General features: G+C 47.6%; 50 protein-coding genes, 3 tRNA genes and 1 pseudogene (2 of these 54 cut by a window edge). 38 read left to right on the top strand and 16 right to left on the bottom strand.

What is annotated here, in order from left to right:
- The 6 genes from JWG39_RS08555 to JWG39_RS08530 all read left to right on the top strand — a co-directional run.
- Positions 1 to 2,866, top strand: the 3' portion of a protein-coding gene (locus tag JWG39_RS08555) for a VCBS domain-containing protein (protein WP_205218974.1). 2,087 nt of this gene lie to the left of the window's left edge; 2,866 of the gene's 4,953 nt are visible here — the last part of the coding sequence; its start codon lies off the left edge, out of view; its stop codon occupies positions 2,864 to 2,866.
- A 61-nt stretch (positions 2,867 to 2,927) separates the two neighbouring features.
- The gene (locus tag JWG39_RS08550; RefSeq protein ID WP_205218973.1) at positions 2,928 to 4,499 is read left to right on the top strand and encodes a TolC family protein; all 1,572 of its coding nucleotides are present in this window, start codon (positions 2,928 to 2,930) and stop codon (positions 4,497 to 4,499) included.
- Positions 4,500 to 4,504: 5 nt separating this feature from the next.
- Positions 4,505 to 5,272, top strand: a complete 768-nt coding sequence (locus tag JWG39_RS08545; protein ID WP_205218972.1) for an efflux RND transporter periplasmic adaptor subunit — start codon at positions 4,505 to 4,507, stop codon at positions 5,270 to 5,272.
- A complete protein-coding gene (locus JWG39_RS08540; RefSeq protein ID WP_205218971.1) occupies positions 5,272 to 6,606 on the top strand; it encodes an efflux RND transporter periplasmic adaptor subunit in 1,335 nt (444 codons plus the stop codon). The genes JWG39_RS08545 and JWG39_RS08540 overlap by 1 nt, the downstream gene beginning before the upstream one ends.
- Positions 6,607 to 6,659: 53 nt before the next feature.
- A complete protein-coding gene (locus JWG39_RS08535; RefSeq protein WP_205218970.1) occupies positions 6,660 to 8,714 on the top strand; it encodes a site-2 protease family protein in 2,055 nt (684 codons plus the stop codon).
- 241 nt (positions 8,715 to 8,955) lie between these two features.
- Positions 8,956 to 9,738, top strand: coding sequence for an alpha/beta fold hydrolase (locus tag JWG39_RS08530; RefSeq protein ID WP_205218969.1), 783 nt, complete (start codon positions 8,956 to 8,958; stop codon positions 9,736 to 9,738).
- Between the two features lie 171 nt (positions 9,739 to 9,909).
- On the opposite strand, the gene JWG39_RS08525 is transcribed toward JWG39_RS08530, so the two are convergent.
- Positions 9,910 to 11,040: a 6-phosphofructokinase gene (locus tag JWG39_RS08525; protein WP_205218968.1), complete on the bottom strand. Its 1,131-nt coding sequence runs from the start codon at positions 11,038 to 11,040 to the stop codon at positions 9,910 to 9,912.
- Between the two features lie 126 nt (positions 11,041 to 11,166).
- Between JWG39_RS08525 and rsmI the strand changes: the two genes are divergently transcribed.
- The 4 genes from rsmI (at position 11,167) to JWG39_RS08505 (ending at position 16,079) form a co-directional block, all read left to right on the top strand.
- Positions 11,167 to 12,018: a 16S rRNA (cytidine(1402)-2'-O)-methyltransferase gene (rsmI, locus tag JWG39_RS08520; RefSeq protein ID WP_205218967.1), complete on the top strand. Its 852-nt coding sequence runs from the start codon at positions 11,167 to 11,169 to the stop codon at positions 12,016 to 12,018.
- A 107-nt stretch (positions 12,019 to 12,125) separates the two neighbouring features.
- A complete protein-coding gene (locus tag JWG39_RS08515) occupies positions 12,126 to 13,058 on the top strand; it encodes a lysophospholipid acyltransferase family protein (protein WP_205218966.1) in 933 nt (310 codons plus the stop codon).
- 29 nt (positions 13,059 to 13,087) lie between these two features.
- Complete coding sequence (locus JWG39_RS08510) at positions 13,088 to 14,836, top strand: ABC transporter ATP-binding protein (RefSeq protein WP_205218965.1); 1,749 nt, start codon at positions 13,088 to 13,090, stop codon at positions 14,834 to 14,836.
- A 28-nt stretch (positions 14,837 to 14,864) separates the two neighbouring features.
- Positions 14,865 to 16,079: an O-antigen ligase family protein gene (locus tag JWG39_RS08505; protein WP_205218964.1), complete on the top strand. Its 1,215-nt coding sequence runs from the start codon at positions 14,865 to 14,867 to the stop codon at positions 16,077 to 16,079.
- A gap of 67 nt (positions 16,080 to 16,146) precedes the next feature.
- Here the strand turns inward: JWG39_RS08505 and JWG39_RS08500 are convergent, their stop codons facing one another.
- Together JWG39_RS08500 and JWG39_RS08495 are read right to left on the bottom strand one after the other, a co-directional pair.
- On the bottom strand, positions 16,147 to 17,997 hold the full coding sequence (locus JWG39_RS08500; protein ID WP_205218963.1) for a two-component system sensor histidine kinase NtrB: 1,851 nt from the start codon (positions 17,995 to 17,997) through the stop codon (positions 16,147 to 16,149).
- A gap of 3 nt (positions 17,998 to 18,000) precedes the next feature.
- Entirely contained in the window at positions 18,001 to 19,683 is a 1,683-nt protein-coding gene (locus JWG39_RS08495; protein WP_205218962.1) for a DUF6909 family protein, read from the bottom strand.
- A 533-nt stretch (positions 19,684 to 20,216) separates the two neighbouring features.
- Between JWG39_RS08495 and JWG39_RS08490 the strand changes: the two genes are divergently transcribed.
- On the top strand, positions 20,217 to 21,143 hold the full coding sequence (locus JWG39_RS08490) for a radical SAM protein (protein ID WP_205218961.1): 927 nt from the start codon (positions 20,217 to 20,219) through the stop codon (positions 21,141 to 21,143).
- A 71-nt stretch (positions 21,144 to 21,214) separates the two neighbouring features.
- Here JWG39_RS08490 and yihA read toward each other — a convergent pair whose 3' ends face one another.
- From yihA to hisI, 3 genes are read right to left on the bottom strand one after another with little or no spacing between them, the layout of a single operon-like run.
- Positions 21,215 to 21,808, bottom strand: coding sequence for a ribosome biogenesis GTP-binding protein YihA/YsxC (gene yihA, locus JWG39_RS08485; RefSeq protein WP_205218960.1), 594 nt, complete (start codon positions 21,806 to 21,808; stop codon positions 21,215 to 21,217).
- Between the two features lie 58 nt (positions 21,809 to 21,866).
- A complete protein-coding gene (hisG, locus tag JWG39_RS08480; RefSeq protein WP_205218959.1) occupies positions 21,867 to 22,739 on the bottom strand; it encodes an ATP phosphoribosyltransferase in 873 nt (290 codons plus the stop codon).
- Between the two features lie 23 nt (positions 22,740 to 22,762).
- Positions 22,763 to 23,143 (bottom strand): phosphoribosyl-AMP cyclohydrolase, encoded by a 381-nt coding sequence (gene hisI, locus JWG39_RS08475; protein WP_205218958.1) that lies wholly within the window; start codon positions 23,141 to 23,143, stop codon positions 22,763 to 22,765.
- Between the two features lie 239 nt (positions 23,144 to 23,382).
- On the opposite strand from hisI, the gene JWG39_RS08470 reads away from it, so the two are divergent.
- Together JWG39_RS08470 and JWG39_RS08465 are read left to right on the top strand one after the other, a co-directional pair.
- Positions 23,383 to 23,802, top strand: a complete 420-nt coding sequence (locus JWG39_RS08470; RefSeq protein WP_205218957.1) for an FKBP-type peptidyl-prolyl cis-trans isomerase — start codon at positions 23,383 to 23,385, stop codon at positions 23,800 to 23,802.
- A gap of 124 nt (positions 23,803 to 23,926) precedes the next feature.
- Positions 23,927 to 24,775, top strand: coding sequence for a thymidylate synthase (locus tag JWG39_RS08465; protein WP_205218956.1), 849 nt, complete (start codon positions 23,927 to 23,929; stop codon positions 24,773 to 24,775).
- 186 nt (positions 24,776 to 24,961) lie between these two features.
- Here JWG39_RS08465 and JWG39_RS08460 read toward each other — a convergent pair whose 3' ends face one another.
- Entirely contained in the window at positions 24,962 to 25,510 is a 549-nt protein-coding gene (locus tag JWG39_RS08460) for a DarP family protein (RefSeq protein WP_205218955.1), read from the bottom strand.
- Positions 25,510 to 27,153: a 2,3-bisphosphoglycerate-independent phosphoglycerate mutase gene (gpmI, locus tag JWG39_RS08455; protein WP_205218954.1), complete on the bottom strand. Its 1,644-nt coding sequence runs from the start codon at positions 27,151 to 27,153 to the stop codon at positions 25,510 to 25,512. The genes JWG39_RS08460 and gpmI overlap by 1 nt, the downstream gene beginning before the upstream one ends.
- Positions 27,154 to 27,829: 676 nt before the next feature.
- On the opposite strand from gpmI, the gene JWG39_RS08450 reads away from it, so the two are divergent.
- The 11 genes from JWG39_RS08450 (at position 27,830) to JWG39_RS08400 (ending at position 36,237) form a co-directional block, all read left to right on the top strand.
- Positions 27,830 to 27,904 (top strand) — tRNA-Val (locus JWG39_RS08450).
- Between the two features lie 76 nt (positions 27,905 to 27,980).
- Positions 27,981 to 29,909: a threonine--tRNA ligase gene (gene thrS, locus JWG39_RS08445; protein WP_205218953.1), complete on the top strand. Its 1,929-nt coding sequence runs from the start codon at positions 27,981 to 27,983 to the stop codon at positions 29,907 to 29,909.
- A 115-nt stretch (positions 29,910 to 30,024) separates the two neighbouring features.
- Positions 30,025 to 30,570, top strand: a complete 546-nt coding sequence (infC, locus tag JWG39_RS08440) for a translation initiation factor IF-3 (protein ID WP_205218952.1) — start codon at positions 30,025 to 30,027, stop codon at positions 30,568 to 30,570.
- A gap of 153 nt (positions 30,571 to 30,723) precedes the next feature.
- On the top strand, positions 30,724 to 30,921 hold the full coding sequence (gene rpmI, locus JWG39_RS08435; RefSeq protein ID WP_205218951.1) for a 50S ribosomal protein L35: 198 nt from the start codon (positions 30,724 to 30,726) through the stop codon (positions 30,919 to 30,921).
- Positions 30,922 to 30,990: 69 nt separating this feature from the next.
- Complete coding sequence (gene rplT, locus JWG39_RS08430; RefSeq protein ID WP_205218950.1) at positions 30,991 to 31,347, top strand: 50S ribosomal protein L20; 357 nt, start codon at positions 30,991 to 30,993, stop codon at positions 31,345 to 31,347.
- Between the two features lie 133 nt (positions 31,348 to 31,480).
- Positions 31,481 to 32,491 carry a phenylalanine--tRNA ligase subunit alpha gene (gene pheS / locus JWG39_RS08425; protein ID WP_205218949.1) on the top strand — a complete coding sequence of 337 codons (1,011 nt, stop codon included), beginning with the start codon at positions 31,481 to 31,483 and terminating at the stop codon, positions 32,489 to 32,491.
- Between the two features lie 12 nt (positions 32,492 to 32,503).
- Positions 32,504 to 34,945: a phenylalanine--tRNA ligase subunit beta gene (gene pheT, locus JWG39_RS08420; RefSeq protein ID WP_205218948.1), complete on the top strand. Its 2,442-nt coding sequence runs from the start codon at positions 32,504 to 32,506 to the stop codon at positions 34,943 to 34,945.
- The gene (locus tag JWG39_RS08415; protein WP_205218947.1) at positions 34,938 to 35,237 is read left to right on the top strand and encodes an integration host factor subunit alpha; all 300 of its coding nucleotides are present in this window, start codon (positions 34,938 to 34,940) and stop codon (positions 35,235 to 35,237) included. Before pheT ends, JWG39_RS08415 begins: the two co-directional genes overlap by 8 nt.
- Before the next feature lie 35 nt (positions 35,238 to 35,272).
- Entirely contained in the window at positions 35,273 to 35,713 is a 441-nt protein-coding gene (locus JWG39_RS08410; protein WP_205218946.1) for a MerR family transcriptional regulator, read from the top strand.
- A 95-nt stretch (positions 35,714 to 35,808) separates the two neighbouring features.
- Positions 35,809 to 35,886: transfer RNA gene (locus JWG39_RS08405), tRNA-Pro, on the top strand.
- A 126-nt stretch (positions 35,887 to 36,012) separates the two neighbouring features.
- The gene (locus JWG39_RS08400; protein ID WP_205218945.1) at positions 36,013 to 36,237 is read left to right on the top strand and encodes a hypothetical protein; all 225 of its coding nucleotides are present in this window, start codon (positions 36,013 to 36,015) and stop codon (positions 36,235 to 36,237) included.
- A 54-nt stretch (positions 36,238 to 36,291) separates the two neighbouring features.
- Here JWG39_RS08400 and JWG39_RS08395 read toward each other — a convergent pair whose 3' ends face one another.
- Positions 36,292 to 36,753: a PACE efflux transporter gene (locus tag JWG39_RS08395; protein ID WP_275888981.1), complete on the bottom strand. Its 462-nt coding sequence runs from the start codon at positions 36,751 to 36,753 to the stop codon at positions 36,292 to 36,294.
- A gap of 279 nt (positions 36,754 to 37,032) precedes the next feature.
- Here JWG39_RS08395 and JWG39_RS08390 point away from each other — a divergent pair, with 279 nt between their 5' ends.
- The gene (locus JWG39_RS08390) at positions 37,033 to 37,842 is read left to right on the top strand and encodes a ZIP family metal transporter (RefSeq protein ID WP_205218943.1); all 810 of its coding nucleotides are present in this window, start codon (positions 37,033 to 37,035) and stop codon (positions 37,840 to 37,842) included.
- A 480-nt stretch (positions 37,843 to 38,322) separates the two neighbouring features.
- Here JWG39_RS08390 and JWG39_RS08385 read toward each other — a convergent pair whose 3' ends face one another.
- The gene (locus tag JWG39_RS08385) at positions 38,323 to 38,946 is read right to left on the bottom strand and encodes a LysE family translocator (RefSeq protein WP_205218942.1); all 624 of its coding nucleotides are present in this window, start codon (positions 38,944 to 38,946) and stop codon (positions 38,323 to 38,325) included.
- Between the two features lie 352 nt (positions 38,947 to 39,298).
- Here JWG39_RS08385 and JWG39_RS08380 point away from each other — a divergent pair, with 352 nt between their 5' ends.
- From JWG39_RS08380 to JWG39_RS08360, 5 genes are read left to right on the top strand one after another with little or no spacing between them, the layout of a single operon-like run.
- Complete coding sequence (locus JWG39_RS08380) at positions 39,299 to 39,907, top strand: TetR/AcrR family transcriptional regulator (RefSeq protein WP_205218941.1); 609 nt, start codon at positions 39,299 to 39,301, stop codon at positions 39,905 to 39,907.
- Positions 39,904 to 41,055 (top strand): efflux RND transporter periplasmic adaptor subunit, encoded by a 1,152-nt coding sequence (locus JWG39_RS08375; protein WP_205218940.1) that lies wholly within the window; start codon positions 39,904 to 39,906, stop codon positions 41,053 to 41,055. The genes JWG39_RS08380 and JWG39_RS08375 overlap by 4 nt, the downstream gene beginning before the upstream one ends.
- A complete protein-coding gene (locus JWG39_RS08370; RefSeq protein ID WP_205218939.1) occupies positions 41,052 to 42,257 on the top strand; it encodes an ABC transporter permease in 1,206 nt (401 codons plus the stop codon). The genes JWG39_RS08375 and JWG39_RS08370 overlap by 4 nt, the downstream gene beginning before the upstream one ends.
- Position 42,258: 1 nt before the next feature.
- Entirely contained in the window at positions 42,259 to 42,969 is a 711-nt protein-coding gene (locus JWG39_RS08365; protein ID WP_205218938.1) for an ABC transporter ATP-binding protein, read from the top strand.
- Positions 42,935 to 43,243: a hypothetical protein gene (locus tag JWG39_RS08360; protein ID WP_205218937.1), complete on the top strand. Its 309-nt coding sequence runs from the start codon at positions 42,935 to 42,937 to the stop codon at positions 43,241 to 43,243. The genes JWG39_RS08365 and JWG39_RS08360 overlap by 35 nt, the downstream gene beginning before the upstream one ends.
- A 198-nt stretch (positions 43,244 to 43,441) precedes the next feature.
- Here the strand turns inward: JWG39_RS08360 and tsaA are convergent, their stop codons facing one another.
- Entirely contained in the window at positions 43,442 to 43,840 is a 399-nt protein-coding gene (gene tsaA / locus JWG39_RS08355; RefSeq protein ID WP_205218936.1) for a tRNA (N6-threonylcarbamoyladenosine(37)-N6)-methyltransferase TrmO, read from the bottom strand.
- Between the two features lie 501 nt (positions 43,841 to 44,341).
- Between tsaA and JWG39_RS08350 the strand changes: the two genes are divergently transcribed.
- Both JWG39_RS08350 and glgX read left to right on the top strand, forming a co-directional pair.
- A complete protein-coding gene (locus tag JWG39_RS08350) occupies positions 44,342 to 45,073 on the top strand; it encodes a class I SAM-dependent methyltransferase (protein WP_205218935.1) in 732 nt (243 codons plus the stop codon).
- Positions 45,074 to 45,201: 128 nt separating this feature from the next.
- Complete coding sequence (gene glgX, locus JWG39_RS08345) at positions 45,202 to 47,280, top strand: glycogen debranching protein GlgX (protein ID WP_205218934.1); 2,079 nt, start codon at positions 45,202 to 45,204, stop codon at positions 47,278 to 47,280.
- A 91-nt stretch (positions 47,281 to 47,371) separates the two neighbouring features.
- On the opposite strand, the gene JWG39_RS08340 is transcribed toward glgX, so the two are convergent.
- The 3 genes from JWG39_RS08340 to JWG39_RS08330 form a co-directional block, all read right to left on the bottom strand.
- Positions 47,372 to 48,916: a DEAD/DEAH box helicase gene (locus tag JWG39_RS08340; RefSeq protein WP_205218933.1), complete on the bottom strand. Its 1,545-nt coding sequence runs from the start codon at positions 48,914 to 48,916 to the stop codon at positions 47,372 to 47,374.
- A gap of 681 nt (positions 48,917 to 49,597) precedes the next feature.
- Complete coding sequence (locus JWG39_RS08335; protein ID WP_205218932.1) at positions 49,598 to 50,143, bottom strand: hypothetical protein; 546 nt, start codon at positions 50,141 to 50,143, stop codon at positions 49,598 to 49,600.
- A gap of 80 nt (positions 50,144 to 50,223) precedes the next feature.
- Positions 50,224 to 50,895 (bottom strand): hypothetical protein, encoded by a 672-nt coding sequence (locus tag JWG39_RS08330; RefSeq protein WP_205218931.1) that lies wholly within the window; start codon positions 50,893 to 50,895, stop codon positions 50,224 to 50,226.
- A gap of 1,044 nt (positions 50,896 to 51,939) precedes the next feature.
- Between JWG39_RS08330 and JWG39_RS16765 the strand changes: the two genes are divergently transcribed.
- The 4 genes and pseudogenes from JWG39_RS16765 (at position 51,940) to JWG39_RS08315 (ending at position 54,293) form a co-directional block, all read left to right on the top strand.
- A complete protein-coding gene (locus JWG39_RS16765) occupies positions 51,940 to 52,071 on the top strand; it encodes a hypothetical protein (RefSeq protein WP_275888980.1) in 132 nt (43 codons plus the stop codon).
- 2 nt (positions 52,072 to 52,073) lie between these two features.
- Positions 52,074 to 52,700, top strand: a pseudogene (locus JWG39_RS08325) (IS1634 family transposase); the annotation flags it as partial.
- Between the two features lie 7 nt (positions 52,701 to 52,707).
- Positions 52,708 to 53,139 carry a hypothetical protein gene (locus JWG39_RS08320; RefSeq protein WP_205218929.1) on the top strand — a complete coding sequence of 144 codons (432 nt, stop codon included), beginning with the start codon at positions 52,708 to 52,710 and terminating at the stop codon, positions 53,137 to 53,139.
- A gap of 302 nt (positions 53,140 to 53,441) precedes the next feature.
- Positions 53,442 to 54,293: a transglutaminase family protein gene (locus tag JWG39_RS08315; protein WP_205218928.1), complete on the top strand. Its 852-nt coding sequence runs from the start codon at positions 53,442 to 53,444 to the stop codon at positions 54,291 to 54,293.
- Positions 54,294 to 54,328: 35 nt separating this feature from the next.
- On the opposite strand, the gene JWG39_RS08310 is transcribed toward JWG39_RS08315, so the two are convergent.
- Both JWG39_RS08310 and JWG39_RS08305 read right to left on the bottom strand, forming a co-directional pair.
- On the bottom strand, positions 54,329 to 55,147 hold the full coding sequence (locus JWG39_RS08310) for an SHOCT domain-containing protein (RefSeq protein ID WP_205218927.1): 819 nt from the start codon (positions 55,145 to 55,147) through the stop codon (positions 54,329 to 54,331).
- A gap of 537 nt (positions 55,148 to 55,684) precedes the next feature.
- Positions 55,685 to 55,761, bottom strand: a tRNA-Arg gene (locus tag JWG39_RS08305).
- A 119-nt stretch (positions 55,762 to 55,880) separates the two neighbouring features.
- On the opposite strand from JWG39_RS08305, the gene JWG39_RS08300 reads away from it, so the two are divergent.
- Positions 55,881 to 57,104, top strand: a complete 1,224-nt coding sequence (locus JWG39_RS08300) for a M24 family metallopeptidase (RefSeq protein ID WP_205218926.1) — start codon at positions 55,881 to 55,883, stop codon at positions 57,102 to 57,104.
- A gap of 162 nt (positions 57,105 to 57,266) precedes the next feature.
- Positions 57,267 to 57,671: the 5' end (the start) of a signal recognition particle protein gene (gene ffh / locus JWG39_RS08295; protein ID WP_205218925.1), read on the top strand. The gene runs 951 nt beyond the window's last position; the window shows 405 of its 1,356 coding nt (coding positions 1-405); the start codon lies at positions 57,267 to 57,269; its stop codon lies off the right edge, out of view.

The raw sequence follows: 57,671 nt of genomic DNA, 5'->3' as shown, positions 1-57,671 counted from the left end.
CAGCTTCGATCCAACCGATGCGACGTACGACCATTTGAATGTGGGTAATTCCGAGATCTTAACAATCCCTGTTACCGTGACCGATGATAATGGCGGAACCGATACCGTTCAGATCCAGATTACAGTCAATGGCACAAACGATGCGCCAGTAGCTGGTGCGGATGTTACGACCATCGTTGATGAAGGGGCGGCATTGATTAATGGTGCGCTCACTTCAACAGATGTAGATGATGGCTCGACGACGACCTTCACGGTCACTCCAGGAGCAACCGTTCCAGCAGGTTTCACGCTCAATCCAGAGGGAACCTATAGTTTCGATCCAAACAATGCGGCGTATGACCATTTGAACGTGGGTGATTCCACAATCCTGACGATCCCCGTTACCGTGACGGATGACCAGGGTGGAATCGATACGGTGCAGATCCAGATTACGGTCAACGGTACCAATGATGTTCCTGTAGCGGGTGCGGATGTCACTACGACCGTCGATGAAGGTGCCGGAATGGTGTCCGGAAACCTGACCTCAAGTGATGTAGATGATGGTGCAACGGCCGCTTATACGACTACTGCCACGATCGACGGGTTTACGCTGCACGCAGATGGATCATATAGTTTCGATCCGACCGATGCCGCGTACGAACACCTGAACGTGGGTAATTCCGTGATCCTGACAATCCCCGTCACCGTGACGGATGACCAGGGTGCAACCGAGACAGTTCAGATTCAGATTACAGTCACGGGCACAAACGATGCCCCGGTAGCTGGTGCGGATGTTACGACCATCGTTGATGAAGGGGCGGCATTGATTAATGGTGCGCTCACTTCAACAGATGTAGATGATGGCTCGACGACGACCTTCACGGTCACTCCAGGCTCAACTGCTCCGGCAGGTTTCACGCTCAATCCAGAGGGAACCTATAGTTTCGATCCAACCGATGCGACGTACGATCACTTGAACGTGGGCGATTCCGTGATCTTAACGGTTCCTGTTACGGTGACTGATGATCAGGGTGATACCGATACGGTGCAGGTTCAGATCACGATCAACGGTACGAACGATGCCGCAGTGATCACTTCGCCAGTGGCGAACTTGATTGAAACCGATGCGGTTCTGACAACAGGCGGAACTTTGGGTATAACTGATGTCGACAGTGCGACTACCTTCATCGCTCTTACCGACGTGGCTGGCAGTAACGGACACGGCACATTCACTGTTGGTAGCGACGGTGTATGGACCTACACTACTGACACAGCTCGCGATGAGTTTATCGATGGCACTAACTACACTGATGCCGTAACTGTTAGGAGCGCTGACGGTACAACCACTATCATCACTGTTAACATTCTGGGCACCAACGATGCTGCAATAATCACCCCTGCAGTAGAAAACCTAACCGAGGCAGATGCCGTTCTCACAACCGGTGGAACAATAGCCATCACTGATGTTGATAGTGACACCACATTCACACCACTCACCAATCTCCCTGGCAGCAACGGTTACGGTAAATTCACTGTTGATAGCGACGGTGTGTGGACATACACTGCAGACCACGCTCATAACGAGTTTATTGCCGGTAGCATTTACACCGATTCCATCACAATAACGAGTGCCGACGGCACAACCAGCACCATTACGGTGAACATTACAGGCACCAATGACGCCCCGGTAATCACCACCGAGGCTCAACATACTGTTGCTGAAAACACAACTCTGGTCACCTCACTTACGAGCACTGATGTCGATGCGGATGGTACCCCGGCAACATTTACTCTCAGCGGAGGTACAGATGCGGCACTATTCCAGATCGTGAACGGGAATTTAGAATTTATTACGGCACCAGATTACGAGGCTGACGCACATTCCTATAGCGTTGACATCACAGCTAATGACGGTCTAGACAGTACAACAAAGACCCTCACCATAAATTTAAGTGACGTAAACGATGTTGTACCATCTCTTGTTACAACACCATCTCTTGTTACGACACCATCAACACCACCAACAGTAGCAACATCATCAACATCAACATCAACAGCAACAACAACAACAACAACAACAACAGAATATTATAATATAAGCTGGTACACATATAATAATGAAACCTTCTCTTTATTTACCGAACCTTCCCTGCAGATTGGAAAAGTAAACGAATCTGGATCTTTCTATCTTCCTGAGGGAATGTTTAAGCATACGGATCCGAACGTCCAGATAAGACTGGAAGCAGGTCTCGTCAACGGTGGCTCCCTGCCCTATTGGTTATCTTTTGATGCAACCACAGGACATTTATGGGGCATTCCCCCTCAAGGTGCTGAAGGAATCATGGACGTACAGATTTCCGCCCATGACCAAAAAGGCAATGCCGCCTTTACTCAATTGACACTCCATATATTTAATTCACCAAGTGAAGATACATCTTCACCGCTGGATGATGACAGCACAGGAATGTCGTTGGGAAGATATGGCCTTTACCTGGCAGGTTCGGTAGACTCGCGTGAAGTACTTATTGATGAGCCTGCAGTGTTTGATCTTCCTGCAGAACTTTTCAGACATAGCGATGATAATGCTGAAATAACAATTGAGGCAACGCTGAGTGACGACAGTCCTCTACCAGGATGGATAACCTTTGATTCAGCCAACGGACGTTTTGAGGTAAATGCACCAGCTGATGCCGATAAAACAGTTGATATCAAAATAATGGCCCGGGATGAAAATGGGAATGAGGCTGAAACACACTTTATACTTCATATTAAAGACACAGAAGAAAGCGTACAATACACACCTGTCATTCCAAACGATGCCATATTCATGATGAAGGGAAGACCTTCTCTCTCTGAACAACTGGCATCATATTGTCGTAAGATGTAATAAGATACGTTAGCATTAAGACGATGATTTTGTTCAAATTCAAAAGGCATGGAGAGTAATTTTGAGACCATTACAAACAGCGACAGCGATTCTGGCTATGTGCGGTCTATTCACAGGTTGTGCGGTCACAACCCCTGAAATGTCGAAGACCGATATCATCAACAGAATAGCACTTGATCGTGAAGCGATGTACAAAAACCAGGAGCTGGTCAATGCTCCTATAACCCTTAAAGAGGCTATGGCTCGGGCCATCAAGTACAATCTGGAAAACCGTGTTAAACTCATGGAAAGTGCTCTTGCCCTCAGACAAAGCGAGCTCATCACCTATGATATGCTGCCGCGACTCGTTGCCAATGCGGGGTATGACAATCGAGACAATGTTAATGGCTCATCAAGCGCCAATGTCATAACCGGTGAACAATCTCTCGTCCCATCGACATCACAGGACCAGGAGCGCCATAACAGTGATCTAACGTTGAGCTGGAATATTCTTGACTTTGGTGTGAGTTATTTTCAGGCCAAACAACAGGCGGACAGGGCTCATATCATGAAAGAGCGCCAACGTAAGGTCGTTCACATTATCATTCAACAGACTCGGCAGGCATACTGGCTTGCACTGGGGGCCCAGCAACTGGAAGGACGTTTTGAACCACTATTAAAGGATGTTGAAAATGCCCTTGCAGACATTGACCGTATCGAACAAGGAAATCTTCGCCCTCCCCTTGCAACATTGAACTACAGAAAATCGTTACTGGAAACAATGAGGCAGCTGGAAGAATTCCGGGACCAACTTGCTCAGGCCAAACCGAGACTGGCAACCTTGATGAATTTACCTCCTGGACAACCATACGTTATTGCCGAACCGACATCACAGATTATTCCTGAAATGAATCTTTCCCTTGACACCATGGAAATCAGAGCTCTTACCATGCGACCAGAACTTATCGAGGCGGATTACAACGAACGTATCAGCATTAATGAAACGCGTAAAACCCTTGCCAGGATGCTGCCAGGAATTGAATTCAACGTCGGTAGCCATTACGACAGTAATAGTTTTCTTGTCAACAACAGCTGGGTAGAAGGCGGGGTTCGAATGACATGGAATCTCATGACTTTACTCAGTGGCCCCGCAAGGTATTCCGTTACAAAAACCCAAACAGAGATTACCAAATACCAACGACTTGTCCTCAGTGCTGCTATCATTACTCAGGTTCATCTGTCCTACAGTGATTTTTTTAGCAGGAAACGACAATATGAACTCTCTAAACAACTTCAAGACATAAATACCAGGATATATGAACAAATTAAAAACCAGGCACAAAGTGGCTCCCAAAATCATCTCAATGAAATAAGATCAGCATCAGACTGTCTTATGACGACATACCAGAAATCTCAAAGTTACGCATCCCTGCAAAATGCCTATGAAAAGATCAGGGTGACCTTAGGTTATGACCCACTACCCGAAACCTTACCCAACCATGATATAAAAACCTTATCCGAAGCCATTGGTGCCAGACTCTACACTTCCTTCAATGCGGAACCCTTTGTCATGGAACCCCTTGTCATCAAAGATTCTCTGGAAAAAACACAGGCCAACGGGGAACAGTCAACACAATCGGTGACAAAGGAATAAGGATTATGGTCTCTCATTTCTTCCTGCGAAAAAAAATATGCGCTTACAGCATTTTTTTCGCACTCATATATGCAAACATCGTCCTGGCCAGAGCACAGGAACATGTCACCGACAATCGTATCCGGGCTCAACTCACCTCATATCAGCAGACAACGCTTTCGTCAGAAGTTGCCGCCAATATCGCCATGTTAACCCTTCGTGATGGCGAAAGTTTCGATAAAAACCAGGTACTTGTTAAATTCGATTGTGCACTGCTCAATGCTCAACTGAACAAGGCAAAAGCCACAGCAGAGGTTGCACAACAAGGTTTAAAGGTCAGTAAAAAACTAGAAAAGCTACACTCAATCAGCAGTCTTGAGATTGCTCAGGCTGTAGCCAAGAGCAAAGAAACTAAGGCAGAACTGGAAGCTATGCAGGTACAAGTTTCAAAATGTTCTCTTTTAGCACCCTACACAGGTAAAATAGCGCAACTGTATGTAAATGCACACCAGTATGTAACCCCCGGTACACCACTGATGGATATTGTCGATACAAGTCGCTTGGAAATTAAACTGATTGCGCCATCAAGCTGGCTCTCCTGGCTCCATCAAGACAGTACATTTTCCATCCAGATTGAAGAACTTGGCAAGACCTATCAGGCACAGGTCGTCAGACTGGGTGCCCGTATAGATCCTGTAAGTCAGTCTCTGCCGATAACAGGGAAGATTGAAGGGGATCATGAGGAATTACTCCCCGGAATGAGTGGATGGGCCAGTTTTAACAGGATGAATTAATGACTCAAACCGCAGAAGCCGCTCAGATAGCTGGTCTCAATATTCTTGTTCAATTATCTCGACGTGTAAGAGAGGCAGGGTCCCCCGAGGAGATCGGATTTATCGCTGTCAATGAGAGTAAGCAGCTCCTTGTCTACCGCCAGTCTGCCCTTTGGATTCGCGGCAAGGGTATTGTCAACGTTTCCGGGGTTCCTGATCCTGACCGAACCTCACCGTTTCTACAATGGTTGAACCAATGCTGTAAAAAATGGCAAAATCTTAACAGTAACAGCTTTAAAACTCCGGAAGACCTTCCTGAGCAACTCTCACGTGCGTGGATTGAATGGGTTCCTTTGCACGCTGCTGTTATCCCACTTAAAACACAGAATAATGAACCACTTGGTATATTAATATTTTTTAGAGAAGAACCGTGGCAAGAAAATGAACAGGCTTTAATCAGTGAGCTTTCGTCAATCTATGCCCATGGATTCGCCCTGCATTACAGACAGAACAGCTTATGGATGAGGATGAAAAAGCATGTTCTCTCAACCAGCGTCAAAGTGCTGTTCGCCATTGCACTCCTGGCGGCTCTTTTTTATCCCGTGCGCATGTCTGTTCAGGCACCCGCTGAAGTTGTACCGAAAGATCCATTTGTTGTTCGATCACCTCTTGATACAGTTATAGATAAATTCCATGTCAAACCAAACCAGAATGTCGAAGAAGGACAACTCCTCTTTGAGTTTGACCGTATAGGGTTAGCGGCGCAACATGATATGGCAGCTAAAGCCTATCAGATTGCCAGTGAAGAATATCGGCAGATTTCCACAATAGCCCTGGTGGACGATACGTTTAGAGCCGGTATTGCCACTCGCCGAGGAAAGATGGAAGAAAAAGCCATGGAGCTGGATTATTCTCTTGAGTTGCTGGGAAAAACAGAGGTACGTGCACCTCGTTCTGGAATCGTCGTTTTTGCCGAAGAGAGTGACTGGATTGGTAAGAATGTTTCGGTGGGAGAACGTGTGTTGACCATTGCGGACCCTGAGCAGGTTGAAATATTAATCCAGCTCCCGGTCGCCGATGCAATCGGTTTCGTCCTCAAAAACACTGTCAAACTCTATCTTTCTTCATCACCCCAAACCCCGCTTGACGGTACTTTGCGCTATGTATCCTACACCCCGGAAGTAACTGCCCTGGGAATTACCGCGTACCGCCTGAAAGCCGATTTCACCAATACCTCACAACTCCCCCGCATAGGAATGACAGGAACCGCACGTATCTACGGTAAACAGGTCTCTCTTGGCTATTATCTCTTTCGTCGTCCTCTGACGGCTCTTCGGCAACGACTTGGATGGTAGATATACCTCAACTTCCAGAACTGCGCGAGGAACTCAGCCTCTCTCCGGCACCAATGGACAAAAATGGCACCCCTGCATGGACTCTTCACGATCCTCCGTCCAATAAATTCTACCTCATTGAATGGCCCGCCTTTGAGATTCTTTCACGTTGGAATTTGGGCACTGTGCAAAATATTGTCGTGAGCGTCAATCAAGAAACAACCCTGGAAATCTGCGAACAAGATGTCCTGGGGATGATCTCTTTTCTTGAGCACAATTTTTTACTCTACACCTCCACTCCGGAAGGCAATAAACGACTTGCAGCAGCCCAGGCTGCCCAGCGACCAACCTGGGCAGCCTGGCTTTTAAAGAACTATCTTTTTATACGTATCCCAATAATACGACCTGCACAATTTCTCAAAAAAACGGCACCAATTGTCGCTCTTCTCTACACCAAAACCTTCTTTTTCTTAACGATGGTCGTGGCTGCAATTGCCATGTACCTGATCTCCCGACAGTGGGATATTTTTTCCCATTCTTTTACGGCATATCGCAGTATAGAAGGAATTATAATCGTCAGTTGTGCAATCCCTATTGCCAAAATCATTCATGAATTCGGCCATGCATTCACAGCACATCGTTATGGTTGCCGTATACCCACCATCGGATTCGCCTTTGTAGTTCTCCTGCCCATGCTTTACACCGACACAAATGAAGCCTGGAAGTTAACCTCTCACACCAAACGGCTCGCCATCAGCGTTGCAGGGATTGCAGCTGAAATGCTTCTTGCCCTGGCTGCTCTCTGGACGTGGATTTTACTTGATGAAGGACCGATGCGCAGTGTTGCTTTTATCCTCGCAACATCTACATGGATCATGACCATTGCTCTCAATATCAGTCCTTTTATGCGCTTTGATGGGTATTTTATACTTTGTGACCTTGTACAAATCCCCAATCTGCATCATCGTTCCAGCGCATTTGGTCGATGGTGGTTACGGGAATGGCTCTTCGGATTTGGCAATTCCGCACCAGAACCCACCTCTACACGACGCAAAGTGTTTCTCGTACTGTTTGCGCTAATGACCTGGATATATCGATTCATTGTTTTTCTGGCTATTGCCATAGTAGTGTATCATTATTTTTTTAAAGCACTCGGTATCTTTCTCTTTGTCGTGGAGATAGGGGTTTTTATTATTCTGCCTATGTTTAAAGAAATATTTGCCTGGTGGGGGTTACGAGACAAAATGCGAATTAATATAAACACAGTGAGAAGCCTGCTGATAGTAGTTGGTATCGCCTACCTTCTCGTTATTCCATGGGAAAAAAGTTTCAGTGCACCTGCGACCCTTTCAGCATTTCGAGAACAACAAATATCAGCCCCCTTTGCTTCAATCATCACCACCGAATTTGCTCAAGATATGCAAAAAGTCCGGGGGGGAGAAAAACTCTTACAACTCTCGTCTCCCGAAATGGAACAACAAATCCTTCAGGTCAGTACCTCCTCTGAAATTTCACGCTGGCAGGTAGACCAACAGACCTTTGATCAAAATTTGCTTAACCTGGGCAACGTTCCGCAGCGGCGTCTTGAAGCTGATATTGCTGAACTGGCCGGCTTAAATAAGGTTTTGGACCAACTCACAGTGCGTGCCCCTTTTGACGGTATTGTGGTCTCACGCAACGACGAACTGACAACAGGTCTATGGTTATCAAAAAAAGAACCTCTCTATATCGTTGCAGACACAAGCATGAACCGAGTGGACGGATACGTTAAGGAACAAGAACTCGACAGAATCAGAGTGGGAGCAGCAGCACGTTTTATTCCCGATGCTTTGGAGTTTGGTGTATATGAATGTACGGTAACAGAAATTGATCGTGTTAATATTGCAATAATAGATGAACCTTTTCTCGCCTCCACATACGGCGGCTCTATAACCGCCCATAATAACGAGCAAGGCGTCGCGACCCCTGACTCACCAATTTTTCGTATTCGTATGGGCAATTGTTTTCCCAATGAAAGTCCAATTATTAAATTACGAGGCGTGGTCCATATTGAGGCGGAGAAACGGAGTAAGTTCGTTGAAATAATTAAAAAATATTATGCGTTAGCCATACGCGAGATTGGATTTTAAAATAATGATGTGGCAGGAATTTACAGAAAGGTCGTTACACTACCAGGATAATTTCAAAGTAGATAAAACTGTCACTCAATGGACCCTGATTGGGTTAAGAAAAACAGGTAAAAGGGAGAAACCCTGGAAACAAACCTGCTGTTGTATAGCAAACGTGTTACACTTGTTATGTGATCAATTCAGCCTGCAGTTATCAGCAATTAATCAAATAAAGGATTTTCAATAAATCTCCACCAGAAAAATGAAACTCCACTATAATAAAACAGGTACCGGCCCGCCCCTTATCCTCATCCACGGTCTCTTCGGCAACGGGGAAAATCTATTGCCCCTTGCGAAGTCTCTTGCTCCGTATTTCACTGTCTATCTCCCCGATCTGCGCAACCATGGACTTTCACCCCACGCTGATGATCAGAGCCACGCGGCCATGGCAGAGGACCTGCATCAACTCGTTGTCGACGAAAAACTCACCAAAACTGCCATCGCAGGCCATTCTATGGGCGGAAAAGTCGCGATGCGTTTCGCCCTCTTCTTTCCTCATCTTGTCACCCGCCTTGTCTCTCTTGATATGGCACCGATGGATTACAACTCTGAATATTCCACTGTCCTGGAGAAAAGTATCAGCGTCATGATGGAGTTGGATCTTGAACAATTAACCTCACGAGGTGCGATCATGGAAGAGATGAGGAAGAGACTCAAAGACAGAAAGCTGGTCAGCTTTTTCGCGAAGAATCTCGAAAAAGAGAGGGGAAAATTCTACTGGCGCTGCAATTTGCCGGTGTTTCGAAAATATATAACAGCAATTCGCGGCGGGCTTGAGGAATGTGCACCGCAGGCACCCTGTTCTGTTCCCGCGCTCTTCCTTTTTGGCGGCGAGTCCGGCTATCTGCAACCAGGTGTCAGGAAGCAGATCCAGAGATTTTTCCCAGATAACAAAGTAAAGGTAATACCACAGGCCGGTCACTGGCTGCATAGAGACCAGCCTGTGATGGTGCAGGAAACAGTGTTCCGTTTTCTCACGGAATAAACGTATCAGCCGATATCACATTTTTTACTGACCGGAGAACGCAAAGAGTAAAGATAGAACAACAGCTATTCTATTCTCTGTTTAATTTTAAAATCTTTTTTTTAAGTTTTTTACCTTTATTCGTATTCCTTCGCGTTCTTCGCGGTAAAAAAATGCCTTACTGCCTTTATATTATTTATCTCCGAGACAGGTTCCAACATCACGCGCAGCGGCAACCCAGGGGTGATCCATCGGCACCAGTTTTTTCTTGCCGACGACATCTTTCAGCGGTACAGCTTTTGTATTTCCCCCGTCTACCGCCACCATGATGCCTGTCTTCCCTTTTTCAATATAGTCCACACAGGCAGCGCCAACCCTTGTGGCGAGCAGACGGTCTGCCGCAGAGGGTGTCCCACCGCGCTGATAGTGACCGAGGATGGTCACGCGGGACTCAAGCCCGGTCATCTCTTCAAGCTCCTGAGAGAGACGCAGCGTATTGTTGCTGTTTTTATGGCCAAACGAGGCAAGGGCTTCATTCATCTTCTTCGCCGTCGACTTGTCTCCCTTCGCTTTGGCAGCCGCCTTCTTGTTTTTCAGCCTCCAATATTCTTTATATTGTCCTTTGTCGAGAGCCCCCTCTGCCACGGCAACAATACTGAAATTGGTGCCGCACTGCTGCCGATGTTTTATCGCAGCGGCAACCACCGCCGGGTCGTAGGCTATTTCAGGAATAAGAATGACATCCGCTCCGCCGGCAATACCGGAACCGAGAGCCAGCCAGCCCGAGTTGTGTCCCATTATTTCACAGACAATGATACGATGATGACTGTGCGCCGTAGAGTGGAGCCGGTCCAGGGCATCGGTGGCAATTCCCATGGCAGTATCAAAGCCGAAGGTTATATCGGTCATGGCGACATCATTATCGATAGTTTTCGGCAGGGTAATGATATTAAGCCCCTTCTGATGCAGCCGGAAGGCATTCTTCTGCGTACCGCCGCCGCCGATACAGACCAGCACATCAAGGTTGTTGCGCTCGTAATTGTCACAGATGGCATCAGTCATATCCATCATCTCGTTGCCCACCGGCATCTTGTGCGGCTTGTCTCGGCTGGTACCAAGGATCGTGCCACCTCTGGTCAAAATGGAGGAGAGAGCCTCCCGGTCGAGACGCATGGTGCGGTTCTCCATCAGGCCGCGGAAACCATCGCGAAAGCCAAGGATGCGCATATTACGGGACAGGGCAGTCTTGCCGATGGCGCGAATGGCTGCGTTGAGACCAGGGCTGTCGCCTCCGGCGGTCAGTATTCCGATGTGAAGACTCATATTCTCCTCCGAGTATATTTATGGTATAGAACTTCCATTCGGAATTATCACCCGCGTCGACAAAAAGTTCAACAGATAACGAAGAATCGACGCAGCCTGTTCTCTCCCCCTCACACTCCAAACCCAATGAAACCCGGAACTCTCTACATTGTCCCAACCCCCATCGGCAACCTCGAAGATATCACTCTGCGCGCCCTGCGTATCTTGAAGGAGGTAGCTCTCATCGCCGCCGAAGACACCCGTCACAGCCGCAAGCTGCTCACCCATTTCGGCATTGGCACCCGGCTCGTTTCCTACTACCGCGAGAAAGAGGCGGAGAAGGCCATCGGTTTCGTTAAACTGCTGCAGGAGGGCAAAGATCTTGCCCTGATCAGCGACGCGGGGACTCCCGCTATCTCCGATCCGGGAGCCATCCTCGTGCGGGCGGTACAGGAAGCGGGACTGCCGGTCGTTCCCCTGCCCGGAGCCTCTGCGGTCACCTCTGCCTTTTCCGCCTCCGGGATTCTCTCGGCGGGCTATACCTTTCTCGGGTTTCCCCCTGCAAAAAGCGGTGCGAGGCAGAAGTTTCTGCAGAAACTGGTTCACCATGACCTCCCAGTGGTTCTCTACGAATCTCCGCGACGAATTGAGGCACTGCTTGAAGATTCTCTGAAGGTACTCGGCGAACGAGACGCCTTCTTTGCGCGGGAGCTGAGCAAAAGTCATGAAGAGCTGTTTCCCGGGACACTCTCCACCCTGCTGGAGCGGGTACACGATGGTGTGCGCGGCGAATTTGTCCTCATCATCTGCCCGACGGTACCGGAGGAAGTGAGTGGAGAAAGCCTTGAGGAATTGCTGCTCTGGCACCGCGATAACAGTGAGATCAGTGTAAAGGATGTGAGTAAAAAGCTTGCCGGAGACCTCGGTATATCGAAATCGAAGGTATATCAGATGGCTCTTGAACTGTGGCAGAACCGTCCAGAGAAAGAAAACCCGTAAAAGTCACGGTCAACAAACCCGGATCCCCGGAATTCACCTTTCACAAAGGGGCATTCTGTAGTAAAACAAGGTGTTTTACGTTTTTCTTGCTCAACCTGAGGCAGTTCATGAGACCCAAATATTTCGTAGAGTACGCCGCACTTCGTTCCGTCATCTTTTTCATCAACCTTTTTCCCGTGCAGCTGATTATGCTTTTCTGTACCTCAGTCGGCTGGCTGACCTGGGTAGTCGCACCGTTTCGTCTGCGAATTACCTTCAAAAATATGAGCATTGCCCTGCCGGACCGAACACGCAGGGAACGAATGCGTCTGCTGCGCCGTGCCTATATCCAGATCTGCCGTACCTTCGGCATAGTTTTCATTCTCCACAGGCCGAGCATGCGCAAAATGATCAGCAATACGGTCATCGGCGGGCAGGACGTTCTCGACCGGGCACTGGCACAGGGCAAAGGCGTTATCCTCACAACCTGCCACGCCTGCTGGTTTGAGGCATATTTCGCCTGGTTTAACGCCTCCACCCTGCCCACGACACTCATCTATCAGAAGCAGCGCAACCCTCTGTCTAACAATTTTTTTCTGAATCAACGGCGCCATCACAGCGGCGATAATCTCGAATATATCACCAGCAACGAAAAACTGGGTGCCTATGAAGATATTCTGCAGCGGGGCCGTCTGCTGATCATCAGCCTTGATCAGAATTATAACAAGAACGGAACCCCCATTCCTTTTTTCAAGCACACCCTCTCCTGCGCCCGCGGTGCCGGACTGCTTCATCTGAAGACCGGTGCACCCGTGCTGACCAGCGTCTATTATATGAAAGACGGACAGATGCATATTGATTTCAAAGAGGTGGAACTCCCCGCATATCAAGAGCTGAACGAAGAAAATATCAACGATATATGCTCCCGCGCCATCCGCGATTATGAACCTTTCTTCCGCACATATCCGGAACAGTGGTTCAGTCTCTATCATCGGCTGTGGAGCAAAAAAACAGATTTTTACCCTGAAATAAAACGCACACTGAAAGAAATTTTTTCCTGATTCGTGCTCTTCCCCCCAACAGCCATACAATGACAAACAAAGACCTTATTAAACGCCTCTATCGCGAGGTTATCAAGCATTACCAGAACCGGCTGATTATAGCAGCCATCTGCATGATTTTCGTTGCCGGATTCACCGGTGCCCAGGCCTGGCTGGTAAAAGATCTGCTCGATAAGATTTTTCTTGAAAAAAATACCTTTTTTCTGGAGGTCCTGCCCCTCGTAGTGGTCGGTGTTTTCTTTGCTAAAGGTCTTTTTTACTATAGCTATTCCATGCTGCTTGAACGTGTCGGGCAGTCGGTAATCCGTGATTTCCGAATAAAACTCTTTAACCATATCCACAAACAGTCGCTGGATTTCTTTAATGTGATGCCCACTGGCACGCTGATTTCCCGCATTATTTCAGATGTCACTCTCCTTCAGCAGGCAGTCTCCAAGGCACTGGTGGGAGCCGTGCGCGATTTATTTCAGGTGCTTATCCTGCTTTTCGTAGTCTTTTATATGGACTGGAAACTGGCAATGGTCTCCTTTATTGTGTTGCCGGTAGCGATTTTTCCCATTGTCCGCTTCGGCAAGCTCTTTCGTAAACTGAGCACCAAAACCCAGGAGGAGACGGCGATGGTCTCCAACACCCTCCATGAGACAATCACCGGCAACCGTATCGTCAAGGCCTTCTGTCGGGAGAAATATGAGGGCGACCGGCTTGCCGTACAGGTTGAGAGCCTCTTTCAGCTGACCATGAAGGATGCCCGCTATCGCTGTCTTCAGCATCCGCTGATGGAGTGCATCGGCGGCATCGCCATTGCTGCGATTATCTGGTTCGGCGGGATGCAGGTCATCCACGGCAACTCCACGCCAGGGACATTTTTCGCCTTTCTGACGGCACTTATCGCCGCGTACGAGCCGGTTAAGGCCATATCAAACCTGAACGCCACCCTGCAGCAGGGACTGGCCGCAGTCACCCGTATCTATTCCCTGCTCGACATGAAGCCGGACATTCAGAACAGTCCCCACGCTGCTCTTCTGCCTCCCTTCACCCATGAAATCGTCTTTAAAGATATCAACTTTCGTTATGAGGAAGACGGCAATGCCGGACCAGGCGGACGGGTACTCAAGGACCTCAATCTCACTGTTCCTGCTGGTCAGGCGCTGGCCATTGTCGGACCCTCTGGCGGGGGGAAAACCACGCTGACCAATCTGATTCCCCGCTTCATTGACCTTCAAGACGGGAGCATTACTATTGATGGCCACGATATCCGCGATGTAACCACAGATTCGCTGCGGAATCAGATCTCAATGGTCACCCAGCAGACGATTCTTTTCAACGACACGGTACGGAACAATATTGCCTATTCACGACTTGATGCGAGCATGGAGGAAATTGAGGCGGCGGCAAACGCAGCCCACGCCCTCGGCTTTATCAATGAACTTCCGAAAGGATTTGACACCGTTATCGGCGAAGGCGGTGCACGCCTTTCCGGAGGGGAAAAACAACGCCTCTCTATCGCCCGCGCGCTGTTGAAAAATGCGCCCATTCTCATTCTCGACGAGGCCACTTCAGCTCTTGATACAGAATCAGAGCAGGAGGTGCAGAAGGCTCTGGAGAACCTGATGAAAAACCGCACCACCTTTGTCATCGCACACAGGCTCTCCACGATTCGCAATGCCGACCGCATCATCGTCGTACAGAACGGGCAGATTGTGGAAGAGGGGAGTCATGAGTTTCTGATGGAGATGGATGGTGTCTATCGGCAGCTGCATAATATTCAGTATAAATAATATCAAGTATAAGTAAGGCAGGCGCCGCATGAGCAGGACATCTTTTCCCGATTTTTCATTCAAGGCCGGACTTTTTTTTCTTTACGCAAGCTGTTTCTTTATACCGCTTGCCACCTCATTTCAGAGCATCTGTACCACCGGAATGGTCATCTTCTGGTTGTTTTCCGGTGAAGTGAAAAAATTTCCGGCGCTCATGCGTAAATATCGCATTCTCTGGCCGCCCATTCTTCTGCTGGCCATGTTTGCGATCGCCCTCTTCTACAGCATTGGCAGCTGGGAGGATCGACTTGATTTTTTCAAAAAATATCGAGAACTGGCCTTCTTTCCCATGGTTATCTCCCTTCTCCTCACAGCGAAAATGAAGTCCGGCAACACAAAGGCCGTGGAGATCGCCAAGCTCAGTTTTCTCTGCGGAGCTGCCACGCTCATGGTTCTTTCTTACCTGATGTATTTCGGATTGATTCCTTCTGCAAAAACAGGTTATTCCACCCTTCACCACATAACCCACAGCTTCTTTATGGCACTGCTTTCCTTCTGGGCACTGCAGTATGCCCTGCGGCCAGAGGGAAAAATAAGACCGCTGCTGCGCGGTCTTCTGCTCGGGGTATTCCTGCTCGCGGCAGGAAATCTTCTCTTTATTTCCCCGGGAAGGACTGGCATGGCGACACTGGTTGTGCTCATGGCAGTCACACTTTTACAGAGACTGCAAATCAAGCAGTGCGCAGTGGCAGCGGTGTTGCTGGCAGCCCTTTGCGGGGTAATCTACTGCAATTCTGTGCATGTTTCTACAAGGGTGAATCAGGCGATAGCGGAGGTACAGAAGTATCATCCGGAAGATTCTCGAACTTCTCTCGGAATGAGATTTGACTGGTGGTATAACAGCGTAACCCTGATCAAAGAGTCACCGATACTCGGCTACGGTACGGGCTCCTTTCACACGGCACAACAGCTGGTGAAAAACAAATGGACCAAAAGTACCAGCAATCCGCATAACGAATATCTGCTTATCTTCGTACAGCTTGGTATTATCGGGGAAACACTTTTTCTCCTGATGCTCTGTTCCCTCTTCGCCTTCTCCTGCAAACTTCCAGAGGAAGAGAAGAACCTGCTGCAGGGTGCTGTGGTCGCTTTTGCCTGGGCCTGTCTTGCCAACTCTTTTCTTCTCGACTCTCATCCCAGTAATTTTTTGATGGTCCTTTCGGCTGTGCTGGTTGCTGCGAGAAAACCTCAAGAGGGAAAATAGAAAGTGAAAATGGCATTGAGTAAGGTCACAATTTAAGAGGAATGGTCTTACCAGTGTTCGATATTCCCTAAAGGATTACCCGTACCTCAGTAAACCTGCCAGCCTCACTTTCCAGCTCAAGACGTCCGCCGTGTTCTTCAACGATTTTGGCGGAGAGTGCCAGCCCCAGACCGGTGCCATTACTCTTGGTGGTGAAGTAGGGATCAATCACCCGATTGAGATCTTTCCCTGCAATCCCGCTGCCGCTGTCGTGTACCGTCACGATGGTGCTGTTGCCGGAGATCACCAGATTCAATTCAATGCGTCTCTCATCACCTTCCTTTTCATCAAAAGCCTGCAGGGCATTGAGCAGCAGGTTAAGAAAAACCTGACTCAATTTGTCCTGATCGGCTGTGATGGTGTGATTTTTCAGTTTGGCTGGAATGGAGAGGATCAGCTGCACGCCACAGCTTTTTGCATCCTGCTCTACAAGCTGCACGGTTCGCTGTAGCAGAGCTGGCAAGTTGAAGGTACTTTTTTCAAGTTTTGTCGGACGGGAAAAATCAAGCAGCTCACCGATGGCACGGTTGAGTCGATCTACTTCGCCAACGAGTGTCGCAGCCTGCCCGGCCTCCTCTGAACCGTCATCAAAACGGGAACCAAGCAACAGTGCCAGCCCTTTAATAGAGCTCAGCGGATTGCGGATTTCATGGGCAACACCGGCGGCCATCTTGCCGACAGCAGCGAGTTTGGCGTTACGATGCAGATCCTTTTCCAGCTGCTTCACTTCGGTCATATCCTGCAGGACAATTACCTCCCCCGGAGACTCTCCTTCACCCTTCTTATTCACTGTACGGGAAAGAAAGTTGACCACCTGCTCGTGACCATCAGCACCCGTATAGGAGACTTCACCATTGAGGCTGCCGGTAGTTTTCTCAGCCGACTTCATCATCTCGGCCAGGCGGCCATCCCCGGCATCTTCAATCCTCTGTCCGAGCAACTCCTGCTCTCCATTACCGAGAATATCTGTCGCCGCCCGATTACAAATACGGATGCGTCCATCGCGATCGGTAGCAATAAGCCCTACTGGCAGCAAGACCACAAGCCGCTCCATAAAGGCCAGCAAATCAGCAACACCCTTCTCCGCCTGTTTCACTCCCTGCACGGTGAGAAAGGAAAGGACTCCGCCAATCCCGACGAGGACAATAACCGCCACCTGCAGGATAATCTGCAGAAACTGTCTTTTCAACGGTGCGCTGAAATCCCCGTAATCAAGGTTGAGAAGAAGCATCGGCGAACGCAGCTTAATGCGCTGCAGCTGTTCCCTGACGAGGGCAAAATCGGCATGATTTCCGGCCTTACGCTGCCGCATCTGGTCCATGTTGTGTCCATTCTCTCCACCTCCTCCGCTGAAGGCAATGCGATGCGGCGCGGCAACCATAAAATGGCCGTCGTTATCATGGCTCAGTTCTAACTCCATTGCAGACTTGTCATTGTGGACACGTCCAACCAGCATTCGCTCCTTCCGGTTCAGTTGCCCGTTAAAACCTCCGAATTCTCCGCTGCGGGACCCTGCCATACTGGAAACCAGGACCTGCCCGGTACGAAGGTCAACAATACGTGCGGAGAGGACACCCTCCTCCCCGGTTACCAGATCCAGTGCAGAGGTCATCAATGATTTCCAGCTGAAGCTGCCAGCGGAAAAGTCGTCGCTGCGCAGCGCACGACGAATCTCCTCGCGGGCTGTGTAATTCACCATGCGAATAGCAGTCAATCCTTTCTGCTCAAGGCTCGTGTTAATGAGTGCCTTCTCACGCTGATAGTTACTCACGGCAAAGAAGGCCAGCAGACAGAAAAGCAGCATCCAGGCAACACCGAGAATCCAGGGTGAGTACTCCAGCAGGCGGCGCCGTCGATGTGGGGTACGCGTCCAGATCATCGTTCAGTCATTCAGGATTTTTTCAAGAATAAGCCGGGAAATCAGGTAGGTGGGAACCACTCCTTCTTCCCCCATTGGTCCGGAAGCGAGAGTTTCCCCGCTTACAATGGGATTATCTGAGGCATAATAGGCGTAACAAACCTTAATATCTGCCGGGATATGTCCCTTGATAATAGAGGCACTGATGGCACGACAATAATGGGCACCTTCCATCTCAAGGCCAACAACACTCCAGTCGGAGGAGTGAAAACGTTCAAGAACCGCACGATTCTGCAGAGAAGTGCCGAGGACAGTAAGCATCGGGCCTTCATACACATTCACATCATCGGGGAAATCCCCGCGGACGAGACCATTCTTCACCATGTAACTGTGTCCAACACCCTCCAGCACATAAGAGGAAGGCAGCATCACATCCCCCTTGTCTCCCGGCAGGATTCCAGCTTTACCCATGATGGAGATGCTGGCAAAGAGAAGCTTGACAGCCTCCTCTTCTTCCGACACAGGTTGAAGCAGTTCATCCATGAGGTCAAAGGCCTGGGTACCGAAGGCGTAATCAATCACCAGCAGCACAGGCTGTTCTCTCTCCACCAGATCCTTACTGAGATTCAGTGAGGGATGAAGCACATCAAAGTCCACTCTGCACATGTCAATAATCTGTACGGTGATGGCCGAGCCAGAGGTATCGGGAATGGGGAAAAAACCATGTTTTACAGCATACTTTTCAATGATTTCGCCGTCTTCGCGTAATGTTTTTGCCATCTGATACACATCTGCCGGGATCTTCAGCCCAACCTCGCCCAGAGCCCCCGCTCCGTAAAGCAGATTACGGATGGAGTGTGTATTTGAGCTGATAACATGCAGCGGTCGTTTTTCCAGATTATTCTCGATGAGAATATGCTTGAGATTGTCTGACCAGATGGCAGCATATTTCTGGTGGTTCAACATCTCATCAAGATTGGGAGTAAAATAAACCGTGAGCATATCCTGATCTTTCCTGTGCTCCTGCAGGACCCTGTTGCCAATCCCATAGATAATGTTGAAAAGACCATTATTTGATCTGTGTTCCCGACGGCTTTTGTCTAAATATTCCCACGTATCCCGCGTCTCCCTCCAGGTGCGCCCGAGGATAATGGCAAGATTCCAGAGGGCCTGCTGCAGAGCTTCTTTTTCAGGTTCTTCCTCAGCCTTCACAATTCTCGTCAGTTCGCGCCACTCTGCGGAGATTCCATCAGGGAAATTATCGGCCTGACGGGCAATCTTTTCCGCCTCGATATTGAGAAAGGTAAGATGGGTAAGGATGTCATACACCTCGCTGGTCCCGGTGGTCAGGACAAAGCAGAACTCCGTCGGAGAAACAGCGTAGGAAATACGACGACGGCGCAGCGGCAGAATCTTTTCAAAGGTCGTGGATTCAAAATCTTCCTGGCCGGTGAAGATGATGCGGGTCGCCCGTTCAATCCCGCGCGGCATACGGTCAATGACATACTGCAGCCCTTTCAGCTCAGCGATGCGGTCACTGGTCATGCTGCCGTATATCTCTGGACTCAACTGGATAAGTGCATCGGCAAGCCTGCCGCCTGTTTTCCCGGAGGGATGATAGACACCTTTCAACGGTAGAGAGTCAGCAAGGGTCTTGAATGTGCTGATGGCGTGGCGTGCTTTTTGCGACTGGGAAAATTCCATCATGATGTCACCTTCAGGGTAGCTTGCAGAACCGGTCTTTCGTCCATCGTCTTCGTTACAGTTAAAAATTTATCCCCGAAGGTACGCACTTGGACTCCGATATCAAAGTTATACCGGTGATGAACGGTAAGCCGGTATACGTACCTGCGGTAAATTTCCTTCCGAACCTCGAATATAAACGAATACAGGCTGTTGCAAGGTACCCTTTACACGAAATGTTAATTGCCCTGAACGAGCCAGACAATATGGGATGCCAAAGGCATGTGAAATATTCTTCATGTTATACCATTTTCACTTTGTATTGGCGAATTCAAAGACAGGCAGGAGACGGGAGAACGGAAAAAGTAAAAGCCGGTAAGACTTTTTTTTTCCGCGAAGAACGCGAAGGAACACGAAGAACCTTCTGTCTCTCGGCAGAAAAAAAGGTACCTGTGCCGGCCAACAGTGATAGTATAAAAAAGGTGTCTTTATCCGGACAAACCAGTTGAATAAACCAATACTAAAAAATCCTGTAACAGGAGAGGAAATATTTGATCATGAAAAATACCGCATACATATTTGGACCCGTCCCCTCAAGGCGTCTCGGCCAGTCTCTCGGTGTAAGCCCCATTCCCGAAAAGACCTGCAATTACAACTGTATCTATTGTCAGCTCGGCAGAACCAACAAAATGACAAATGAGAGACGCTCTTTTTTCCCGCTGAAAGAGATCATGGATGAGCTGAAAACCTATATGAAAGAGAAGGTCGACTTTGATGTTATCACCATTGTCGGTGAGGGGGAACCCACCCTCTACGCCGATCTTGGCATGCTCATTGATGAGATTAAAAAATTGACTGACAAACCAGTTGTGGTTATCACCAACTCGGCCCTGATGAGTGATGAAGGTGTTCGAAATGCCCTTTATAAAGCAGATATCATACTGCCCACAATGGACGCTTTTGATGAAGAGTCCTTAAAAAAAATAAACCGTCCTATCGGCACAATCAAATTTACGGAGGTTTTGCAGGGGCTTATCGAATTTTCGCACAACTACAAGGGAAAGATGTGGGTGGAGATCATGCTTGTTGGCGGTTTCAACGACAGCGACACGCAGTTGGCGGCATTGAAAATGCAGTTGGAAAAACTCAAGTTTGACAGAGTCTACGTTAACACTCCGGTCCGCCCCCCTTCTGAAAGCTATGCAAGAAAGGTAAGCCAGGAGACACTGGAAAAAGCAAACAAGATGTTTTCTGCCCTGTCCATTGAAAACCTGACGGCGGGAGAATTCTTCAGCAACGATCCCGATATTATTGAGGCTGTTCTGGAAATAATAACACGGCATCCCATGAAGGAAGATGAGATTAAGAAATTTATAGAGATGAGAAATGAAGATGTTGAAAAAACTTTTACGAAATTAAGGAACAGCGGGAAGATAGATATCTGTGAATACGAGGGAGAGAAAACGTACAGACATAAAAAATAGAACTCTGCAGGGAAGGATATTTCAGGGTATCCCCGGCTCCAGTCCGGAGCCGGGAACACTACCGCTTTTTTTCAGAGGGGTCCCTTGTCGAGAAACGTGGTCAGTGCCTCAATCAGCTTATCCCGCCCCCGTCCGTTGAGAGCAGAAAAAAGCACCCGCTGGTTCTCCTGCAGATGATGACCAATATCAAGCTGGCGGGCATTTTTGCCGAGGGCAGACCCGCTGACCTTGTCAATCTTGGTATAGACAACGAGAAAGGGAATTTTCTGGTCACGAAGCCAGTCGATAAGCTGGCTGTCGAGCAGTTTGGGTTCGTGGCGAATATCAACAATGACCACGACACACTTGAGACATTTACGTTCTTCCAGATAAGAAGTAATCAACGCCTGCCAGGCATTCTGCATGCCCTGCGGCACTTTGGCATAACCGTACCCGGGGAGATCAACAAAGCGAACATCATCTCCGATCTGAAAGAAGTTGAGTCCCTGTGTTTTACCGGGACGGGCAGAGATCTTGACCATTTTTTTGCGGGCGAGAAGTGTGTTGAGCAGACTCGACTTGCCAACGTTGGAACGGCCGGCGAAGGCAATTTCTGGAAAGTCCTCCTCAGGAAGTTGTTTCAGGTTGTGCACACTGAGAAGAAACTCAATATCTGAAAAATCCATGGTGACCTCCGAAGTCTCGGCCAGGCTTTCGCCCGGCATTTTGACAGTCTGAAACTTCTCAGATAACTTTATTGAGAGGATATTCAATAATACCCTCTGCGCCCAGCTTTTTCAGTTGCGGTACGAGATCTCGAACAACATCTTTAGTAATCACAGTCTCAATGGAGAACCACTCAGTGTGATAGAGACTGGCCACAGTAGGTGCGTTGAGAGAAGGCAGTACATCAACGATCTTTTGTACTTTTCCTTTGGGAACGTTCATTTTCAGTCCAACCACACGATCGGCGGCAAGAGCTCCCTGCAACAGCAGCGCGATGTTCTCAATTTTCTCCCGTTTCCAGGGATCTTCCCACACCTTTTTATTGGTAATGAGCTGGGTATTGGATTCCATCAGTTCGTGAATGATGCGCAGGCCATGAGCACGGATAGTCGTCTCGGTTTCGGTAACCTCAACAATGGCGTCGGCCAGCCCGGAAACAACTTTAGCTTCGGTTGCCCCCCAGGAGAATTCAATCTCCACATTGATGCCCCTCTCCTCAAAGAAGCGCTTTGTCACGCCAACCAGTTCGGTAGAGATTTTTTTTCCTTCGAGATCTTCAATCTTCCTGATATCGGAATCGCCAGAAACGGCAACGACCCAGCGGGTCGGGCGATTGCTCACTTTTGAGTATACAAGATCACAGACCATCACAACCTCTGACTGATTTTCCATGGTCCAGTCTTTCCCGGTGATACCGGCGTCGAGCAGCCCACTCTCAACATAGCGCGACATCTCCTGTGGACGACAGATGGAACAGTCCAGCTCGGAATCGTCAATCTTGGGGAAATAGTTGCGGGCGGCAGGTTTAATACGCCACCCGGCTTTTTCAAAAAGCTGAATAGTGGCTTTTTCAAGGCTGCCTTTAGGCAGACCAAGCTTCAATATGTTCATGAAATTCTCCAAATATCTAAATATTATTTGCCGTAAACTTTTTTGGGATCAAACAGCGGTTTTCCCTCCGTGCGGAGAGTCTCACCGTCTACAACACGGTAGAAACAGGAGCGATGGCCGGTATGACAGGCCGCTCCACCAATTTGCTCAATTTTATACACGACAGTGTCATCATCGCAATCCACAAGGATATCATGGATAATCTGCACGTTGCCGGAGCTTTCGCCCTTAAGCCACAGTTTCTGGCGGGAGCGACTCCAGTAATGTGCCTTGCCAGTCTCCAGGGTTTTCTCCCAGGCCAGCTTATTGATGTAGGCCAGCATCATCACCTCGCCTGTTTTATAGTCCTGGGCAATGGCAGGAATAAGACCGTCTTCGGATTTGCTAAAATTCAGTTCAACCATGGTAAACCTCTAATATTTCTTTCAGATGGCGGCGGGAATACCCGTCCTGACAATAAAAAAAATTCCTTTAAGGCAATCTTTCAGGTTAGACGGGCAAACTTATTTTGTCAAGGACAGTAGAAATTTCTCTCTAAAATTCACCGGGAAGTTGCAAAGCGGGAATTATTTACTACTTTGTTCCCATAAGAAAAATGACACAGTAATAAAACCATCTTTTCAACTCAACAAGGAGAACTCACATGTCCACAGTCACTATCGCCGTCAACGGTCTTCTCGACAACGGTAAAGTTTTTTTCAGCGTCGACAGGAACACGCCGCTCACCTTTTCCCTCGGCAACAGCGACCTGCCACCAACTGTGGAACAAGCCCTTGAGGAGATGAAAGCAGGGGAAGTTCGCAAGGTAAAGGTCACCCCCGTAGAGGGTTATGGCGTACGGCAGAAAGACCTGCTGCAAACCATCGAAAATAAAGAACTGATCAAGCGCCTCAATCCCGCCCCTGGCATGATGGTCTCCCTGCGAGCGGACAAAGACGGCACAGAACAGAGCATCCCGGCAACAGTTATTGAAGTCAACGAGGACTCATTTACAGTCGACTACAACCACCCCCTCGCCGGACACAATCTTACGTATGAGCTGGAATTGCTCAAAAAAGAGTAAATTTTTCTCTTCAGGGCAGCATCTCCGCTGCCCTGATTTAAGGAACCTTGAATAGTCTTGTATTTCGTTCCTATTCGAGGTACAGAAGAAGATTTCCTCTCAGAAAAAACTACAGGGAATCTCCGTGCAACAATATTTAGAGCTGTGCCAGAGGGTTGTTGAAGAAGGCGTCTGGGTAGAGAACCGGCGCACCGGAAAGCGGTGTCTCACGATCATCAACGCTGATTTCACCTATGATGTCAGCGATGGGACACTGCCCGTGCTGACCACCAAGAAAGTTCACTGGAAACCCGCCATTGCCGAAATGCTCGGTTATCTGCGCGGCTATACCTCCGCAGCAGATTTTCGTGCCCTTGGCTGCAATACATGGAACGCCAACGCCAACGAGAATGAGGCGTGGTTGAAAAATCCGTTTCGCAAGGGACCGGATGACATGGGCCGTTGCTACGGTGCGCAGGGACGTGACTGGCGCAGCCCTGAAGGCACGCGGATTGACCAGTTGCGCGAGATCTGCAATGATCTTCTTCGTGGCAATGACAATCGCTGCGAAATAATGACCTTTATGAATCCCGGAGAGCGTGACCGGGCCTGTCTCAACCCGTGCATGCACACCCATACCTTCTCTATCCTCGGAGAAAATCTCTATCTCACCAGTTACCAGCGCTCTGATGACCTGCCTCTCGGCCATGCCTTTAATCAGGTTCAGGTTGCCTGGCTGCTGATGATTATGGCACAGATCACAGGCTTGAAGGCAGCGACCGCATGGCACAAGGTGGTCAATGCCCATATCTATGAAGACCAGCTCGACCTGCTCAAGACTCAGCTCATCCGCAAGCCGTTTCCCCTGCCAAAGCTGAAGATAAATCCAGATATCAAGACTCTTGAAGACCTGGAAACATGGGTGACCCTTGATGATTTTGAACTCACCGGCTATACACACCATCCGGCGATCGCCTTCCCTTTTGCTGTGTAGTCCTCCGTAACGTTCTGCCCATGACCACTTTCCCCAACAGATCTTCAAGAAACCCGAAAGTGATATGCCTTTGCGACGAACAGCAAAGAGCGGGCCAGTACCCCTGAGAATCGGGGTATCTTCGCCACCAGGGCAAGGCCAACGCCGGATACAGGCCGTCGGCCGGAACCATGATTCAGAGACACATCATTTCATCTTCTGCAACAGCTCCTCCCGTTCCAGAGCTGCCTTGATAATGCGGAATATTTCACGATATTGGGTCTGTATCCGAGTACGGGCATATTGATGCAGTGAACGGCGTATTTCCCGTGCATCTATCCCATGTTCAGCGGCTACTTCTTCAAGAGCGGGAGCTGGCCAGTCCATCTCCAGATCTCTCCGTTCCTGCATTAACTCCTCCTGATATTCCAGAACTTCAGTAACCAGCAGATCACGCAACCGATCTGCCTCCTGCTGCAGTCTGTTCTGCTTCACCTTTGAACCCTTGTGTTCCGCAAGAAAGACAAGGACATCGTCTACGGCTTCCTCCTGTCGCAACACCTTGGCCAAATACTTTATTTGACGTTTCAACGCCCCAGTCTTCACCGTGCGGCAGGTAAGAATCTCAACCTTAACCGCTTCCGATGCAGGCAGAGTCTTGAGATCATTGTCTGAGAGTTGTGCCAGCTCGGCAGCCCCCTCCTCAATACGTTTGAAACGACGCTTCTGTTCTGATTTACTAATTCGTTCTGCCATCAACCAACCTTTACAAGAGAAGAATTATAACCTTCCGGGGGCTCATACCCCAGCAGATTACAAAGAGTTGCTGCCACATGAGTAAGACTCGGATTTTCCACGTTGCTCAAAGCAAGAGGATTGACACTGCTGTAATCTTTGATAATAAACGGGACCGGATTAAGGGTGTGGGAAACCATTGGTATATGTCTGCCATCCTTCTCTGTCCACATGATATCCGCATTGCCGTGATCTGCAGTGATGAAGGCTGTTCCCCCGGCCTTTGCAAGAGCGGCAAGCAGTCTGCCAAGGCAGAGATCCACCGTCTCCACAGCAATACGTACAGCCGCTTCCACTCCGGTGTGTCCCACCATATCCGCGTTAGGGTAATTGAGCCGGATGAAGCTGTATTTACCGCTTTGAATGGCCTCAATAACCTTTGCCGTGATCTCTTCCGCCTTCATCCACGGTCGAATATCGAAGGCAATCACGTCGGAGGGAATTTCAACATATTTTTCCAGCTTTTCATCAATATATCCAAGCTTGTTCCCATTCCAGAAATAGGTGACATGCCCGAACTTCTGTGTTTCAGAAATAGCGTAACTGGTCAGCCCGGTGGCACAGAGATACTCTCCAAGGGTACGGTCAATATGAGGAGGCTGGACAAGAAATTCCTTTGGAATGTGAGTATCACCGTCATACTGCATCATCCCTGCGTAGAACACCTTCGGCACGCGTACACGGTCAAATTTGTCGAAATCTTTTTGATCGAAGGCTTCAGAGATTTCAATGGCCCGGTCACCGCGAAAGTTAAAGAAGACAACCCCATCACCGTCCTCAACAGTTCCGACCGGTTTTCCCTCTTCAACAAGAATAAAGGAGTCCATGTATTGATCAGTCATGGTGTCATCTTCGGCATAGCTTTTTTCTACTGCTTCCACTGCGGAGGAAAAGCAACGCCCTTCTGCGACATCCCCAAGAACATGCGCCTTCCATCCCCTCTCGACCACAGACCAGTCCGCCCCATAGCGGTCCATCGTGACCATCATGCGGCCACCACCCGAAGCAATACGATAATCTCTGCCGTCAGTTGAGAGTTCCCGCAGTTTTTCCTCCAGGGGAGTAATATACTGCAAGGCGCTTTTCTGTCCTACATCACGGCCGTCGAGCAGAGCATGGACTCTCACCCGCTTCATATTATCCGCTGCAGCCCGCTCCACGAGAGCATAAAGATGTTTTATATGACTGTGGACATTACCATCGGAGACAAGACCGATAAAATGGATGGTCCCTTCATTTTGAGAACGCGCCAGCAACTCCTTCCACACACTGGTTGTGAAGACAGCACCACTCTCTATTGCGTCTTCTACAAGTTTTGCCCCCTGAGAGAATACCCGCCCCGCACCAAGCGCATTATGGCCAACCTCAGAATTCCCCATATCTTTATCCGTCGGCAAACCAACCGCTGTGCCATGAGCCTTGAGACGTCCAGTCAGCTTCCCGGCAAGAAGTTCATCCAGCACCGGGGTATAGCTCATATAAAAACCATCACTGGCACTGCCGTCACCAACACCCAGACCATCCATGATCACTGCCACCACCGGTCCTGGAGTTTCTTTAAACCCGGGAAGCTTTGCAAGCGGCGACACCTTTTTTTTTGACATGAGGTCTCCTCTCCTCTTATTTTATAAGATTATAATGTATAAATATAAAGATGAATATGCAAATTTTTTGCACATCTGCACATCGTTACAACTGCATTATGGGTACTTTGAAACAACCTGCATTCGTTCATATTCGGGGCACAGGAGGAAATTTACCGCAGGGAGTACCCTGGAAATTATTTTCGTGTTTTTTGAAAAGAATTTCGTGAAGGTACGTATACCGGCGTACCGTTCATCACCGGTATAACTTTGATATCGGAGTCCAGCACGTACCTCCGAGGATAAATTTTTGACTGTAACGAAGAAGATGGGCGATTGGGCAATTATTCAAGATGCCCTTATGTTCACTATAAACGTTAACCCATGGGAGATAAACCCCGTCGCTGTAAAATCTCCACGGGACAATCCCGTTCTCTCTTTCCTCCTCAGAGGTTATTGTCACAGCAATTTTTTCCCACAGCCTGTTCGCTTATCGTTTCTTGATTCTGGTATAATGCCATTTTCACTTTCTCCCGCCTCCCGCCTCCCGCCTCCTGTCTCCCGTCTCCCGTCTCCCGTCTCCCGTCTCTTTATGAGTAAAGTAAGATATTTGAGGTAAATAAATCTTGCGATAAAAAGCCCATCATGGTAAAAAAACTTCTCTGCGTCGTTTCCACAAGGATGCAATTCGATTCGCAGGCGCGTAGCTCAGTGGGAGAGCGCCACCTTGACGTGGTGGATGTCGTCGGTTCAATCCCGACCGTGCCTACCAATATTAAGGCTGAAGTTTTTACACTTGTATTAGTGTATCCACTTTGGCCTTTGTTTTTTTAATTTTGAGAAGAACAATGAGTGAAATTACTGTTTCCATAGATGGAGGAGAATCAGCACAATTTACTGCGGGTTCTACTGTAAGGGATGCCATTACCACGTTGCTTTCCAATAAACAACGCAAGCAGACCGTCGCCGCAAAAATCAATGATGAAATTGTTGATTTCACCACCGTTCTTACTGTAGATACCTCTCTCGTTCCCGTGCAGACCGGCTCCATTGAAGGCCTGGATATACTGCGACACAGCACGTCCCATGTCATGGCACATGCAGTGCGTGACCTTTTCGGCGCAGACCTGCAGGTGGCAATCGGACCCGCTATTGAAAACGGTTTCTACTACGATTTCAAACGGAGTGACCCTTTTACCCCCGAAGACTTTGAAAAAATCGAAGCACGCATGGAAGAAATCATTCGTGCCGCACTGCCTTTCACCAAAAGCGGGATGTCCAGTGCAGACGCTGTTGAATATTTCAAAAAAACCGGAGAGCCCTTCAAAGTTGAACTGATTGAAGACCTTGGTGTGGAAAATGTCTCTTTTTACAAGGTTGGAGAATTTACAGATCTCTGTCGGGGTCCCCACCTTCCAGACACCTCTTTTGTCAAAGCTTTCAAGCTCCTTCGTGTCGCCGGTGCCTACTGGCGGGGTGACGAAAAGCGGGATGTACTTCAGCGCATTTATGGTACAGCTTTCTATGACAAAAAAGAGCTGAAAAAACATCTCAATGATCTTGAAGAAGCAAAAAAAAGAGATCACCGGAAACTTGGCAAAGAGCTGCATCTTTTCACCCTTTCCGATGAAATTGGTCCGGGACTCATTCTCTGGCAGCCGAAAGGTTCGCAACTCCGCCGCCTGATCGAAGATTTCTGGAAAGACGAACATTATCGCCACGATTATGAATTGCTCTACACTCCGCATATTGCACGGCAGGACTTGTGGAAGACCTCTGGTCACCTCGATTTCTACAAGGAGAGCATGTTCTCTCCAATGGAAATTGATGGAGTAAAATATCAGCTCAAACCGATGAACTGTCCTTTTCATATCGGCGTTTATAACAGTGAGCGCCGCAGTTATCGGGATTTTCCCATTCGCTGGTGCGAACTTGGCACCGTCTATCGCTACGAGCGTGCCGGTGCCCTGCACGGCCTGATGCGGGTCCGGGGTTTCACCCAGGATGATGCCCATATTTTTTGTCGCCCTGACCAGCTTGAAGATGAAATTTTCAATATTCTGGATCTCAATCTGCATGTCCTCAAAACCTTTGGTTTTTCCGAGTATGACATCTATCTCTCCACTCGCCCTGAAAAAGCGGTCGGGACAGATGAGATCTGGGAAAAAGCGACCAGTGCACTCAAATTTGGCCTGGAGAAAAAAGGTCTGAAATATGAGATAGACCCGGGAGAAGGTGTTTTCTATGGGCCGAAAATTGATATCAAAATCAAAGACCAGCTTGGCCGCAGCTGGCAGTGCTCTACCATACAGGTAGATTTCAATCTGCCGGAACGCTTCAAAATGGAGTATGTTGGTGCTGATAATGCCATGCACCAGCCAATTATGATTCATCGTGCCCTTATGGGTTCCCTTGAACGCTTTATTGGCGTACTTATTGAGCAGTATGCCGGAGCCTTCCCTGTCTGGTTTGCACCAACTCAGGCCCGCATCATGAATATCACCGATGCTCAGATTGATTACTGCGAAGAAGTATATCGGAAACTTCGGCAGGCTGGTGTTCGGATTGAAAAAGACCTTCGTAACGAGAAACTCAACTACAAGATCCGTGAGGCACAGCACGACAAGATTCCTTACATGCTGATCATTGGAGATAATGAGAAAGAAGACGGGACAGTTACTGTTCGTCTAAGAAACGGAGATAACCTCCCTCCAATGAAAATTGAGGAATTTACTCGCAAAATTGAGGAAGAAGTGGTAGAAGGTCGGGGTTATTAATTTTTTGTAGAGCGCAAATGCAGTACAAATGCAGTACGTGTACAATCAATTTTTCTGTGTAATTTTCCGAAATTACACTAATTATAAATTTTATGAGGAGTTCACAACCTGAAATATGGCTATCAGAAGAGATAAAGGACGTCAACCGCAACGTGAAGAGAAAGCACTGATTAACGATGGAATTCGTTACCCTAAAGTTCGTCTTATTGATGGAGAAGGTGAACAGCGTGGCATCGTCAGCAGTAATGAAGCACGGTCTATTGCCGAAGAAGCCGGTCTTGATCTGGTAGTAGTTGCGGAGAGTGCTGATCCGCCTGTATGCAGGGTGATGAATTACGATAAATTCAGATACGAGCAAAAGAAAAAAATTCAGGAAGCAAAGAAAAATCAAACTATTACTGAAACGAAAGAGATCAAGTTCAGACCCAAAACGGATGATCATGATCTTAATTTCAAAATCAAAAACGTGCGAAAATTTCTTGCTGCCGGAAATAAAGTTAAACTGACCATGCGTTTCCGTGGAAGGGAAATTGTCTACTGTGAGACGATTGGTCTTAACGCCATGAAAAGTATTGCTGAATCCATTGCTGAAGAGGTACAGATTATCCAGCCCCCTAAGATGGAAGGACGGCAGCTCGTAATGGTTGTTGGCCCCAAATAACAATCCTGACTGTGCCAGCAGAAGGCAGGAAGAACGGGTTATCTCGGGGATGTATATAAAATTATTGTCGAAGAGCTGTTGGCGGGTGTTTTCCTTTCACAGCAGACACCTGAAAAAACCGCGAAAGTGGATGAGCCGTAAAGGAGTAATATTATGCCTAAGATGAAAACAAACCGTGGCGCAGCTAAACGCTTCAAACGCACTGGAAGCGGTAAATTGAAGAGAAATAAAGCATACGCCAGCCATATTCTTACGAAGAAAAGCACCAAACAAAAACGTGGTCTCCGCCAGGGTGGCATCGTTGACAGTGCCAACATCAAAGGAATTGAGCGTATCCTGCCATACATATGAGTGTGTTCTTAATAATAAATATTAAGCAGATAACCGATAGAATATAAGCTGTTTCAAAGGAGTACTGAAATGCCCAGAGTTACCCGTGGCTTTAAAGCCAGAAGAAGAAGGAATCGAGTCCTCAAGCTTGCCAAAGGTTACCGTGGTGCTCGTTCGCGCCTGTTCAGAACGGCTACTGAAGCAGTAGACCGCGGCCTTACTTATGCCTACCGTGACCGGAAAGCCCGCAAAAGAGATTTTCGTCGTCTGTGGATTGCCCGTATCAGTGCCGCTGCCAAAATCAACAGCCTGAGTTATTCAAAACTCATGGGCGGTTTGAAAAAAGCTAATATTGATCTTGACCGCAAGGTGCTTTCCAATATGGCCATCCTTGATGCCCCTGCCTTTACGAAACTGGTACAGATAGCCAGAGAGGCTGTCGCATAAGCCACGTTTTCTTCAGGATTTTTCATGCCGGTTCTGGTCGTCAGCCATTACCGGCATGTTGTTTCTTACCGGGTGCTCCGTTGTTGTCCCCCGCACCCTCCCCGCTTGCAAACATATTCACACTGTTCCGGCCATGGAAAATGAACTCAAGAAACTGAAGGAAGAAGCGCATAAGCTTCTCGGTAAAATCTCCGACAAGGGAGATGCGGAAGAGTTCCGTGTCCGTTTTCTGGGCCGCAAGGGACGCTTCACTCAAGTGATGCGTTCTCTTGGAGACGTTGCCAGAGAAAATCGCCCCCGTCTTGGTCAACTCGCCAACCAGGTCAAAAAAGAGATCGAAGAGGGTTTTGAAAAACAAATTTCGAAACTGTTGCAGCCGTCGACCAGCCAGATGGATCGTCCTGATCTCAGCCTTCCCGGACGAATTCCTCCCCGGGGAGCTTTGCATCCGGTGACGCAGATTATGAATGAGACCTGTGAGATCTTTGAAAGTCTTGGATTCTCTGTGGCTGAAGGACCAGATGTAGAGCAGGATTACTACAACTTTGAAGCCCTCAACATTCCGCCCCATCATCCTGCCCGGGACATGCACGACACCTTCTACATTAGCGAATCTACGCTTTTGCGTACGCATACCTCACCAATGCAGGCAAGGGTTATGGAAGCCAGCGAACCACCCATCCGGATTATTGCCCCGGGGAAAGTGTATCGCAATGACTCCGATATCACCCATACCCCCATGTTTCATCAGGTTGAGGGACTTCTCGTCGATAAGGGAATTTCTTTTGCCGACCTCAAGGGTGTCCTGACGATCTTTATCCAGAAGATGTTTGAAAAGGATCTGGCGCTGCGTTTCCGCCCGTCTTTCTTTCCCTTTACTGAACCCAGCGCTGAAGTTGACATCGCCTGCGTTATGTGTGGAGGTGCCGGTTGCCGTGTCTGCAAACAGACGGGCTGGCTGGAGATTCTCGGAGCGGGCATGGTTGACCCTGCGGTCTTTGCTCAGGTCGGATATGATCCCAAAGAGTACAGTGGCTTTGCCTTCGGCCTTGGAATTGAGCGCATCGCCATGCTCAAATATGGCATTGATGACATACGCCTCTACTACGAAAATGACCAGCGTTTCCTTTCACAATTCATTTAAGACGACACAATCATGAAGTTTACACGCAACTGGCTCAAACAATATGTGGATTTTGGTGAGATGCCTGACAGCGAACTTGCTGAATATCTTACCATGCTTGGATTGGAAGTCGATTCTGTAACGCCCCTCTTCCAAGACCTTGCCGTTTTGAAGACCGGAACAGTTGTCACCTGCGACAAGCACCCTGACGCCGACAAACTGCATGTCTGCTCCGTAAGAATTGGGGAAGATACACATCAGATTGTCTGTGGTGCACCCAATGTTCGTACCGGATTGAAGGTTGTTGCAGCTCTGCCCGGTGCGGTTCTGCCCGGCGATTTCAAAATTAAGAAATCCAAAATCCGGGGTGTCGCCTCTGCAGGAATGCTCTGCTCCGAACGCGAACTCGGCCTCTCCAATGCCCACGACGGCATCATGGAATTGCCCGAAGAAACAGGAGATGGAGAAAGATTTATTGATGTCATGGAGATGACTGACACCTGTATTGAGGTTGACCTGACTCCGAATCGCCCGGACTGTACTGCCGTAATTGGTATTGCCCGCGAAGTTGGCAGTGTCATCGGTAAAAAAGTTGTCCTGCCGGTTAGTGGTGCTGCCATCACCAACGAGACAAAACAGTTTGAGGTTGTCATTAAAGAACCTCAACTGTGTCCGCGCTATACAGCCCGACTGATTGAGAATGTAAAGATCGGTCCCTCTCCATGGTGGTTGCGCAGACTGCTGCTCAGTGTTGATCTGCGTCCAATCAACAACATCGTTGATATCACCAACTTTGTTATGCTTGAATATGGCCAGCCTCTGCATGCCTTCGATTTTGATTCCCTCGCGGAGAACAAAATTATTGTGCGAACTCCAACCAGAGAAGAGAAGAAATTCATCTCCCTTGACGGTACTGAGCGCATTCTTGAAGACGAAACACTGATGATATGCGATGCAGAAAAACCCGTCGCAATTGCCGGTGTCATGGGTGGCAAAAATTCTGAGATTACAGAGAACTGTACGAGAGTATTACTGGAGAGTGCCTGTTTCAATCCAGTTTCTATTCGTAAAACTGCCCGGAAGCAGAAACTCCCCACGGATGCATCCTACCGCTTTGAACGCGGAGTGGACCCAAAAGGCACAGTAAATGCGCTCAACCGTGCGGTGGAATTGATCTGTGAATTTGCTGGCGGAACGGCAGCCGATGAAGGTCTTGACCGCTTCCCGGGGCAGCAGGATCCTCTGACCATTTCTCTGAACGTTTCTCACTCCAACACTCTTCTCGGCCTTAACTTGACAGCAGAAGAGATTGTCAACCTTCTGGAATCTATTGAAATTTCCTGCACAATAGAGAATGACGACAATATCAATACCGTTATTCCTTCTTTCCGCATTGATCTGGAACGCGAGGCAGATCTCATTGAAGAGGTTGCCCGCCTCTACGGGTATGATAACATCCCCGTTACCCTGCCTTCCATCTCCATGAATTTTCCAGCACAGGACAAAAATCGGCTGAAAAGACTCTTCATTTCAAAAGAGTTGACAACCATCGGCTGGAGCGAAGCGATCAACTACAGTTTTATCGGCATAAACAAAGTTGTGCAGTTGGGGATTAAAGAATCCGACCCGCGGATCAATCCCGTACGCCTTCTCAGCCCGCTGAGTGAAGACCTTGCCGTGTTGCGTACTACTCTTCTCCCCGGATTGCTTGACAATGTCCGACGCAATATAAATTTTCAGCGTCCCGCAATAAAACTCTTTGAACTTGGCAAAGTTTTCTTTCCGAAAGGCGAAGACGAACAACCTGACGAGAATATACATCTCGCCGGGATACTCTCCGGTAATCGCTACGGAGACCTTGTTTCTCCGCTCTATTACAAGGCAGAAAACGTTGATTTTTATGATATTCGCGGTGCAGTGGAATTTGTGCTCCAGTCTCTGCGACTGCCTTTCAGCAGCGAGGAAAAGGGGCTTCATTTTCAAGTCCCCGAACCAGGTGAACCGTTCTTCCAGGAAGGTCAGACACTTGACCTCTGCCTTGACGGAAAATGCCTTGGTTTCATCGGCAAAATTGATTCCGAAGTACTGCGCAACTACTCGATAAAAAACGAAGTTTTCTATTTTGACCTTGACTATGATGCTCTCTGCAGAGTAGAGAACACTGACAAACAGTTTTCTTCGCTTCCGGTTTATCCTGCTGTTCGCCGAGACATTTCACTTGTCGTTCCAGTAGCTGTCAGTGCGGGTGAACTTCTCAAGGCAGTTCAAAGCAGTAAAGATAAACTCATCGAAGATACAGAGATTTTTGACGTGTTCACCGGCAAGAGTATTCCAAAGGGATTTAAGAGTATTTCTCTCAAGATTACCTATCGTTCTGCCACGAAAACGCTCACAGAAAAGAATGTTGAAAAGGCACACGCCAAAGTGTTAAAAATGCTTACTGACAGGTTTGGAGGAAGTTTACGCGATGCATGACAAGGATAATCAGAACCTCACCCGCAAGGAACTTTCTGAAACACTTGCGGATCAACTTGGTTTTTCACAAAGTAACTGTGCACAAATTGTTGACAGTTTTCTTGGTAATCTTAAAGATTCCATGCTTCGTGGAGAATCGGTAAAACTGGTTCATTTCGGGACCTTTACGGTTCGTGATAAATCTCCCCGTCGTGGCCGCAATCCCCGCACTGGTGAGACAATCACAATTAAGAAACGCCAGGCCATCAGTTTTCGGCCGAGCAAAAAACTGAGGGAACAGGTTAACGATTAAAAGCTGTCCCCAGCGCCCTGACGAGGGAAAGGATTATGAGCCCAGAGATTCCGGACAAGCTCTACTTTAAAATCGGTGAGGTGGCAAGACTGGTGGACGTTCCGCCTCATGTGCTGCGTTACTGGGAATCGGAGTTTGCCGCAATCAAACCCCGACGGGCCAACTCTGGGCAGCGTCTGTATAAACGTGCTGATGTTGAAATGGTGCTGCAGTTGAAGATTATGCTCCATGAACAGGGATTCTCCATAGCCGGTGCAAAAAATCTGCTGAAAAGCGGAAAAAAAGTTATTATTACCGCTAAGAAAACAGCTGGAGTTACGCCTGCAGTTGCCAGAAAACCACAGAGCAGAGTCAAGATCCCACGCTCTTCTGCATTGAAAGTGATACACGTAACCTCCAGCGCAGATGTCATATTGGGCCAGGTGAAAAATGAGTTGCAGGCCCTGCAAAAGTATGTGGATTCGGGCAATGCCTGAGGGTTGTATTGAGAAGGTTATCAGAGAGTTATTGCAATTGTAAAGAAACAAGATTGACACCACAGAGATGTCGTGGTAGATAAGCTCGTACGAGTCGGGATGTAGCGCAGCCTGGTTAGCGCACATGTCTGGGGGACATGGGGTCGGAGGTTCAAATCCTCTCATCCCGACCATTAAAATATTAAGGGCTTAACAGTTATTCAATAACTGTTAAGCCCTTTTTTTATGCTTTTTCTACGGGGATCAAACATTCGTACGTTGCCATCACCACGGGATACCACCGGCGAAATTGCACACCGTTGATAAAAATCGCCACGACGCACATTACCAGCAATACGCAATGCTGTTGTAGAGACAAGGCATGCCTTGTCTACACGGTGACCTTAACCGCAGCGATGACGCCAATCATAACGGTAACAGCAGCCGTAACCAATAATCCGAAAAAGAATACACCGGCGAAATTGCACACCATTGATAAAAATCACCACGACGCACAGTACCAGCGATACGCAGCGCTGTTGTAGAGACAAGGCATGTCTTATCTGATCGAAGAAGATGAGCGATTATTCAAGAGCCCCTTATACCTTTCCTGAATCCGGCAACACTCTTTTATAGGGAAATATTTTGTCGTAACACCAGTTATAAATATAACCGTAGATGACATAAAAAAAGGAAAATCCCATGTCTGTGACCAGAGCCTGCAAAAAATTCATCTCCAGCCACCACATGGTAAAAGGCAGAGTAAAAACCATAAAGCCAACCTCAAAGCCGATCGCCTGGAGAGTTCGCAGAGAAGGCGACCGATCCGCGAGAGAGTATCCCCTGGAAAGCAGGGCCTTGTCGAAAAGCACATTATATCCCCAGTTCCAGAACACCGCGCTGACAGCAAAAAATATGGTCAGAACACCCATCTGTTCCGAAGGTTCTCCCGTTATCACACTGCTCAGCGGGATGATGATGAATAAAGCCAAAACTTCAAAACACACTGCATGGCGAATTCGGTCTGCTCTTGTTCGTGGTATTACTGGCAGATTTGACATTTTTTGACCGGAGAATGAAAGGGAGGAACACTGTATAATACTGAAGGATACCTTGAAATAGAATTTCCGCAGGCTCTGCAAAGAACAAACACAATCATTGTATACCATACAGCACACCTGATCGTCAGCTTAACGTACCTCTGCCCGGCACGTTTTTAAACAGACACGGTTCTTCACGGATTCAAAAGAAGGAAAAACAATGTATGCTTTTCCAATGAAGGCTTCCTGCATGCCATCGCCAAAATTTTTACAACCTGATTTACACACTGAGGGGGACACATGATTGACTTGTTAATGAGTTTTTCACCGATCAACCAGGCTTTTCTGGCCACTCTGTTCACCTGGGCACTGACCGCCGCAGGTGCAGCGCTGGTCTTCTTCACCGCAGCGGTAAACCATAAACTCATGGACTCCATGCTCGGCTTCGCAGCGGGAGTTATGATTGCGGCCAGTTTCTGGTCGCTTCTGGCTCCGGGCATCGAGATGGCGGAAGAGCTCGGACAAACACCGTGGTTAACAGCAACCATAGGTTTTCTCTTTGGCGGAGTCTTCATGCGCATGGCAGACTTTCTTCTTCCTCACCTGCATTACGGAGGAACGAAAAGTGAAGGAATTAAAACCTCCTGGCAGCGCAGCACCCTTCTGGTGCTGGCCATTACCATGCATAATGTCCCGGAAGGCCTTGCAGTGGGTGTTGCTTTTGGCTCTGCAGCAGCAGGACTCCCTGCGGCGACAATCGGCGGTGCGGTGGCTCTGGCGATTGGTATTGGGATACAGAATTTCCCCGAAGGAGCTGCAGTGTCTCTCCCCCTGCGCCGGGAAGGGCTTTCCAGGTGGCGCAGCTTTCTCTATGGTCAGGCATCGGGAATCGTGGAACCCTTTGCCGGGGTCTTTGGAGCTCTTTTTGTCCTCAAGATGCAGACCTTTCTTCCTTATGCCCTCTGCTTTGCCGCCGGTGCCATGATTTTTGTGGTAGTAGAAGAACTTATCCCTGAGTCCCAGCGACGCCCGGAAAACATTGATACCGTTACCATGGCCTCCATGTGCGGCTTTACGGTGATGATGATTCTTGATGTTGCTCTGGGATAAGAAAAGGAGAAAGGAGACGGGAGACAGGAGACAGGGAAAAGCAAAAGACGGAACAGCGAAAAACTTTTTGCCAACGAATAAAAGCTCTAATCATGCGAATAAAGGCAAAAAACTTTAAGAAGTTACGCTTTTATAAAAAATGCCCTTTTTCGCATTATTAGAATATTTCTATTAAGTTATGCTCTTTTTACATCCTGTTTATTCATTCGCAATCACAAAAAAAGATGTCCACGCAGTCGCGCTCTCTGGTCAATACAAAATGTAAATGGTATAAGACAAAGACTGGATGGCCAGTGAAACACGCTAAATGTGCGGAAGATTCTCTCTATAAAATGTCTTTTTTCGCGTGTTTAGTGTGTTTTTTCGTTGGCAAAAAAGTCCTTTCGCAGTTCAATCTTTTGCCTTTCCCGTCTTTCGCTTTTCCCTTTCTCCCGCCTCCTGTCTCCCGTCTCAGAAGTCCTTTACGGGCAGCCTTATCCCTTACCCTTCGCCAAGCAGTGCCAGCCCAAAACCGGCGAAGGCAAGACCTGTAATTTTATTAAAAAAGGCCATCGATCTCTTTTTTGCCAGACATGCAGACAGTGAAGAAGCCAGCACGGCATAGGTGGAGAGCACAACACAGGAAATGCCTTCTATGGTGAAGATAAGCGTGAGAAACTGCGGAACATAGGCTCTTGTGGGATCAATAAATTGAGGAAAGAGCGCAACAAAGAAAATTATCGCCTTCGGATTTGTTATCCCTACGCCAAAACCCTCTTCAAAGATTGACAGGATTTTCCTGTCGAATTTTTTCTCTTTCCCAAAAACAAAACCTGCATCGAACGCCGGAGCTCTCCACGCCCGCACCCCCAGATAAATCAGATAGCAACTGCCGATCAGCTTCAGAAGAGAAAACAGCGTGGAAGAGGCAATAATAACAGCCCCCACACCAACAGCACAGAGAGTTGCCAGAAGAACCATGGCGCAGAAGTTGCCGATCACGTTTATAATGGCAACTCTGTATCCGTATCTCATGCTGTTTCTGATCGTTAAAACAACAGCAGGACCAGGGATTGCGGTTACAACAATCGCCAGGACCAGGTATTTGACATATTCATTTATCATTGTTTTCCAAATGTTATTTTTTCATCTCCTGCGACTGTCTCTGTTCCTTTTCTGTGACTACGAGGAGTTCTTTACCATCAACGATGAGAGAAACAAAAGCAAATTTTTTCTGTTCCCTCCCTTCTCCCGCCACATCTGAACAATCCCTTATCATGATATGACAGCGCAGATTATACCAATCACATTTTTTACTGACCAGAGAACGCAGAGAACGCGATTGCGTGGACATCTTTTTTTGACGATTACGAATGGATAAACAGGCGAACCCTCTTTTCGGGAAAATCTATTGACAAATAACCTCCTGTGAATAAAGATAGTAATCAATTACTCACTTTATTCACAGGAGGTTCAGATGACTGCACCAAGAAGACATCTTCCCGCTGCAGAGCGCAGGATGATCATTGTTGAGACTGTCATCACGCTGGCAGGAGAACAAAACCCGAGTGACATCACCACTGCGGCCATAGCCAAACAGATGGGCCTGACCCAGGGCTCACTTTTTCGCCACTTCCCCAACAAAAATGCTATCTTTGAAGCTGTCATGGAATGGGTCGCAGAACACCTGCTCTCCCGTATTGAAGAGGCAACAGACGCACAGCCCTCCCCTCTTGCGGCCCTTGAAAATATGTTCATGGCCCATATCGATTTTATCACAGAGCATCCGGGGATTCCCCGTATTCTGTCCTGTGAATTACAACGCGCTGAAGAAACGAGGCCAAAAAAGATCGTGCAAACGCTTCTTCACCATTATGGGGGGCACCTTCATCATCTACTTGGAAAAGGAAAAGCCTGTGGAGAACTTGATAAAGAGCTGGACAGCGACGCCGCAGCTACCCTCTTCCTCGGTACCATTCAGGGACTGGTCATGCTGTCGTTAATAGCCGGGAATGTAAATCAGATGAAACACAATGCAAAGAAAGTCTTTGCCATCTATCAACGTGGTATCAGGAGTTCATTATGAAGAAGTTCCCTTTCCAGAAACGGACACTGGCACTCATTGCCATACTTGTTCCCCTGCTGTTCCTGTTTGTCTATGTAGCCCTGCGTTCCGGGCCGCTTGCTCCAGTCTCGGTGGTCCTGGCCACAGTTGAGGAGAGTGAAATCTCACCGGCAATATTCGGTATCGGCACTATAGAAGCCCGTTACACGTACAAAATTGGCCCGACGTCTGCGGGACGGGTCAAACGTCTGGATGTCGATACAGGAGAGTATGTCAAGGCAGGGCAGGTGCTTGGTGAAATGGACCCGGTGGATCTTGATGCCCGTATCAGGGCTGAGGATGCGGGTTTTAAAAGAGCAGCTGCGCTGATAGACGAAGCGCAGGCGCGGAAGGATTATGCCCAGACGCAGTCTTCGCGTTACAACCTTTTACTCAAATCGCGTGCCACCAGTAAAGAAATGGCAGCCTCAAAACGGCAGGAATTGCAGATAGCAGCAGCAGGACTGACTGCAGCCCGGGAGGATTTGTCCCGGACAGCTGCCGACCGCAAAGCGCTGCAGGCACAGCTCAATAATTTAGTATTGATTTCACCTGTTGATGGTCTTGTTGTTTCACGTGATGCCGACCCGGGGACCACTGTGGTCGCAGGTCAGTTTGTCGTGGAAATCATCGACCCGGGTTCCCTGTGGATTAATGTCCGCTTTGATCAAACTCACGCACGGGGACTCGCAGCAGGGTTACCAGGCCGAATCACATTACGATCCCGGTCAGGTGAATTCCAGACAGGACGTGTTCTGCGCACCGAACCTCTTGCCGATGCGGTCACAGAAGAGACTCTGGCCAAGGTTGTGTTTGATCAGATTCCTGAGCCACTGCCACCGATCGGCGAACTGGCAGAAGTCACAATAACTCTGCCGAAAATGGCAGCGGCACCGGTTATTCCCAATGCTGCAGTCCATCACATTAATGGTCAGGCAGGCGTGTGGAAGCATAGAAATGGCCATCTTCAATTCACCCCGATTACATTGGGGGAATCTGATCTGGAAGGCCATGTACAGGTACACAAGGGACTGAAAAGTGGTGACCAGATAGTGCTCTACAGCGAAAACGCCTTGAAGGAGCACAGTAAGATTCACATCGTTGATCATATCCCGGGGGTAACACAATGATCAGTCTGGCCGGGCGTGACATCATGCATTCCTGGGGAAAGTTTGTTTTTACCGGCATGGGCCTCGGACTTTTGATCGGCGTTACCCTCTCCATGGCCGGCATCTATCGCGGGATGGTCGATGACGCCCGGGTCCTGCTCGATAACAGTGGTGCCGATCTGTGGGTGGTCCAAAAGGATACCCTTGGCCCTTATGCTGAATCCTCAAGTATATACGATGATACCTGGCGCGGAATTCGCAGCATATCGGGCGTGGCAGATGCCGCCAGCATCACCTATCTCACCATGCAGGTGCGTCGCAAAGGAGTTGATGTCCGTGCCATGGTTACCGGCATCACTGCCGGGGGACCCGGCACCCCGGGCTGGCCGCCTTACCTGATTGGCGGAAGACAGATTACCCGCGGGCATTATGAAGCAGTCGCTGACATCGCTTCCGGATTTAAGCTGGGAGAACGTATCAAGATTCGCCGCAACCATTACACCATCGTCGGCCTGACCAGAAGGATGGTCTCTTCCAGTGGTGATCCCATGGTGTTCATCCCGCTTAAAGACGCGCAGGAAGCCCAGTTTCTCAAGGACAATGATGCCATCCGGGAACAGCGCCGACGGACAACGGAGAACTCGGCGTTCAACCGCCCGGGGGTGCCCGGTCTTCTTGACGCAATTATTGCCTCGCAAAGTGTCAATACATACGTCAACGCAGTTTTGGTGAGGGTCGGAAAAGGCCATAATCCGGACAAGGTTGCGGAGTCGATCCGCCGCTGGAAGCGTCTCACGGTCTACACTCGCAGTCAGATGGAGGAGATCCTCGTTGGCAAGCTGATTGCCACCTCGGCAAAACAGATTGCCATGTTCCTTATTATTCTTTCGCTTGTGAGCTCAGCTATTGTCGCCTTCATCATCTATACACTGACGATGGGGAAAATCCGTGAGATCGCCGTGTTAAAACTCATTGGGACAAAGAACCGCACCATTGTCGGCCTGATCATGCAGCAATCCATTGCTCTGGGCCTGATCGGCTTTGTGGTGGGGAAGATTACGGCAACCCTGGTGATGGCACCCATTTTCCCCAAGCATGTGCTTTTGGAACCACTCGACTCCGTTTTTGGTTTTATCGCCGTCGTTATGATCTGCATACTCTCAAGCATCGTATCTATCCGCGCTGCACTCAAGATTAACCCGGCCGAAGCCATAGGAGGCTGACATGACAGAGAAAGGGATTACTATCGTCGGGTTAAAAAAACGCTACGGCAGTGGAGACACTGCTGTAGATGCCCTGAAAAATGTCGAGATGCACGTTGCACCTGGCGAAGTCGTTGGACTGATTGGGCCGTCGGGTTCCGGGAAGAGCACGCTGCTGAAATGTCTCGGAGCTGTAATTGAGCCTACTGCCGGACAAATGATGCTCGGAGATGATCTCATTTATGATAATGGCTGGAGGGTAAAGGATCTTCGAGCATTACGACGCGACCGCATCGGCTTTGTCTTTCAGGCCCCCTATCTCATTCCTTTCCTTGATGTTACCGACAACGTTGCACTGTTGCCGATGCTTGCAGGAAAACCCAATGCCGAGGCGCGGAAACAGGCACGAGAGTTGTTTAAAGCTCTTGATATTGAGCATCGCGCCAGGGCCATGCCCTCCCAGCTCTCAGGAGGTGAACAACAGAGAGTGGCTATCGCGCGCGGGCTGGTAAACCGCCCCCCCGTAATCCTGGCCGATGAACCCACCGCCCCGCTTGACAGTGAGCGCGCGCTGGCTGTTATCAGGATTTTGAACGAAATGGCGCAAAAATTTGCCACCGCGATAATCGTCGTCACCCACGATGAAAAAATCATCCCCACGTTTAAACGCATTTATCATATTCGTGACGGAGTGACGTATGAAGAGAAAGGGGAAGGACGCAGCTTTGAATAAAATTCACGCAAGACCACGGGGTGTATCCTCTTTCAAGGCCCCAAAAGGGGAAAAAGGAAAAAGCGGTAAGACAATTTTTTTACCGCGAAGAACGCGAAGGAAGGCAAAGAAAGGAGACGGGAGGCAGGAGACGGGAGACAGGAAAAAGCAAAAGACGGAACAGCGAAAAACTTTAAAAAAAGATTTTAAAATTAAACAGAGAATTGTTGTTGTTCTCTCTTTACTCTTTGCGTTATTCGCAGTGAAATTCTTTGTCTTTTTAGAGCTTCTTTAAGAAGTTACGCTTTTATAAAAAATGCCCTTTTTCGTATGATTAGAGCAGTTATTCGTTGGCAAAAAAATCTTTTCGTTGTTCCGTCTTTCACAAAGCAGCCCTGAAAAAATCTCACCCCGCAATGAACGTCATCAGATTTTGTTGCCCTGCTTTTTCCTGCCTCCTGTCTCCTGTCTCCCTTCTCCCTTTTTTCGCTGGTCAGGACTCGAAACCTGGTTTGATATCTATCACCGGCGTTCCATCCAGCATATCGGCTCCGAGAAAGTCTATCCTGCCCTCTGCTGTCCTGACGATCTCCACAGTGGTAATCCCCAGAGAATTGGGCCGGTCCGGCGACCGTGTTGAAAAGACACCCCGTGGCACAGAGGAGTTTCTCGCCAGAGTTATCAGCGTATAGCCTGTTGAAAGATGAAAATTAAAAATAACGGTGATCTTCATCCCAACTTTCAGGTCTTGGATTCCATCTTTGAACTCAGGGAGAATCTCTATGGTCCCACAGCTTCCTGTTGATTCCCTCCCCTGAAAAGGCGTACCTGCTCGACGGGTGTACTTTGACCTGATGTAACCCACTGGTTTTATAATGATTTCGTCAGCCATTTTTCTCCTGTTCGTTTTACTCGTAATTTTGACACTGGTTTCATACCAATTACATTTTTTACTGACCTGAGAACGCAATTGCGAGACATTTTTTTGGCGATTACGAATGGATAAACAAGATGTAAAATTAACCTCATTGCAGCAAAGCCTGTTGTACTGAAGACGCCCAAATTGGGCGTCTCTACAAAGACCTTTTGCTTTTTCCTGCCTCCTGCCTCTCGTCTCCCTTTTCCCGTCCCTGTCTTTGAATCCGCCAATACAAAATGGAAATGGTTTCAGGCAATGTCTGCGCAGTCAGAAAAAAAGAGAATCCCGGCTCATCGTTTGCCTTTACCGCCTTTCCCACAACGTTTACCATACCGTGATAAAGACCAAAAAACGAAAAATTTATGAGATGGCAACTGGTACGCCCCTCTGCAAATCACTCCACCGGCCAGCCAGCTCCGTTCTGCCGGTTAATCGGGCGCTGTCGAGCGTCTTGAAAAAATATTAAGGATCTCTATGAAAGTGTACAGTGATAAAAAAATATGCGAAAAAATAAAAAAATATGCAGATTTAACTCACAAAAATATCCTTGAAATTGGGTGCGGTGATGGACGTATTTCATCGTTGTTATCTACAGACTCCAATTCATTTATTGCTGTAGATCCGGATGAAAAAAGAATTCATCGAGCTCAGGAACTCTTTTCAGGTATAGATTTCAGAATTGGATCGGGAGAAAATCTGAACTTCCCTGACAATTTTTTTGACATAGTGATATTTACCCTTTCATTGCACCATCAGAATGGCCAGAAAGCAATTGCTGAAGCGACCAGAGTCTTAAAAAACAGCGGTAAAATTCTTATTATCGAACCAGTTGTTGAAGGAGAAGTTGAACAAGTATTTGCATTTCTTTATAATGAAGATAATGAGACAAGAGAAGCTCAAAAATTCATAGTAGAGAGCGAATTATCAATTGTAAATTCTGAAATCTTTCATTCAGAATGGATATTTGAAGACAAAAATGACGTACTTCAATCACTCTTCCACTATTATGACATGCCATTTGATTCTGAAATTGCACTAAAAATTACTGATTTTATTGGAAATAAAATCCAATCAAATCCAATCCTGTTAAGAGATACGATGATCATTCAATCCTTAACAAAGATATTGGCTACCACGGAAAACACGGAAGGATCTCAATTACCTCAAAGCAAACAACTTCGGGAATCATCTGAAAGTCGGGATTGAACATTTTGTTCTCTGATATTCCGTGCTTTCCGTGTCTTCCGTGGTTTATAATATAACAGATGGGCGCAGGGCATTGTAAAAGCAGTAAAAACTGCTGGCTGGCCTTATCCTCTTCTCGGACTTATGAAATGAATCCAACTCTGAAAACAAACCTTGGTTCCCCCCAACCTTTCGGTGTCTTCCCCAGTAACGACGGGCAGGGGCTTAATTTCGCCATCTTCAGTCGTCATGCCACCGGGGTAAAACTGGTTATAGAAACCCCTTCTGATACGGAAAGCTGGCATTGTTGTGAAATCCCACTTCTCAAAGAGAATCGTACCGGTGATGTGTGGCATATCCAGATCGACGGTCTCCCTGAGCATTTTACCTATGGCTATCGGATGGAGGGACCAGACGAGAAGAAGAAAGGGCACGTCTTTAATCCCGAAAGAATTCTCCTTGACCCCTATTCCAAGATGTTTACTCCCAGAGCCTGGGGCGAAAAGAGTTCTTTCGGCGACCATCCGTGCTGTATCTATCGCCAGGATACCTTCGACTGGCAGAGAGTTCCCTTTCCGAAAACCGAACTGACAGAGACAGTGATCTACGAGCTGCATGTACGTGGCTTCACCCGTGGCAAAGGCTCTGATGTCGAATCGCCCGGGACCTTTGCTGCTGTTATAGAGAAAATTCCCTACCTGCTGGAGCTTGGGATAACAGCTGTGGAATTGATGCCGGTTAATGCCTTTGACGAAACCGATGTCCCCTTTAACGATCCCTTCGCAAATCGTCCACTGCTCAATTTCTGGGGGTATAATCCACTCTCGTTTTTTGCACTCCACCCCGGTTACGCGGCCAATCCCGACAACATCCTCGTTGAATTCAAAACCATGGTTCGTGAACTTCATCGTGTGGGCATAGAGGTCTATCTCGATATGGTTCTCAACCACACTGGAGAGGGTAATTATGACGGTATAACGTCAAGTTTCAGAGGGATTGACAACGCTGTCTTTTATCTTCTTGATGAGAATGGAGACTATCATAATTATTCTGGTTGCGGCAACACCGTGAACTGCAACCATCCGGTGGTCCGGGCAATGATTTATGACGTACTGCATTACTGGGCCGGGGAGATGCGGGTTGACGGCTTTCGTTTCGATCTCGCCTCCATTTTCTCCCGTGGACAACATGGCGAAGTACTGGTTGAGGCGCCTCTGGTAGATCGCCTTGCCGAAGATGCCCTGCTCCGCGACGTTAAACTCATTGCCGAGGCATGGGATGCCTCCGGGCTCTATCAGGTCGGAAGTTTTTCCTCCAACTGGCGCTGGGGGGAATGGAATGGGAAATTCCGCGACGATGTCCGCTCCTTCATGTCAGGCAGAGAAGGCACTGTAAGTAATCTGGCCACCCGTATTGCGGGCAGCTCCGACCTCTATCAGGACGCTGGCAAAAGTCCGGTGAATTCAATTAATTTTATCACATCCCACGACGGTTTCAGCCTCTACGACCTGGTAAGCTATAATGAGAAACACAATGAGGCTAACGGTGAGAATAACCGCGACGGCGACAATAACAATCACAGCTGGAACAGCGGCGAAGAAGGACTCTCGAATAATGCAGCCGTCAATCTCCTTCGTTTGCGCAGGATAAAAAGTTTCATGCTCATACTCTTCCTCTCCCAGGGCGTACCGATGCTCTCCGCTGGCGACGAAATGGGTCGCACCCAGCATGGCAATAACAACGCCTGGTGCCAGGACTCCCCCTTGAGCTGGATCGACTGGACAATGCTGATGAAAAATGCCGATTTGACTCGCTTCGTTCAGTGCGTCATTGCTGTACGTCAACGCTATAAAGTCTTTGGTCGAAGTACATTTTTCACAGGAGAAGGAAAACAAAGCAGTATTCAATGGCAATGTATTACTCCCGGGCAGGTAGACTGGAGTGACCATTGCCACGGCCTTGCCTTCCTGCTGGAAAGCAAAGAGATCAAGGAGTCTGCAATTTTCTTTGTTATGCTGAACGGCGCAGGCCTGGAACTGGAAGTCATCCTGCCGACACATCCGGCAGTTCAAGAATGGCATCTCCTGCTCAACAGCAGTGCGAGGGCACCGGAAAAGTGTATGGAGATGACGGAACAGAATCGTATAACCCATGAGGAATTTGTTATTCCACCGTTTGGGGCAGCACTTTTACAGGCAAAGATAAAAGACGGTCCTGCAACTTCTTAAAAATATGTTGAAAGGCAAAAAAAAAGCGCCTTGACTACCTGAAATTCAGGCAGCTCAAGGCGCTTTACATCAAACTTTAACTCTCACGTAATCAGGAAGGCATATACGGATTATCGTTCTGATTGTGGCGGGAAGAACGTTTCCCTTTTCTCTTGTTTATCGGGCTTGACGGTTTTGCATGTCCACCACCAAAGGCATTTCTTTCACTTTTGCCTTGCTGGCCATTTGCCTGATTCTGTTGTGACGGGCGTCGGTTACGACGAGGCTGCTCTGAAGAAGTTCCCTCCCCGTTCGTCGTCGATAACGGCTGGTCTTGATTCCGTGCCGCCTGTGTCGGTCTTGCCGCCTGTGTCGGTCTTGCACCCGGTTTCCGGGGACGACGGGCATCAAAGGATGCTGCCTTCTGTCCACGTCCATTCCCATTATTATTACGGGCTGGACGAAAAGAGCGACTGCCGTTATCATCATGTCCTTCTGTATAAGAAGACGCCTGTGCAGTATAAAACTCTTTCAAGGAAGCCAGTTCCGGCTTATTTAAAGCAACCTTTCCTTCCAGCTGGCGCTGCAGATTACGCACAAGTCGTACGTCTTTTTCTGTAGCAAAGGTCCACGCTTCACCGGAACGCCCTGCTCTGCCGGTACGTCCCGTACGATGGGTATAAACCTCTTCGTTTTCCGGCATGTCAAAGTTAATCACATGGGAGAGGTTTTCGACATCAAGTCCCCGGGAGGCAATATCCGTCGCCACGAGAATCTTAAACGTCCCCTTTTTAAATCCATCCAGTGCTCTCTGCCGTTGTCCCTGTGAAAGATTTCCCTGAAGAGATGTGGCTGAGTACCCCGCCTGTTCCAATTGAAGCGCCAGGCGCTTTGCCTTCATCTTGGTCCGGGTAAAGACGAGAGCGGAAGCCATTGATCCCCCTGCCAGCAGAGATTTGAGAAGTGCAGTTTTATGACTGACAGGAATACGATAGAAACTGTGGCGAATATTCTTCACTGCTTTTTTATATTCAATCTCCACAACCATCGGTTTTTTGAGAAGATCATCAACCAGGTTATGAACTTCTCTCGGCATAGTGGCAGAAAAAACCAGATTTTGTCTCTCTTTAGGAAGCTTCCCGATAATGCGTCTGATATCCGGCAGGAAACCCTGGTCAAGCATCTGATCTGCTTCGTCCAGAATGAGAGTCTGCACGTTGCGCAGGTCAAGACAACGGTCATTGGCAAGGTCAAGCAAACGGCCAGGGCAGGCAACAAGAATATCCACACCCCTTCTCAGTTTATTCACCTGAGCAGATCGACTTACTCCGCCGTATGCTACGCCACTGAACAAGTTAAGCGGGCGGGTAAATTTTTCCAGATAACTGTGGGTTTGTTCCGCAAGTTCCCGGGTAGGAGCAAGAATCAGAGCACGAATGCGATGTTTCTTATCCTTATCTGCACCGAGCTGCTGCAGAATGGGCAGAGTAAAGGCAGCGGTTTTCCCCGTTCCGGTCTGGGCAAGACCAAGAAGATCTTTGCCATCCAGTATCGGTTTGATAGACTGCTGCTGGATAGGAGTGGGGGTTGTGTAGCCAAGCTTTTTCAAGGTGGCGGCAATGGACGGGCTAAATTTAAAATCGTCAAAACTACTCATAGAGTACAGCTCCTGAACATGACAGTACGAATGAACTATGCCTCGTGCCATGTTCAGCGTCTTATGCTCTGTAAAAATGTGCCGATTTCGGCAATGTCGTTCGCGTGTTCCTGCTGCCAAGACGACAGCTCAAGAGCAGGGTTCTGAATGTGTTAGAAACACCAAATTCAGAAGATCCTGTTGAAAAAAAGGAAATATAGAGGGAACGTGATGGAGCAGGCACTATAAAAACATTCCAGAAAAATGCAATGTTTTTTTGACATTTTTTTTTGGAGTCGGGGGCATAAATAAAACTTCGTTCCCTCTCTCCCACTTCCTGTGAGAGTAGAAATATCGAAATTTTTCGGCCATCTTTTCGGCCATCCATGGAACAAACGGAAATATTGATTCCTTCAGGAAGAGAGAAAGAGACGCCCAGGTTGGACGTCTGGCAAAAGGTCTCAGAAAATACCAGCAGAAGCGAAAAGAACAGTATGTCGAAAAAACACCAGAAAGACGATTGATCCCTCCAGAATTTGCATCTTGCGGACAACATACTGCATTATATTGTTTGGTTTTTCGTTGAATTCATAACGGGGTACCTTGAATCCAGCAACATCCTCTGTATCCTTCATAAAGCTGGCGCAGCCAACGAAGGTGAACACCTTGCCAGCATACTTATTACAGGTCCCCATCAGAATCTTACAGTTTTTCCGGGTCCAGAACGACTAAAGACTTTGATATCTGGTGAATAATTGGGGCAACGGCAGCCTTTTCTGCAGCTTTACAACCAGCTTGTATAATTATGAGTTTTGAAACTTCAGGAATGAAGCAGAGGAGTTGATAAAGATAGTATTGTGAACCGCCTCTTTGAGCTTGAAAGCTCAGTTCTATACACTGCCTGCCATGTATCTTATCCTGACTTTGTGTAAGCAATCTGGCAGACAAATCATCTTCTATTGCGTTGATGTAGTTAGCAGTGAAAGTCTTATCAGTGATATTATATTTTATTATGCGAAACTGCACACCTGCGTGGCCATTGGGACTGTTTACTTCTGAAACGACAATACCTGAACGATATAGTCTGGCCTGCCATTGTTTCGGATATGTAAAACTGTAACCATGCTCAGAATCGATGAAGGTGGCACTGGTCCCGGGTATCCCTCCGGCAAATATCCGGGTGGCACAGCTAAGGATACAAAAGAGGAGAAAAAGAGGATATGTTCTGATCATTGGAAGGTCTCTCATGGCGTTTTCTGCCTGACGTTCGGCGCAACCGGTGAAAAGATTGGCGTGAAGCGACTCTTTTTCACCGGGCTAATATGATGTTATCCTTCTCTCTCTTCATAAATTTTGAAAGAGCTCGAAACTTCACGTTCTATAAAATCTTCTTCATTAATCCAATGGTCAGAAGTAATCAGAGTGTATTTGTTTTCTTCAGAATTGTGCAACTCCCAAACTATTTTTTCTGCATCGCTAAAGTCCTCTTCCCCATGTAGTTGACTTTCAAACAACCTCAAAATGAGGTTATTGCCTGAGAGTCCACTGCAAACAGCCCTTAAAGCAAGTTCTTTTGTTACTGCAATTTTTGAATCTTCCTTGAAATTCAATGTAAATTCTACTTTTGTTGCTTTTTTATTTGGAAATATTCCATTAAAAGCAGCATAGAGCAACCGGTTAATATTGAATAAAACGTAGTGCAATGATATATCTGTGTTCCCCTTCGCCTCATTACTATCTACCATTTCATGGGAAATATTTTGAATTTGCCCATCGGTTAATTCTTCCTTCAACTTATATTTCAACAATATTGCAGCTGCTTCGGGTGGCTTAAAATCACTCATGGCCATTTCTACTAACTCTCGCAATTCAGAAGGGTTCGAGGTTCTTGCATCTGAAAAATCAAGCCCTTCTAATATGTTAATGTAGTCATCATTTGTCCAGTACCCAGGTATCTCATCAATTGATTCAACTCCATTTACTTTAAGTGTGAATTCCATAATCTTTTTTACCCATAGATAGATTTAAAAAACTTTTAAATGACTCTGCTGCAATACGGTCACATTTGCCGTAAAAACGCCAGGAAAAAAAATCCCTGCCATGTCTCTATCATTATACCATCTTACTCTGTATGGATCAATTGGGTAAAAGTCATACCCCTCTGTCTCTGAAATATTTGAACAGGTATTATACCAATCCTATTAAGTTATACCCCGTTTTGTCTCCTGTTTATACATTCATGGTTACAAACGACAACAGGAACCACGAATGGACACGAATAAACACGAATTATTACTGAAAAAACCATAAGAGAATGCCCTTGTGGTTGAATTCGGTCTGTTATTTGCTTTGAGGTAATTGATGTTTTCCGTGGTAGCAAATTGCATAAGAACTATGGCAATGTATTGTTTCTGCTTATCGGCCCATAAGGACCAGGGTCTGTTCTAATGCTCCTCGTAAACCACGGAAGACACGGAAAGCACAGAATATGAGATCGTTAAAAAGCTCAACCCCGACTTTCGGATGACTCCCAAAGTTGATTAATACTCCTGGTGCACTGTACGGCTTAACTTCGGATACAAACGTTTTCGTTTAATGTGTTGTCCCTGTTCGTGAAAATTCGTGTCCATTCGTGGTTACAAAATGCAAAAGGAACCACGAATGGACACGGATAAACACGAATTATTACTCATTCGTCATCGCCAAAAAAAGATGTCTACGTAGTCGCGTTCTCTGGTCAATACAAAGTGTAAATGGTATTAGAAGAGACGCAGCGATTGCTGCGAGGATTGTCAGGAGGAACGGGTTCAATCTTCCGCAAAGCAGGTGCTGAATGGCAGTCAAACAAAAAAATCGGCAGACAGCAATGACGGCGTCCTGCCGGATTGTTACCGTCTGCCGCCATAACTCATAGCGGAATCGAACAAAGATATCATCTTGAATTGCTGATGTTTAAGTCAATAAAAAAGTCATTACAGGGCTTTACATCTCACCATTCGCGTAAAATTATTTCAATTTATTCTTTTTTTTGATTAACTGCCGAGATGACTACTATACCAAAAGTTTTAACCGAAAGAATTGATGATTTTGTCCTGCTGATTGGCCTTCTCAAACGAATGGGTGTGGTAAGCTTTTTGATGCTCATCTCCCACGCCATGGGCATCATCAAGGTTTAGGCTGGGGGTGGATGGGTACTATTTGGCTTGCTCATATTATCTCTCAAGGTGATCATCGAAAACTCACTGTCCGTGATTGGGTGAGGCAAGCGCATTCTACTCTGGAAAAAATTACCGGACAGGACATCCGTGAAACAGATTTTACCGATGATCGATTGACTCTCCTGCTCAGAAAACTGAGTAATCCCGGACATTGGCAGGATGTCGAAATCGGGCTTGGGAAGAATTCTATTCAAGTTTACGATCTTGATCAAAAAATAGTACGTGTCGATGCTACAACGGTTTCTGGTTATCATGATGCCGGATCAGACAGCTTGTTTCAATTCGAAAACAGTAAGGATAATCAGGCACTTAGACAGATAAAAATCATGATGGCAGGCCTTGATCCCCTGGGATTTCCACTGGCGACATCAACAGTATCTGGAGAACGCGCCGATGACGGTTTATACGTTCCCGCCATTGATAAAGCGTTGAAAGCATTAGACAAAAAAGGACTCCTGTTCGTGGGAGACTGCAAAATGTCAGCGTTGGCTACACGGGCTCATCTGCATGGCCTCGAACATTGCTATCTCAGTCCTTTGCCTCAAACCGGTAAGACAGCCACCCAAATGGCTGTCTGGATACAGTAAGGCCTGGATGGAAGCCGAGAACTTCGTCCTGTTTTCAGCCGAAAGCTGGACAAAAACGGAGAGCAAATATCTCTTGGCCAAGGCTATGAAGTTAGATCCTGTCTTTGTCAAAAGAAATGACCAGGTTGAAGGTCTGACAAATCTTCTGAGTATAGCCTTGCGAGCCTTAACGCTGATTGAGTTTGTCGTTCGTCGAGGTTTACAGCAAAATAGCGAAAAACTCACAGGCCTCCACGCAGAAAATCCCAAGAAGGAAACGGATTCTCCAACAGCGGAAAGAATCCTGAAGGCCTATTCCCATATCACTCTGACGATCATCGAGTTAGCCGGGCAAATATTTCACCATGTCACACCACTTTCACCGTTACAAGTAAGGATGTTGGAACTCCCTGGTCTGGGACCAGAAATCTATTCCGGCCTGGAGAGTAATTCCGGATAGTTTTTCAGTTTACGCGAATGGTGAGTTACATTGCTCTTCTCACCCTGAAAAAAGGGAGCTTTAAGAAAAAAAAACGAGTATTTTCAATGAATCCTATAATAATAAAACAACTCGCTGCCGTGGTCCGCCCCTTTTAAGCAAAGAAGAGAAACGCAGAGATAGACAATAATCCGGTTGAAAATACGATCTTATTTTTCTTTTAGAAAGCGAAAAGGACTACCGTTCAATGACAAACAAATAGTTTTATGGAATTTATTCAGAAGCCCATTAAGCAATAAAAAAAATCACACCGAAGGGCAATTATGAAACGTTATAAAATCATCCATCGTACCTATTACAATTATACGGACACTGTAACGCTTGGACCGCATCATTTACTTTTGCGCCCCCGGGAAGGTCATGACCTCCGTATCGAGTCTTTTATACTTAATATTACTCCCGATGCAAAAATATATTGGCATCGGGATGTTGAAGGGAATTCAGTTGCTATTGCTAATTTTACGAGTCCAACGCAACAACTCATGGTTGAAAGTGAAGTTATCCTTCTGCAATATAATGATTTCCCATTAGATTTCATAGTAGCCGATTATGCTGTTAACTATCCTTTTTCTTATAACGAGGGAGACCAGTTTTTATTGTCACCTTACAGGGTATTACCTGATCAAAAGACCAGAGAGATTTTAAATAACTGGATATTTAAAGTGTGGAAGTCTGATGAGCAAGTCCAAACCTACACGCTATTACAACGTCTTACCGAAACCATCTGCAAAACAATGGGTTACACGGTGAGAGAAGAACCCGGAGTCCAATCTGCTGAGGAAACACTGTCGCTCGGTTCCGGGTCTTGTCGTGATTTTGCCTTACTCTTTATGGAGGCAGTAAAGTGTCTGGGGCTCGCCTCGCGTTTTGTCAGCGGATATTTACATGCACCGCTCATGTCGAGTCAGGTGGGATCTACCCATGCATGGGCTGAAGTTTATCTCCCTGGCGGAGGCTGGAAAGGATTTGACCCAACGACAGGCGATATTGTCGGAACGGATCATATCCCCGTCGCAGTATCGCGATTGGCTGACTCTGTCCCTCCCATATCTGGCTCTTACGCTGGTTCAGCTGAGTCAACGCTTGATGTAGGGGTTTGGGTAAGCGAATACTAAAGAAAAAGGAAGACACTTTCCTGAATTCTCTCTGATTAAATACGACTAAGCAATTCGGTCTTTTTCGTATTGAATTCTTCATCAGTCAATGCACCAGCTTCGTGTAACTTGGCAAGCTTTCCAATTAACGCGATGATTCCATCCGTTGAAGACTGATCTATGAAGGAGTTATTTACGCTATTAGTATTTTTTACTTCATTATTTGCTGCATTATTTTTTACATTTCCCGTGTTACCATTATCAGGTTGATAGAATTGATTCGACACAGGGGCAGGCTGGATAAAATCAGCTTTCTTTTGCGCAGGGACACCCGGCCCGGAGATAATCGGCAAAGTGTTAACAGCAATATTTCCGTATTGACTGCTAAAGGTGAGAGACGTATTCCCACCCTGCTGCTGGCTCACACCATTAATATTATTATCGAGTGTGTCATACACTGTAACTTGTCCGTTCAGTTGTATCGCAAGCCTGTTAGGGAATACAGCATAACAGATATTATTTTGAGCACCACTGCTAAAGGGAATCCCCAATTCGACTGGCCACCACTGGTTGCTATTTTTTGAGCCTGCTGCCACTACTGGAAACATTTGCGTATTGGCCAGTGCATTTGACAGCTCAACACAGAGATTGTTTACGGTGTTTTTCAGACCGTAGTTGAACATATCACCGACCATAGTCATGCCGCCCTGCATCCACTGTCCAGAACCGCCCAGTTCCGGACAATTAAATTGAGCCATACTTCCTCCACCGTTATTAACGGCCGAAAGCATGCAAATAACCGCTTCCTGACTCAGGTTATAGCGCTGTGCTATATCGTTAACAATGTTTTGTCCTGCAGATGTAAGTTGTTGCATCTAAAGTTTTCCTTAATTGAGAGAGTACTCGTTATGAACGAGTGGTACGCATTATATTATGGAAACATCGAATACCAAATAATTCCACCATCAATGAAGCTTGCCGGGGAACTAAACAGTTAATATTTCCCATTGAAGATAAAACCATTCTTCTAATGCTTTAACATCATATTATAATTGTTAGCGCTGAAAAAAAATTATAGAAAAGTTACTCTATTTCTGGCGCAATGGATGTAAGATAATCCTTTTTTTTCAGATATCCACTTTGACTGTCAAGGTAATTTTCCAGTGCTTTCAGGCATCTTACAGCCGAAAAGAAGACTCAACAGATATATCAGGAGTTTTTATTTTCTGTGCGTTTCCTTGAATGGTTGCAACTGCCATATTGCCCTTGAGAATTGCACGAATCAATGACAGAGCAGGAGATTGAGATTGTGTTGCAAAAATATAGGGGGGGAGAAAAGACAGGAGGTGCCCCTGCAGTTCAGGGAATAAAAAAGGCACGTACGAGAAAAACTCGTACGTGCCTGATATGACTGGTGGGCGAGGCGGGATTCGAACCCGCGACCTTCGGCTTCGGAGGCCGACACTCTATCCAGCTGAGCTACTCGCCCTTAAGATCTGCATGAAGAGGACAAAATATACAGGAATCTCGATTGAATGCAAGTCTTATGTGAATTATACTGGCTGTTCCTGGTTCAGATTTTTCCCTTCATCTTATCGGAGATATGCCATGCCTTCCATAAGTACCCCTCTTTGCCACAGCGATAAACTCCCGGAATCCGAAGCGTACACAAGAATTAAATTTTTCCAGAAAACCCTCGCTAATCGCGGACTTGATGGAGCCCTCATCATTGACCGTGCCGACCTCTTTTACTATTCAGGCACCGGGCAGCAGGGGTGGCTCTATGTTCCAGTTGAAGGTGAACCGCTGCTGATGATCTTCAAGGAATTCTCCCGTACCCTTAATGAATCTCCACTGAAATTTATCATCTCACTCTCTGGCAGTAAAAAAATCCCGCAGACCCTGGCCGAGTATGAAATCGACTCTCCGCGCAAACTCGGCATGGAGTTTGATATCCTGCCCGTATCAATATTTCGTCAATACGAGGCAATCTTCAATAAAAGTGATATTGTTGATATCTCGACAGAAATCAGATTGCAGCGGGCAGTAAAATCGGCTTTTGAAATTGAAAAAATGCGTGAATCCGCAGCGGGGTCCGATGCCCTTCATGAAAAATCGAAAGAGATCCTGCAGGTGGGTAAACCAGAGCTTACGGCAGCGGGAGAACTGGAGGGGTATGCACGCTCCATCGGGCACCAGGGCATAATGAATATGCGCCTTTTCAACAGCGGGATGTCCTTTGGCCATCTGATGGGTGGCGCCTCTGCAGCTGTTCCAAGTTATGCCCCCACCCCCAACGGCGGGTGTGGCTCCAGCAGTGCGGCCGGACTCGGTGCCGGTTTTAATCCTCTTGAAAAAAACGTGCCGATAATTGTTGATTACGCCTTTGGCAGTAACGGCTATATTTCAGACCAGACGAGAATATTCTGTATCGGAAAGCTTCCAGACGATCTGCAGAGAGGACACGACTTCATGCTGGAGATTCAGGCAATGGCGTCCGGTCTCTGCCTGCCGGGGGCAATAACCGGGGAAATCTATCAGCAACTGGTTGAGGCTGTAGAGAAAAAGGGTTGGGCAGACTATTTCATGGGGGCGGGTGAGCGTCGAATCCGCTTTATCGGTCACGGCACGGGGCTGGAACTGGATGAGTTTCCCTTTATCGCCCTCAACCAGAAACTTCCCCTGGCAGCCAATATGACGCTGGCCCTTGAACCCAAGCTTATTATCCCGGGAAAAGGGATAGTTGGCATTGAAAACACCAATATAATCACGGAAAATGGTTTCGAACCACTTGGCCACTTTCCCGATGAGGTATGCGTGTTGCCGGGATAAATTAATTGTGCCTGTTTCCCCTTCAATTCTTGACAAGTACACGAATACCAGGTATTTTGGTATGCTTTTGAATTTTCGTAAATAAAATCGAATTTATTAAACTGGGGAAAAGAGCGGAATAAGACACAAGTTCAACCCCATCCAACACTTTAGACGGCGATTATGTTTGAAACTTTATCCGATAAACTCGAGGGAGCGTTTAAAAAACTCCGGGGCCATGGCACTCTGACTGAAGAGAATATGGCAGACGCCATGCGCGAGGTGCGCACCGCGTTGCTTGAGGCGGATGTCAACTATAGCGTTGCCAAAAAATTTGTAACAACAATCACTGAAAAGGCAAAAGGGCAGAAAGTTCACAAGTCTCTTTCTCCTGGACAGCAGGTTGTCAAGCTTGTCCATGACGAGCTGATAGAGCTTCTTGGCGGAGTAAACACACCCATTGCACTGGATGGCCGTCAGCCCGTCATTATCATGATGGCAGGCCTGCAGGGTTCCGGGAAAACAACGACTGCTGCGAAGATCGCCCGTCTGTTGAAGGAACAGGGACGCAAGCCATATCTTGTTCCG

Origin of the sequence: Desulforhopalus vacuolatus (assembly GCF_016918505.1) — a bacterium.
Taxonomy (GTDB): Bacteria; Desulfobacterota; Desulfobulbia; order Desulfobulbales; family Desulfocapsaceae; genus Desulforhopalus; species Desulforhopalus vacuolatus.
Note: the sequence above shows the minus strand (reverse complement) of the source record. Positions and strands in the feature narration are given on the sequence as shown.

Bases quoted from the DNA above. Each gene is read 5' to 3' on its own strand.
- JWG39_RS08395 (WP_275888981.1), bottom strand. From the start codon at position 36,753: ATGTCAAATCTGCCAGTAATACCACGAACAAGAGCAGACCGAATTCGC.
- JWG39_RS08510 (WP_205218965.1), top strand. From the start codon at position 13,088: ATGACAAACAAAGACCTTATTAAACGCCTCTATCGCGAGGTTATCAAG.
- JWG39_RS08505 (WP_205218964.1), top strand. From the start codon at position 14,865: ATGAGCAGGACATCTTTTCCCGATTTTTCATTCAAGGCCGGACTTTTT.
- JWG39_RS08310 (WP_205218927.1), bottom strand. From the start codon at position 55,147: ATGCAACAACTTACATCTGCAGGACAAAACATTGTTAACGATATAGCA.
- JWG39_RS08460 (WP_205218955.1), bottom strand. From the start codon at position 25,510: ATGGCAGAACGAATTAGTAAATCAGAACAGAAGCGTCGTTTCAAACGT.
- JWG39_RS08415 (WP_205218947.1), top strand. From the start codon at position 34,938: ATGCATGACAAGGATAATCAGAACCTCACCCGCAAGGAACTTTCTGAA.
- glgX (WP_205218934.1), top strand. From the start codon at position 45,202: ATGAATCCAACTCTGAAAACAAACCTTGGTTCCCCCCAACCTTTCGGT.
- JWG39_RS16765 (WP_275888980.1), top strand. From the start codon at position 51,940: ATGACTACTATACCAAAAGTTTTAACCGAAAGAATTGATGATTTTGTC.
- JWG39_RS08390 (WP_205218943.1), top strand. From the start codon at position 37,033: ATGATTGACTTGTTAATGAGTTTTTCACCGATCAACCAGGCTTTTCTG.
- JWG39_RS08335 (WP_205218932.1), bottom strand. From the start codon at position 50,143: ATGAGAGACCTTCCAATGATCAGAACATATCCTCTTTTTCTCCTCTTT.
- JWG39_RS08315 (WP_205218928.1), top strand. From the start codon at position 53,442: ATGAAACGTTATAAAATCATCCATCGTACCTATTACAATTATACGGAC.
- JWG39_RS08545 (WP_205218972.1), top strand. From the start codon at position 4,505: ATGGTCTCTCATTTCTTCCTGCGAAAAAAAATATGCGCTTACAGCATT.
- JWG39_RS08535 (WP_205218970.1), top strand. From the start codon at position 6,660: ATGGACAAAAATGGCACCCCTGCATGGACTCTTCACGATCCTCCGTCC.
- JWG39_RS08360 (WP_205218937.1), top strand. From the start codon at position 42,935: ATGAAGAGAAAGGGGAAGGACGCAGCTTTGAATAAAATTCACGCAAGA.
- JWG39_RS08540 (WP_205218971.1), top strand. From the start codon at position 5,272: ATGACTCAAACCGCAGAAGCCGCTCAGATAGCTGGTCTCAATATTCTT.
- JWG39_RS08500 (WP_205218963.1), bottom strand. From the start codon at position 17,997: ATGATCTGGACGCGTACCCCACATCGACGGCGCCGCCTGCTGGAGTAC.
- tsaA (WP_205218936.1), bottom strand. From the start codon at position 43,840: ATGGCTGACGAAATCATTATAAAACCAGTGGGTTACATCAGGTCAAAG.
- pheS (WP_205218949.1), top strand. From the start codon at position 31,481: ATGGAAAATGAACTCAAGAAACTGAAGGAAGAAGCGCATAAGCTTCTC.
- JWG39_RS08370 (WP_205218939.1), top strand. From the start codon at position 41,052: ATGATCAGTCTGGCCGGGCGTGACATCATGCATTCCTGGGGAAAGTTT.
- rpmI (WP_205218951.1), top strand. From the start codon at position 30,724: ATGCCTAAGATGAAAACAAACCGTGGCGCAGCTAAACGCTTCAAACGC.
- JWG39_RS08530 (WP_205218969.1), top strand. From the start codon at position 8,956: ATGAAACTCCACTATAATAAAACAGGTACCGGCCCGCCCCTTATCCTC.
- JWG39_RS08410 (WP_205218946.1), top strand. From the start codon at position 35,273: ATGAGCCCAGAGATTCCGGACAAGCTCTACTTTAAAATCGGTGAGGTG.
- JWG39_RS08340 (WP_205218933.1), bottom strand. From the start codon at position 48,916: ATGAGTAGTTTTGACGATTTTAAATTTAGCCCGTCCATTGCCGCCACC.
- JWG39_RS08525 (WP_205218968.1), bottom strand. From the start codon at position 11,040: ATGAGTCTTCACATCGGAATACTGACCGCCGGAGGCGACAGCCCTGGT.
- JWG39_RS08330 (WP_205218931.1), bottom strand. From the start codon at position 50,895: ATGGAATTCACACTTAAAGTAAATGGAGTTGAATCAATTGATGAGATA.
- hisI (WP_205218958.1), bottom strand. From the start codon at position 23,143: ATGGTTGAACTGAATTTTAGCAAATCCGAAGACGGTCTTATTCCTGCC.
- JWG39_RS08490 (WP_205218961.1), top strand. From the start codon at position 20,217: ATGAAAAATACCGCATACATATTTGGACCCGTCCCCTCAAGGCGTCTC.
- JWG39_RS08380 (WP_205218941.1), top strand. From the start codon at position 39,299: ATGACTGCACCAAGAAGACATCTTCCCGCTGCAGAGCGCAGGATGATC.
- pheT (WP_205218948.1), top strand. From the start codon at position 32,504: ATGAAGTTTACACGCAACTGGCTCAAACAATATGTGGATTTTGGTGAG.
- JWG39_RS08495 (WP_205218962.1), bottom strand. From the start codon at position 19,683: ATGATGGAATTTTCCCAGTCGCAAAAAGCACGCCACGCCATCAGCACA.
- JWG39_RS08515 (WP_205218966.1), top strand. From the start codon at position 12,126: ATGAGACCCAAATATTTCGTAGAGTACGCCGCACTTCGTTCCGTCATC.
- thrS (WP_205218953.1), top strand. From the start codon at position 27,981: ATGAGTGAAATTACTGTTTCCATAGATGGAGGAGAATCAGCACAATTT.
- infC (WP_205218952.1), top strand. From the start codon at position 30,025: ATGGCTATCAGAAGAGATAAAGGACGTCAACCGCAACGTGAAGAGAAA.
- rplT (WP_205218950.1), top strand. From the start codon at position 30,991: ATGCCCAGAGTTACCCGTGGCTTTAAAGCCAGAAGAAGAAGGAATCGA.
- JWG39_RS08365 (WP_205218938.1), top strand. From the start codon at position 42,259: ATGACAGAGAAAGGGATTACTATCGTCGGGTTAAAAAAACGCTACGGC.
- hisG (WP_205218959.1), bottom strand. From the start codon at position 22,739: ATGAACATATTGAAGCTTGGTCTGCCTAAAGGCAGCCTTGAAAAAGCC.
- JWG39_RS08350 (WP_205218935.1), top strand. From the start codon at position 44,342: ATGAAAGTGTACAGTGATAAAAAAATATGCGAAAAAATAAAAAAATAT.
- JWG39_RS08300 (WP_205218926.1), top strand. From the start codon at position 55,881: ATGCCTTCCATAAGTACCCCTCTTTGCCACAGCGATAAACTCCCGGAA.
- JWG39_RS08470 (WP_205218957.1), top strand. From the start codon at position 23,383: ATGTCCACAGTCACTATCGCCGTCAACGGTCTTCTCGACAACGGTAAA.
- gpmI (WP_205218954.1), bottom strand. From the start codon at position 27,153: ATGTCAAAAAAAAAGGTGTCGCCGCTTGCAAAGCTTCCCGGGTTTAAA.
- yihA (WP_205218960.1), bottom strand. From the start codon at position 21,808: ATGGATTTTTCAGATATTGAGTTTCTTCTCAGTGTGCACAACCTGAAA.
- JWG39_RS08385 (WP_205218942.1), bottom strand. From the start codon at position 38,946: ATGATAAATGAATATGTCAAATACCTGGTCCTGGCGATTGTTGTAACC.
- rsmI (WP_205218967.1), top strand. From the start codon at position 11,167: ATGAAACCCGGAACTCTCTACATTGTCCCAACCCCCATCGGCAACCTC.
- JWG39_RS08320 (WP_205218929.1), top strand. From the start codon at position 52,708: ATGGAAGCCGAGAACTTCGTCCTGTTTTCAGCCGAAAGCTGGACAAAA.
- JWG39_RS08375 (WP_205218940.1), top strand. From the start codon at position 39,904: ATGAAGAAGTTCCCTTTCCAGAAACGGACACTGGCACTCATTGCCATA.